Below are 55,454 nucleotides of genomic sequence, written 5' to 3' on the forward strand. Positions count from 1 at the left end.
CGGCGCGCTCAGGGGACGAAGCGCTCAAGGCGCTGCTGCTGGACGAGTACGCCTGCGTGCTGATGGATGTGCAGATGCCAGGGCTGGACGGACTGGAGACGGCGCGGCTGGTGCGCGCGCGCGAGCGCACGAGGCACCTGCCCATCCTCTTCATCACCGCGCTCAGCCGCGAGGCGGCCTACGTCACCCGGGGCTACGAATCCGGCGCGGTGGACTACCTGCTCAAGCCCGTGGACCCGGACATCCTGCGCGCCAAGGTGTCGGTGTTCGTGGAGCTGTACCTGCGCGGTGAGAAGCTGCGGGCCCAGGCGCTGGAGCTGGCGGAGCGCCACCGCATGGAGGAGGAGCTCATGCGCGCCGCGGAGCTGGAGCAGCAGCTGGTGGGAATCGTGGGGCACGACATCCGCACCCCGCTGGCGGCCATCCTCACCACGGCGACCACCCAGCTGTCGCGCGAGTCGCTGCCGGACGGACAGCGCAAGGCGTTCGAGCGCGTGGCGAGGGGCGGCGAGCGCATCCACTGCATCGTGGATCAGCTGCTGGACTTCACCCGCGCCCGCCTGGGCGGAGGCATCCCGGTGGTGCCGGGCGCGGGCGACCTCAACGAGCTGTGCCGCAAGGTGACGGACGAGCTGCGCGCGGCGCGCCCGGAGCGCTCCATCCTCTGCGAGTTCGCCCACGACAGCCTCCCGGGCGTGTGGGACCTGGACCGGCTGGCGCAGGTGCTGGCCAACCTCCTGGACAACGCGCTCAAGTACAGCCCCGGGGACACGCCCGTGCGCCTGCGCACCTCCGAGCAGGGCGTGGACACCGTCCATGTGGAGATCCACAACGCCGGGGCCCCCATCCCCGCGCGGCTGCTGCCCGCGCTCTTCCAGCCCTTCCGCCACGGGGACGGCCCGGGCCGCCGCGAGAGCCTGGGCCTGGGCCTCTACATCGCGCACAGCATCGTGACGGCCCACGGAGGGACCCTCCGGGTGGAGTCCACCCCAGAGACGGGCACCTGCTTCTTCCTTTGCCTGCCGCGTCAGGCGCTGGGAGAGGTGCGCTCGCGCGCCACCGCGCCCCTGACGGCCTGAAACAAGAGGGCTGTCGCGTCATGTAGGCAAATCGTTGCAGTGCTGGCTGATTCCTTCAGTCAAAGCCATACAACTATCCACCTGTATCAAAACGTCTCATTAGATGAGGCATACGTGTGGACGATTTGCTACAATGCCAGACGTCCGGGAGGCGATCCGTCCGGACTCAAATAGTGTCCGCTATGGGGAGGGTGCGCGACAATGAACGACAGCTCGACGTGGATTCCCGTGGATGGGAGCGACCCGATGAGGGCGTGGATCCGCCGTCCAGCGTCAGGCAGTGGTCCAGGCCTGCTGCTGTTGATGGTGGAAGCCTTCGAGGGCAACGCTCACCTGAAGCTGATGGCCGAGCGCTTCAGTGAGGAGGGCTACGTGGTGGTGGTGCCGGACCTCGCGTCGCGGGGGGAGCCGGAGGAGGTGGACCTGAAGCCGGTGGTGGCCTGGGCGCGGGCGCTTCCGGAGGTGGTCGGGCTCAAGGGGCACAAGCAGGTGGGGGCGCTGGGCTTCGGTCTGGGCGGCACGCTGGCCGCGCAGCTGGCGGCGCACGGTCACGTCGATTGCGCGGTGGCCTACTGCGCGCCGGGGATGGAGGACGTGCTGGCGCAGGCCGGGGAGGACGCGGCGCCCATCGCGCTCAACTTCGCGGAGTGGGATGGCTTCGTGCCCCCGTCCGCGGTGGCGCGCGTGAAGCAGCACCTCCACGCGGATGTGGAGCTGTACATGTATCCGGGCGTCCGCCATGGGTTCTTCCGCGAGGGTTCGCCGGCCTACCACCGGCCCTCGCAGATGACGGCGCACACGCGCACCCTCGCGCTGCTCAAGCGGGTGATGGGGCCGCGCTACGACCTGGCGGCGCTCTGGGACCGGCACACGGAGCTGGAGTTCGCCATCCGGGACGCCGACGCGACCATGAAGACCATGGTCGCCCATCCATACGTCAACAGCGTCCCGGTGATGACGGGCGGCGTGGGCGCGGAGTACCTGCACCGCTTCTACGAGAACCACTTCGTGCACGCCAATCCCAAGGACACGAAGATGACGCTCCTGTCCCGCACGGTGGGCGCGGACCGCGTCGTGGATGAGTTCATCTTCAGCTTCACCCACGACATCGAGATGGACTGGATGCTCCCGGGCATCCCGCCCACCGGCAAGTACGTGGAGGCGGCCTTCGTCGCGGTGGTGAACTTCCGCGGCGACAAGCTCTACCACGAGCACATCTATTGGGATCAGGCGTCCGTGCTCGTGCAGCTGGGCCTGCTGGAGCGCAAGGGGCTGCCCGTCACCGGCGCGGAGGCCGCGCACAAGCTGCTGGACGAAACGCTCCCATCCAACGTGCTGATGGAGAAGTGGGACGAGAGCGCTCCCGCCAAGCGGCAGGCGGGCTGAAGCAGAAGCAATGGCGCCCGCGCCCCGGGGTCGGGATTACCCAGGGCGCGGTGTCTGACTTTCACACGGGGGGATGCGCGGAGCCATTGCGCGGGCTCCTCCGGAGTGTCCACAATGTGGCACCTCACTGGATGGTCCAGGGGGGCTACGTTTCCCAGACTTCCTCTGGAATTGGCGCCGCTCCCGGATGCGACTCTCCCTGTCACAGAAGCTCACGTTGGCGCCGCTGCTGGTGGCGCTGTTCTTCACGGCCCTCTTCTTCGGCTATCTCATCCCGCGCGTCACCTCCGCCTTCGAGGCGCAGGGGCGTGACGTGGGCGGCGCGCTGCCGGTGGCGCTGGCGGCCACGCTGCCCGCGGCGATGCCGGGAGGGCAGACGGAGTCGCTCCAGGCGGTGCTGGACCAGGTGGTCCGTCACCACCACGTCGCCTACCTGGCGGTCTTCGACGGCATGGGGCAGCTTCGCGCCATCTCCGGCGAGTACGGCCCCGCGATGCGGGAGCTGAGGGATCGCCTGGGCCGCGCGCAGGGCGAGGCGACGTTCTACGTGCGGGACGCGGAGCTGCTGGACTTGAGCTCGCGCTTCGCGAACGGGGCGGGCAGCGTGCACGTGGGCTTCAACCGCACGGCGTCTCGCGAGCAGGTGCAGACCATCACCACCGGGGTGAGCGTGGTGCTGCTGCTGGCGCTCGCGCTCTTCGTGGTGGTGGGCATGGTGCTGGCGCGCCGGGTGGCGGCGCCGCTGGTGAAGCTCACCGAGGCGGCCCAGCGCATCGCGGAGCACGGCGACCTGCGTGAGACGGTCCGCGTGGACTCCACGGACGAGGTGGGGCAGCTGGCGAGCGCCTTCTCCCTGATGGTGACGAAGGTGAAGGACCTGCTCCAGCAGCTGCAGGGCTCCTCGGATCTGCTCCGGGGCTCGGTGGACCACCTGAACGACTCCGCGGGCCGGCAGAACGAGATGGTGTCGCGCCACGCCGCCGCGCTGCAGGAGACGCAGGTGACGGCGCAGGAGATCCGCCAGACGTCGGTGGTGGCGTCGCGCGCCGCGGAGGCCGTCATCGACGTGGCCGAGCGCGCGGAGGCGCTGGGCAAGACGGGCGAGGCCGCCATCACGGACAGCATCGAAGGGCTGGTGGATCTGCGCGCGCAGGTGGAGCAGATCGCCGAGCGCATCATGGCGCTGGGCGAGCGCACCGAGCAGATCTCCGGCATCACCGAGACGGTGAAGGACCTGGCGGACCAGTCCCACCTGCTCGCGGTGAACGCGGCCATCGAGGCGGCGCGCTCCGGTGAGCACGGCAAGGGCTTCGCGGTGGTGGCCCGGGAGATTCGCGGGCTGGCGGACCAGTCCATCCGGGCGACGAACCAGGTGCGCAGCATCCTGGCGGACATCAGCACCGCCATCTTCGCCACGGTGGAGATCACCGCCGCGGGCACGCAGCGCATGGAGTCCGGTCTGGCGCAGGTGCGCACGTCCGGGGACACGCTGCGCCAGCTGTCCTCCATCGTGCGCGACAGCGTGGTGTCCGCCCGGCAGATCTCCCAGACGGTCAACCAGCAGGCCACGGGCATCGAGCAGATCTTCACCGCCGTGAACGAGCTCAACGCGGTGATGGGGGACACGGTGAAGCGCATCTCCACCACCAGTGAGTCCGCCGTGTCGCTCAAGCTCCTCTCCGAGCGCGTGGCGGCGATGGTGCGGGACTACCGGCTGTAAGGCGTCCGGCGTCTGGACGAAGCCCTGGCGCCCCTGGGGCCTTCAGGAGCGCGGTGAGGGTTCGCGCTCCGCTTCGAGCCTGGGGCGAAGCCGGGGCAGCAGCCTTTCCAGCACCTGGCCCACGGTGCGCGCGGTGGCGGCGCCGGGTTCGTTCACCCGGGCCGCGAGGAAGGCCGCGCCCAGCCGGGCCACCGACGACACGACGAAGAGGACGTGGAGGTTCGCCCACAGGCGGCCCCCCAGCATGAACTGCTGAGGGATGCACGCCGCCAGCGCGCCGCCCACGGCCGCCGCCGCCGCGTAGGCCAGCCCGCCCGCGGTGGCGAACGCCGCCAGGTAGAAGGGCCGGCCCCGGCGCGGCGCCACCGAGAGGGGCAGCGCGAAGATGGCCAGGCCGTGGCCGCTCCACAGCGAGCCCGCCAGGAGCACGTCGAACAGCAACGGCCACAGCGTCCCCGCCGTCGGCAGGAGCCACAGCATGGGGATGACGCTGATGCCCAGCGAGCAGCCCAGCAGCACCGGCTGTGCGCCCATGCGATCAATGGCGCGGCCCCACATGGACGCGGTGAGGACGCGCACCCCCGCCACCGCCGCCGCGTGCAGCGCCATGATGACGAAGGTCATCTTGAGGTTCTGCAGGCTGTGCAGCGCGAAGAACGGCGCGGACACGCCCACCGCCGCGTTCCACGCCAGCTGGTACACCAGCACCCGTCGCGCGCCGTCGTCCTTCCAGGGCAGGAGCGCCGCCTTGAGCTCCAGCCTGGGGGCGCTGTCCACAGGCGCGGGATCATGCTGCGCGGCCATCATCAGCGTGGTGACGACGCCCATGATGCAGGCGCCCAGGGCCAGGAGCGGCAGGGCCACGCCCACGCCGTCCAGGACCTTCAGCCGGTCCAGGAGCAGGCCCGCGGCGAGCGAAGCGCCGGTGCCCATCACGGTGGTGAGCGCGGTGCGCTTGCCGAAGAAGCGGCCCCGCACGGCGCGTGGCACCAGCTCCCCCATCCACGCCACCCAGGCGTTGTTGCCCACCACGGCCAGCAGCGCGGACGCCCCCGCCACGGCGAGCAGCAGGTGCTGCTGCCCCGTGAGGGACAGCTTCAGCCACGGCAGCACCGCCAGCGGCAGCATCACGAGCCGGGACAGGCACACCGCGCTGAGCGCCACCCGCCGGTGGCCGAAGCACAGGGTGAGCCACGCGGCGGGGAACTGCACGAACTGGGCGAAGAAGGGCAGCGCCGTCATCACCCCCACCAGGAACGGCCCCAGCTTCAGCGCGATGGCCCACGCCGTGAGGACCGTGGCGCCCGCGCACGCGGTGAACACCTCCGCGAACATCCCCTCCACGATGGACATGTGCAGCGACGCGCGGAGGCGCCGGTGGACCGGCGGGCCCCGCCGTCCATCCGGCGGGGGGGGCGCCCCCAGGAGCGGCGCCGAGGCGCCGGGCAGCGAGGCGCCGGGGCGGAAGAGGGGAACGCCCGTGGCGAGGGACGCGAAGCCCTGGACGATGCGGCGGCGGAAGGCGGCGGGGGACACTCAAGGCCCTTGCGGCAGGGAAGGCCCCAGGGATGTCGCATGGCCTCCCCGTCCCTCTCAATCCGCCCCCCGGGTGGCCCCCAGGCCCGGCCGGGCACCAGCCGGCCCTGTTTCCGGCTTTCAGCCCCCGGCCCGCCCGCTTGGGGAGCAGGAGGGATTCAGGTGCAGTTCACGCGGTCTTGAACTATATGAACGACCCGGAAGGAGACCGCGCACATGGATGTCGCTCACGAGCTGACGGAGTTTCTGGGGCAGGTGGAGCAGCGTCTGACCGACCTGCTCGCGGACGGCGACGTCGGACCGGACGTCAAGGGGGACACGCTGATGGACGCGGCCCGCCACCTGTGCCTGGGCACCGGGGGCAAGCGGGCGCGACCCATGCTCGTCCGGCTGTTCGGCAGCGTGGTGGGCGTGTCCGCGGCGCCGTTGGTGGACGTGGGCGTGGCGGCGGAGATGATCCACTCGGCCAGCCTCCTGCACGACGACGTGGTGGACGCGGGCATGTTCCGCCGCGGCCGCCCGACGGTGAACGCGCGCTGGGGCAACATCGTCGCGGTGATGAGCGGCGACCTCATCCTGTCCACGGCGCTCTCGCGGCTGTCCATGCTGGACGCGCGCCTGGTGCAGAGCGGGCTGGCCATCGTCACGGAGATGACCCGCGCGGCCATCGCGGAGGTGGAGGCGCGGGGCGACATGAACCTGCCGCTCACGCGGCTGCGCTACATCGCCGAGGGCAAGACGGGGTCGCTGTTCGGCTGGTGCGGCAAGGCCGCGGCGACGCTGGCGAACCAGCCGGAGGCGATGGCGCGCTTCGACGCGTTCGGCCGCCACCTGGGCGTGGCGTTCCAGATCGCCGACGACATCCGCGACATCCTGGGCACGGACGAGGGCAAGCCCCGGTACGCGGACGTGCACTCGCGCACGCCGTCGCTGCCCATCCTGCTGGCGGTGTCGCGGGATGAGTCCCTGCGCCGCAAGCTCAAGGACGCGTGGGCGTTCTCCGTCATCACCCCGGAGCGCACGCGTGAGATTGGCGCCGCCATCGAGGCCACCGGCGCGGTGGAGGCGTCCATGGACAAGATGAACATCGAGATTGAAGCGGCGCTGGACAAGCTGGGGCCCTTCGCGAACGACGCCGCGGGCGCGGAGCTGATGAGCTGGGCGCACCGGCTCGCGGAGGGAATCGCGCAGCAGGTGAAGGGACGCGCTGCATGAAGGGCTACCTGTGGACGGGGGGGGATCCCGGGAGCCAGAAGACCCTGGTGCCGCAGGTCAACAACCGGCTCGCGGCCTGGGAAGCCATCGCGGTGGAAGCGGTGGGCAACGTCATTGAATTCTGGGGCTTCAAGCGCAACCAGGGGCGGGTGTGGGGCCTGCTCTACCTGCGCGGTGAACCCCTGACCGCGGGCGAGATCGAACGCGAGCTGGAGCTGTCCAAGGGCGGCGTCTCCATGCTGCTGCGCGACCTGGAGCACTGGCGCGCCATCCAGCGGGTGCGCGTGCCGCAGGACACCGTGTGGCGCTACGAGGCGGAGACGGACCTGGTGCGGATGGTGACGCACGTGGTGGAGGAGCGCGAAGCGGCCTTCGTCACCCGCATCCGGGCGGACCTGTCGGAGGCGCGCCGGCTGGCGGAGGGCACGGGCGGCGTGCAGGCGGAGCGGCTGCGGCGGCTGGAGCGCATGGCCACGCTGGCCGAGCACGTGGAGCGCGCGCTGCGCCTGTTCATCAAGACGTCCCGGTTGGACGTGGGCGGGGTGCTGGGCGCGTTCCGCGACGGCGCCCTCGCGCGCAAGGGCGAGCGGTAGGCGGCAGTAGGAGGACACACGCATGGATTCGCACTACGACCAGGTGATGAAGGCGCGCGAGCAGGCGGATGCGGACGCGCCCCGGCGCTACTTCGCGTACTCGACCATCCTGGACCGGGCCGCCTTCGACGAGTGGAAGCACCAGCACAGCTATGGCTTCTTCGAGCTGCCGGAAGGGCGGCTCGCGGAGGCGCTGGACGTGGACCTCGTCTACGACTTCCCCTCGCGCTGGTGGGGCGGGCGGGTGGCGGGCCTCACCGACGCGCCGGGCGCGCGGGTGTACGGCCGGCTCTTCGAGATCGCCGGCAAGGACTGGCCCATCGTCCAGCACAAGGAGGGGGTCGTCACGAGCATGTGCGTGGAGCGCACGGTGCGCGTGCGCGTGGACGGCCAGGAGGTGGAGGCCACCGCGTTCGTGACCAACCCGCGCCGGGCGTCGTCGGACGGGCCGGTGAGCCCGCGCTTCGTGGAGGCGCTGGTGCGCGGCGCGACGAGCGCCGGCCTGCCCGCGGACTACGTGGCGATGCTGGGGCGCGGCGAGCGCCGCTGAGCGGTCCGGCCGCGCCCCGGACTTGCTTCACGGCAGGCGGAGGGGCTCCAGGCTGTAGATGGCCCCCGCCTCGTCGTCGCTGATGTAGAGGCCCCGGGTCCGCGGATCCAGGGCCACGTCCACCGGCCGGCCCCACACGCTCAGGTCCGGGTTCTTGAACCCGGTGACGAGGTCCACTTCACCCGTGGGCTGGTTCGTCCCCAGGTCCCAGGGGAAGACCGTGACCTTGTAGCCCGTGCGCTCCGTGCGGTTCCAGGAGCCGTGGTAGGCGACGATGGCGCCCCGTGGCCACTCGGGGATGAGCCGGGCGTCGTCGAAGAACGTCAGGCCCAGGGGCGCCGAGTGGGCCTGGATGCCCTGGTCGGTCCTGTCCAGCGTGGCGCAGTCCGCCCTGGAGCCGTCCCGGTTCAGGTCGTAGTCGCGATCCAGGGGCATGTGCTTCAGGCCGCTGGGCGAGTCCGGGTTGGAGTTGCAGAAGGGCCACCCGTAGTGGCCGCCTTCGCGCACGGAGGTGAGGGCCTCTGGCGGGTGGTTGTCCACGTACTGGGGAATCACCTTGCCGTACTGGCCGCTGCCGTCGTCGAACGGGTAGGGCGTGTTGTCGCGGTTGTTGACCGCCACCCAGAGCGTGTCGGTGCCCGGCACCCACGCCAGGCCCTCCGCGTTGCGCAGGCCCCGGGCGAACAGCGTGCGTGAGCCGCCGTCCCAGTCCCACCGGTAGATGGCGCCGCGCAGCGGGTCGCTCGTCGTGTCGCTCAGGCACACGTTGCAGGTGGACGCGATGGACACGTAGAGCCGGTGCTGGGAGTCCACGGCGATGTTCTTCAGCTCGTGGCCATAGGCGCCCTGGAGCTCCGGCAGGGACGCGTCCGGTAGGCCGGAGACCACGGTCTGGACCGCTCCCCGCGTCGTCTCGCCCGCGGTCCACTGGGAGCGCGTGACGCGGTTCTTCTCCGACACGAACACCCACTGCTGGCCGTCGCGCTCGTGGAAGACGAGGTCATGGGGGCGGCCCAGTCCGGACGCCCACGTCGTCACCTCGGGCGGCTGGTTCACCCGCGGGCGCACCTGCACCACCTTGTTCTGCGAGGGCACCGACACCAACAGGGTGCCTTCCGGGGAGACCGCGAGGAAGCGCGCGCCCGGCACCCGTGCCCAGACCGAGATCCGCATCGCGTTGGGGATGTTCAGGGCGCGCGTGACGTCGAAGGGCGCCGACCTCATGGTCTCGGGGACCATCACGAAGGCCGCTTGCAGTGGCAGCTCCACGGGAATCCCTGCATCCGTGTTCGAGCCGCCTGCGTCCACCTGCATCCCCGCATCCGCCCTGTCAGGAGGGGAGGGGAGCGGATCGTTGGAACGGCAGCCGGACTGCAGGGACGCCAGTCCCAGGAAGGTCGTCAGCACGAAGGGGAGCCGCATGGTCCGCTTTTCCTAACCTGGGCCGCCGAGGGAACGCGACTGGAATTCATCCATGTCTTTCTGGGATGTCGGGACCTGGTCGGACTGAACGAACCTGAACAAATACTCAGGCATTTTTCAGCGCCTCCAACGGAGCCCTGAACGGGGCTGAACAAATACTCAGGGGTTTTTCCGGGGCGCTCGAAGTGTCGTGCCTACATGAACAAACGAGTAGACAGTGAGAGGCGCGTGGATTCGCGTGAAACAAATAAATACATTATCAGCAATTGTGTCGATTTGAGTTGTTGATTGTCATTGAGGTGGGTGGTTTTTGTCTGTGATTGGACGTGGGTGATGGGCATCCGGAGCCGCGTGGAGTGGACCGGGCTTGACCGCGGCGGGGCGTTGTGGCTTCATGAATTTGATTTCGATAATCAAAATCAACGGAGGTCGCGATGCTCGGTCAGGGATGCTGCAGGGCGGTGCTGGCGCGAGGCCCGTGCGCCGAAGTGACGCGGTGCAGCTGTGGGCATATCCATCTGGCGGTGGGCCCGGTGACGCTTCGCCTGGAGGAGGACGTCCTGCGCGCGCTGGGGCACACGCTGCTGGAGGCCATCCATCAACTGGAGGAGTCGCCGCGGATGCCCCCGCACGAGCCGGAGGCCTCCGAGCCGCCAGCGCCCGAGATCGCCCATGGGGCGCCCACCGGTGGGTGGAAGCAGTGAGCCTGCGGGGAACGATTCGCTGGGGCGGACTCGAGCGCTCCGCGAGGGACCGGCGCCTGCCCACCGCGTCCACGGCCCCCGAGGGAACGCCCTCGACGCAGAAGCTGTCGCTGCGGCTGGAGGAGGGGACGGGGATGGCGCGGCGTCAGGTGGAGCAGTCCACCTTCCTGGAGGCGCTGTTCCATGGCTCGTGGAATGGCGGCGTCTACGGGCAGTTCGTGCGTGCCCGCCACTACGTCAGCCACCTGCGCCAGCTCCACGTCGTCTACGAGGCGCTGGAGTCCGTGCTGCCGGGACTGAAGGACGGACCGCTCGCGCGGGTGCTGCGGCTGCCGGAGCTGCGCCGTGCGTCGGCGCTGGCGGCGGACCTGGATTGGTTCTGCGGCGACACTCGCACGAAGCCCTTCGCCTGCGCGGAGGCGCGGCTGCACGCCGAGCGCATCCACGAGGTGGCGGCGGAGGCCCCCCACCTGCTCATCGCCCACGCGTACGCGCGCTGCGTCCAGGACCTCTTCACCGCGCCGCAGCGCTCGGCGCTCATCGCGCGCGCCTTCGAACTGGAGAACGGCCGGGGCACGGCCTTCTACAACGCGGTGTCCGCCGGAGAGCTGCGCGTCTTCCAGGGCCGCCTGGCCGCCCGACTGGACGAGGTGGTGCTGTCGGAAGGGGAGGCCCAGGAGGTGCTTCAGGAGGCGCGGCTGGCCTTCCGCATCCAGGGGCTCATCTGCGATGAGCTGTCGCGGGATGCCCCGGGCCTGGAGGACGCGAGCGGCCCCCTCAATCCCTGACGCGGCCCGGCTTCCAAGGGGTGGGGGTGACTCAAACCCATGGCAGAGGCCATCCCACCCCACGGGTCACCTCATCGGCTGGGAGGGCGATATGCCCTTTCGTGACAGTCACGCTAGGATGACAGATCGTGACGACCCAGATGACCTCATACATTGACCGCCGCTCCTTCCCCCGGATCCACGCGCCCCTCTATTCGCGTCCCGCGCGAATGAAGGTGGGGGACAAGAAGCAGGTGCTGGACGTCAGCCTCGGCGGCGCGCGCATCTACTCCGACGATGCGCAGGACGTGGGCTCACGGCTGGATCTGGAGCTGTTTCTTCCGGATGGCAGCTCGCTGGAATGTACCGCGCGCATCGTCTGGGCCATCAAGCTACCCAAGGATGCCGTCGCCCGTTTCGAGGTCGGCCTGTCCTTCATCGACGTGCCGGAGCCCATCCTGGCGCGGCTGAAGACCGTGCTCGTCGCGGATGAAACATAGGCCGCTCCCCCCCCGGATGCGCCCGGGGGAGACGCGGTTGAAACACCCGGTTGCGTCAGTCAGGGCCGGTCCGCCGCCGAGCCGGGCTCCTTCGACGACGCGGCGTCCAGGTCGCGCAGGTCAGCCGGGTCCAGCTTGAGGGCGAAGGCCCCCAACAGCTCCTTCACCTGGGGCACGGACGTCGCGCTGGCGATGGGCGCCACCACGGTGGGCCGGGTCGCGAGCCACGCGAGCGCCACCTGCGACGGCGTGGCCCCCCGGCGCTCCGCGACCTTCTTCAGCGCGGCGAGGACACCCCAGCCCCTCGCGTTGCCGTACTTCTTGAGCACGTTGCCCGCGCGCGGTGAGGCCGGGGCGGGTTGTCCCTCCTGATACTTTCCCGTGAGGAAGCCCGCGGCGAGCCCGAAGTAGGGGGCCACCGCCAGGCCCTCCTTCTCACTCAGCTGCTGGAGCGGGCCCTCGAAGGCGGGACGCTCCACCAGGTTGTATTCCGGTTGCAGCACCTGGTAGCGCGCGAGGCCCAGCCGCTTCTGCGTGTCCAGCGCCTCCTGGGCGCGTGCGGCGGAGTGGTTGCTCAGGCCCAGCGCCTTCACCTTGCCCGCCTTCACCAGCGCGTCGAAGGCGCGGAGCGTCTCCTCGAGGGGCGTGCCCGGATCATCGTAGTGCGCGTAGTACAGGTCGATGCGCTCCACGCCCAGCCGGCGCAGGGACGCGTCCACGCTCTTCTCGAGGTGCTCGCGGGTGAGGCCCCTGCCCAGCGCCGTCTCCGCGCCGACCTTCGTGGCCACCACCACGCGGCCCTTCGCCTTGCGCGAGGCGATCCACCTGCCCAGCACGGTCTCGGACTCGCCGCCCACGTGGCCGGGGATCCACCGCGAGTACACGTCCGCGGTGTCCACGAAGTCACCGCCGCCCTCGACGAACGCGTCCAGCACGGCGAACGACGCCGCCTCGTCGGCCGTCCAGCCGAAGACGTTCCCGCCCAGACACAGCGGGAACACCTCCAGGCCCGTCGTCCCCAGCTTCCGCTTCGCCGCTGCTTGTGTCGCCATGCCGCGTCCTTTCGTCGACCGCGTGAGAGCCGGACGAAAGGACGGGGCGCCCTTTTCAGCCCGGCGTGAACCACACCACCGACAGCGGGGGCAGGGTGAGCGTCGCGGAGGCGGGCTGGCCATCCCAGCCCGTGGGCTCGGTGTGGACCTGCCCCCGGTTGCCCAGGCCGCTGCCGCCGTACTCCCCGGCGTCGGTGTTGACCAGCTCCACATAACGGCCGTGGAGCGGGAAGCCCACGCGATAATCCTCGCGCGGCACCGGTGAGAGGTTGGCGACGCACACCACGTGACGTCCGGGCGTGCGCGAGCGGCGCACGAAGGCCAGCACGTTCGCCGCGGAGGCGTCCGGCTGGAGCCACTGGAAGCCCACCGGCTCGCTGTCGGAGTCGTACAGCGCCGGCAGGTCGCGGTAGATGCGGTTGAGGTCGCCCACCAGCTTCAGGATGCCGTGGTGGCCCGGGTCCTGGAGCAGGTGCCAGTCCAGGCTTCGGTCGTGGTTCCACTCCGCCGGCTGGCCGAACTCACCGCCCATGAAGAGCAGCTTCTTGCCCGGGTGGGCCCACATCCAGGCGAAGAGCGCGCGCAGGTTGGCGCGCTTCTGCCACGGGTCGCCCGGCATGCGTCCGTAGAGGCTGCCCTTGCCGTGGACCACCTCGTCGTGGCTGAGCGGCAGCATGAAGTGTTCGCTGAACGCGTACAGCAGGCCGAAGGTGAGCTGGTTGTGGTGGTACTGCCGGTAGACGGCGTCCTTGGAGAAGTACGACAGCGTGTCGTGCATCCAGCCCATGTTCCACTTGAAGTGGAAGCCCAGGCCGCCCTCGCTGACGGGCTGGCTCACCTTGGGCCACGCGGTGGACTCCTCCGCGATGACGACCACGCCCGGGTGCTTGCGGCGGATGGTCTCGTTGAGCTCGCGCATGAACTGGATGGCCTCCTCGTTCTCGCGGCCACCCCAGCGGTTGGGGATCCACTCGCCCTGCTTGCGGCTGTAGTCCAGGTAGAGCATGGAGGCCACCGCGTCCACGCGCAGCCCGTCGATGTGGTACTCCTCCAGCCAGAACAGCGCGTTGGCGATGAGGAAGTTGCGCACCTCGTTGCGGCCGAAGTTGAAGACCAGCGTGCCCCAGTCCGGCTGCGCGCCCTTGCGCGGATCCGCGTGCTCGTAGAGGGACGTGCCGTCGAACTGGCCCAGCGCGTGGCTGTCGCGCGGGAAGTGGCCCGGCACCCAGTCCACGATGACGCCAATGCCTTCCTGGTGCAGGTAGTCCACCAGGTAGCGGAAGTCATCCGGGTGGCCGAAGCGCGCCGTGGGCGCGTAGTAGCCGCCGACCTGATAGCCCCAGGAACCGCCGTAGGGGTGCTCCGCCACGGGCAGCATCTCCACGTGCGTGAAGCCCAGCTCCTTCACGTAGCGCGACAGCTCCGGCGCCAGCTCGCGGTACGTCATGGGCCGGTCGCCGTCCTCCACCACGCGGCGCCAGCTGCCCAGGTGGACCTCGTAGACGCTCCACGGATGGTGCGCGGCGTCCACGTGCCGGCCCCGCGCGTCCAGCCAGGCGCCGTCGCCCCAGGCGTAGCGTTGCAGGTCGTGCACCACCGACGCGGTGGCGGGCGGCGCCTCCGTGCGGAAGGCGAAGGGGTCCGCCTTGAGCAGCGGGCCGCCGCCGTGGCCGGGGCGGATCTCGAACTTGTAGCGCGTGCCCTCGCCGACCTCCGGGACGAACAGCTCCCAGATGCCGGAGGAGCCCATGCGCCGCATGGCGTGCAGGCGCCCGTCCCAGCCGTTGAAGTCGCCCACCACGGACACGCCCCGCGCGGTGGGGGCCCAGACGGCGAAGGACGTGCCCTTCACGCCGTTGTGGTGGAGCAGGTGCGCGCCCATTCGCTCCCAGAGCCGCTCGTGGCGGCCCTCGCCGGCGAAGTACAGATCCATCTCACCGATGGTGGGCAGGAAGCTGTACGGGTCGCGCAGCGTGAAGACCTTCTTGCCCGGGTACTCCACCTCCACCAGGTAGCCGAAGGGCTCCGTGCGGCCGTTGATGCGCGCCTCGAAGACGCCGCCGGTGCGGTGCTGCATGGGCACCCTGCCGCCGAACTCCGGCAGCACGTGGATGGCCACGGCCTCCGGACGGTACGCGCGCACCACCATGCCGTCCCCGTCCGGGTGGACGCCCAGCACCGAGTGGGGTTCCGGGTGGCGCAGCTCCACCACGCGTTGCAGCTCCGCGTCCACCTGTGCTCTGTCCGCCGGCTTCCTCACGGGACATCCTCCATCCGCAGCAGGGCCTCGACGGGGATGCGCACCCAGTCTGGCCGGTTCGCGAGTTCGTAGCGCACTTCGTACAACAGCTTCTCCAGTTCGAAGGCGCGCAACATCACGTCGAAGGCTTCATCGGTGGCCGGCAGGAAGGCCACCCCGCGCGTGGCCTTGCGGTAGCCCTCCAGGAACGCGTCGCGGGTGGGGCCCACGCGACCTCGCGGCTGGCCGCCCTCCAGCGCCACGGTGGCCTCCGCGTAGTCGAAGGAGCGGATCATCCCCGCCACGTCCCGGAGCGCGCTGTACTTCTCCCGGCGCGCGGTGAAGGAGCGGGACGGCTCGCCCTCGAAGTCGAAGAAGAGCCACTGGTTGTCCGAGCGCAGCACCTGTCCCAGGTGCAGGTCGCCGTGGATGCGGATCTTCTGGCCGGAGGGGGCCACCTGCGCCAGGCGCTTCGCGTAGGTGATGAGGCCGTCGCGCCGGTTCTCCAGGTCCGCGTGCAGCCTCCCCGCGTCCGCCAGCGTCACGCCCAGCTCTCCCACGATGGACGCGCTCCAGCGCTGCAGGTCCTCCTGGAGCAGCGGCTCCGGGGCGAAGGCCAGGTTGTCCGGCGCCGCGGAGGCGAACGCCTTGTGCAGGTCCCCCAGGCGCATGCCCAGCTCCGCCATGTCCGCCAGGAAGCCGTCGCTCAGGGCCTTCTCCTGGCGCAGCCGCTCCAGCGCGTACTTCCACCCGTCCACGGCGTCCGGCACGAAGCGGTGCGCCAGCGCCAGCGTCGCGCCCGCGGGGCCCTCCAGGTTGAGCGCGCCCACCAGCTGCGGCGTGGCCCGGAACGGGGTCTGCGTCGCCAGGAAGCGCCCCACCTCGTATTCGGGGTTCACCCCGGCCTCGAGCTTGCGGATGATCTTGATGATGACCCGTTCGCCCAGCACCAGGGACGTGTTGCTCTGCTCCACGTTGAGCCGGCGCACCGTCAGCGGATCCGGCAGGGCCACGCCGCTGTCCGTGGAGGCGATCCATTCTCCCACCACGCGGCCTGAGCCGGAGAGGACGTCCCGGCCCTCCCGCGCGAGGTTGAAGAGGGCGCGCACGCACTCGTCGTCGTCCAGCGCGCTGACCAGCCCTTCCGGGGTCTGCCGCGCCTGGAGTTGGTAGCGCTCCGGCTGGCCCAGCTCGTACGCCACCTCGATGATGGCCAGGGTGAAGGCACACGTGCCCAGGTCCAGGTTCACGTGGTCCGCCACGCTGACGCTCTTGATGGGCCACGCCTTGCCGGCGAACCAGCGTTGGGCCTTGAGGAAGTCGGGCAGCTTGGTCAGGTCCAGGGGGGTCACGCGGGGTTACTCCTTCGCCTGCAGCGGCTTGTCCAACCGGAACCACAGGAACATGTAGGGGCCCATCGACAGCTGATAGGGCAGGTCGCTGATGCGGGGAAAGGCCGTCTCTCCAATCAACTCCACGGGGACGCTGCCGCTCAGCTCGCGCAGGTCCAGCACGGCGGGCTGCGCGAAGCGCGACAGGTTGCAGATGACCAGCACCGTCTGGCCTTCCCATTCGCGCAGGAAGGCCAGCACCTTGCGGTTCTCCGTGGCCAGGAAGCGCAGCGTGCCCATGGCGAACACGGGGTAGCGCTGGCGGATGCGGATCATCCGCTTCAGCCACTGGAGCAGGCTGGACTTCTGCCGGTCCTGCGCCTCCACGTTGATGGACTGGTAGCCGTAGACGGGGTCCGCGATGACGGGCGCGAAGAGGCGCGCGTAGTCCGCGCGGCTGAAGCCCGCGTTGCGGTCGCCGGTCCACTGCATGGGCGTGCGCACGCCGTTGCGGTCGCCCAGGTAGATGTTGTCGCCCATGCCGATCTCGTCCCCGTAGTAGAGGACCGGCGTGCCGGGCAGGGTGAACAGCAGGCTGTGCATCAGCTCGATGCGGCGGCGGCCGTTGTCCATCAGCGGCGCCAGCCGGCGGCGGATGCCCAGGTTGATGCGCATGCGCGGGTCGGTGGCGTACTCCCGGTACATGTAGTCCCGGTCCTCGTCCGTCACCATCTCCAGCGTCAGCTCATCGTGGTTGCGCAGGAAGATGGCCCACTGACAGTTGTCCGGGATGTCCGGCGTCTGCTGCATGATCTCCACGATGGGCGTGCGGTCCTCGCGGCGCACCGCCATGAAGAGGCGGGGCATCACCGGGAAGTGGAAGCCCATGTGGAACTCGTCGCCCTCGCCGAAGTAGACGCGCACGTCGGCGGGCCACTGGTTCGCCTCCGCGAGCAACACCTTGCCCTGGTACTCGGCGTCAATCGTCTTGCGCAGGCGCTTGAGGAACGCGTGCGTCTCCGGGAGGTTCTCGCAGTTGGTGCCCTCGCGCTCGAAGAGGTAGGGGACGGCGTCGCAGCGGAACCCGTCCACGCCCATGTTCAGCCAGAAGCGCATCACGTCCAGCATGGCCTCCTGCACTTCGGGGTTGTCGTAGTTCAGGTCCGGCTGGTGGCTGAAGAAGCGGTGCCAGAAGTACTGCTTGGCCACCGGATCCCACGTCCAGTTGGAGCGCTCCGTGTCGGTGAAGATGATGCGCGCGCCCTTGTAGGATTCGTCCGTGTCGCTCCAGACGTACCAGTTGCGCTTGGGGCTCTTGGGGTCGCGCCGCGCCTCCTGGAACCAGGGGTGCTGGTCGCTGGTGTGGTTCACCACCAGCTCGATGAGGATGCGCAGGCCGCGCTTGTGCGCCTCCTCCACCAGGCGCTGGAAGTCCGCGAGCGTGCCGTAGTCCGGGTGGATGCCGTAGTAGTCCGCGATGTCATAGCCGTCATCGCGCAGCGGGGACGGGTAGTGCGGCAGCAACCACAGGCAGTCCACGCCCAGGTCCTGGAGATAGGGCAGCTTGTCGATCAGCCCGGGGATGTCCCCGTGGCCATCCCCGTTGGAGTCGTGGAATGCGCGGATGTGCAGCTCGTAGATGAGCGCTTTTTTGTACCAAAGCGGATCCAGGTCCATACGCCTCTCGGAGGGAATCACTCGAAGTAGTCGAACGCGTGTTCGGTGCGGCGGAAGCGGTACACGGCCCAGACGGCCGCGGGCTGTTCAGGCGTCAGGCGCACCTGCACGTCCGGGCCCTGCCACAGTGAGCGCTGGTCGGCCATCAATTCGTGCACCTGATAGGTCTCCTCCGGGTTCACGCCCAGCCAGTCCATGGGCACGTGGAGCAACGCCTCCTGCGGGGCGTAGGGATCCAGGCTCACCGCCACCAGCACCGTGCTGGTGCCGTCCGGCGTGCGCTTGCCGTAGAAGAGGACGCGGTCGTTGTCGGACGTGAAGAAGCGCAGCGCCTGGTAGTGCTGGAGCGCGGGGTGCGCCCTGCGCACGGCGTTGAGCCTCGCGATCCATCCGGAGATGTTGCCCGGCCGCTCCCAGTCCCACGCGACGAGCTGGTACTTCTCCGAGTCCAGGTACTCCTCCTTGCCCGGCACGGGGCGGCCCTCGCACAGCTCATAGCCGCAGTACATGCCCCACACCGACGACAGGGTGGAGGCCAGCGCGGCGCGCAGGCGGAAGGCGGCGGGGCTCGCGTTCTGGAGGTTCTCCGGAAGGATGTCTGGCGTGTTGGGCCAGAGGTTGCCGCGGAAGTAGTCCGCCACCGGCGGCTGGGTGATCTCCTCCAGGTACGCGCGCAGCTCGTCCTTGAAGAGGCGCCAGGTGAAGTACGTGTACGACTGGGTGAAGCCCACCTTGGCCAGGGCCTTCATCACCTTGGGGCGGGTGAACGCCTCCGACAGGAAGAGCACCGCCGGGTGCGCGTCCTGCACCTCCCGGATGAGCCAGTGCCAGAACTGCATGGGCTTGGTGTGCGGGTTGTCCACGCGGAAGGTCCGCACGCCCTGGTCCACCCAGTGCAACACCACGGACTTCAGCTCCTTCCAGAGGGCGTCACGCGCGGGGCCCATCCAGTCGAAGTTGACGATGTCCTCGTAGCGCTTGGGCGGGTTCTCCGCCGTCTTGATGGTGCCGTCCGGGCGGTGCTGGAACCACTCCGGATGTTCCTTCACGTAGGGGTGGTCCGGTGAGCACTGGAAGGCCAGGTCCAGCGCCACCTCGATGCCGTGCGCCTGCGCCGCGACCACGAACGCCTGGAAGTCCTTCAGCGTCCCCAGCTCCGGGTGGATGGCCTTGTGTCCGCCCTCCGCGGCGCCAATGGCCCACGGGCTGCCCACGTCGCCGGGCTGCGCCTTGAGGGAGTTGTTCTTCCCCTTGCGCGCGGTGCGGCCGATGGGGTGGATGGGCGGAAGGTAGACCGTGTCGAAGCCGAGCTTCTGGATGTACGGCAGCCAGCCTTCCGCGTCCTTGAACGTGCCGTGCGTCTTGCCGTCGCGCTTCGCGGAGCGGGGGAAGAGCTCGTACCAGGCCGCGTCGCGCGCCTTCTCGCGGTCCGCGAAGACCTCCAGCACCTTGTCATACCGGCGAGCGAGCGAGCGGTCCGGGTGTCGCGACGCGACGTCCGCCAGCTCGGGGGACAGCGCGGCGAGGAGGTGGTCCGGCGATGGCGGCGTGCGCAGGCGGGCCCCGGCCTCCGCGAGCACCCGGTGGTCCTCCGGGGACTGGCCCTTCGCCCGCGCGGCGGCGCCCTCCAGCAGGGCCGCGCCTTCCAGCAGCTCGCTCTTCACGTCGCGGCCCGCGTCCACCTTGCGCTTCAGCTCCAGCGCCCAGGTGCGGAAGAGATCCGGCCACGCTTCAATCGTGTATTCGTAGCGGCCGTTGTGAGCCAGGGGGAGGGTGCCCTCCCAGGCGTCGTTGTTCTTGAAGGCGAGGGGGACCTCGGCCCAGTCCGTCTTCCGCGCGGCCGGGGTGACCTGGCGCCAGCGCGCGACGGCCACGAGGACGTCGTGACCCTCCTTGAAGATGTCCGCGCGGACCGTGAGGCTCTCTCCGGCGACGCGCTTGATGGCGTAGCGGCCCGCGTCCAGCTCCGGCTGGACGTTCTCGATGAACACGCTTCCGAGTCGTTCGGTCATATCGGCTGACGGCCCCTTATAGGTCTCTGAGTCAGTGGCTCCAGGCGGCAATCCCCGGGTGTTGTCGAATGAAGAAGGCAGCCGCCCGGCCGCGTTGGCCTGTCAACGTTAGGAACGGAGGGAGCGGGCGCCCACCCCTCGGGGCTGGGTGGACGGGCTCCGATAGTTGAAGCTGGGATCCGCCCCTCCGGTTGCGGTATCCGGGACGAACATGGCGCCTATCGACTCCGCTGCTCAGCAAGCGAGTGACCTGCCGGCCGACCGCGAACTGCTGCGGCAGGTCGCGCTCGGCGGTGCGGCGGCCATGCGCGAGGTCTACGCGCGGTGTTCCGCGCGCGCCTTCGCCATCGCGGTGCGGCTGTTGCCCACGCGCGCGGACGCGGAGGAGATCCTCCAGGAGACCTTCCTGGAGGTCTGGCGGCGCGCGCGCGAGTTCGACCCGGAGCGCGGCGGGCTGGAGACCTGGGTCACGACCATCGCGCGGACGCGCGCCATTGATCGGCTGCGTTCGCTGGGGACGGCGTCGCGGATGGTGGAGGGCGCGAGCCAACAGCCTCCGCCGGTGAGCGCCACGCCCCCTCCGCCGGATGAGTCGGCTTCCCGGTCGCAGGATGAGCAGCGCGTGCGCTTGGCGATGGCGCAGCTGCCCTCCGAGCAGCGTGAGGTGGTGCTGCTCGCGTACTTCGACGGGCTCTCCCAGAGTGAGATCGCGCGCAAGACGGGCCAGCCCCTGGGCACGGTGAAGACGCGCGCGCGGCTGGCGCTGGAGAAGCTGGCCGTGCTGTTGGAGTCGCGCGCCGCGAGCGCTTCCGGCTGAGTGCAGGACAGCGGCCCCGTTCCCCGGGGACGGGCGGCGGAGCAGGCCCAGGCCGCGTCCGCCTTGCCGTCACCGCTCCGGGCACCAAACGTTGCGACTGTTTGGAGAACCCGAGGGAGGGGCGGACATGCGCAAGGTGAAGGATGCGGGGTCGGCGTTGATGAATGCGCGGGAGATGCGGTTGGTGCTGGCGAGTGCACCGCGCAACGTGATGGAGCTGTCGCGGCGCGAGCTGATGGGGATGGTGAAGAAGGCGCGCGGCATGGTGGACCGGTACGAGCAGCTGGCGCACCGGCTGCGGCGCGAGGCCATTGGCCGGCGCGTGCCCTCGCGGCGCCACACGGCGGCAGGGAGCATGAACATCCGCCGCAAGGCGGCGCTGTTCCGCACGGCGCTGTCGCGCTTCGAGATGCGCCTGGGCCGGATCGAGAAGGCCCCGGTGCGCAAGGCGAGGCGCACGCTGCGCAAGCGGCCGGTGGCGCGCAAGGTGATGCGGAGCACGACGCACGCCATGCCTGTGCGCAAGAAGAAGTCGCTGGCGAAGCGGACGGCCCGGCCCGCGGCCTACGCGCGGCGAGGCACGGTGAAGCGCCGGGCGCCCAAGGCCCGTCGCATTCCGGCCATGAAGCCGAGGCGGGCGGTGAAGGGCCGGAGCACGCGGATGCGCCGGGCCGTGACGCGGTAGCGCGCGGCGGTGTGGCGCCGCGTCCGCCTTCGCGCGAGCCGCGGCGCCGCCCTCCACGAAGGGCAAGGCGGTGCGAGGCGCGCCGCGTCCAAGACAAGGCCCCAGGTGCCGAGGCCGCTCGGGATGGGGAGGGGAGTGGGGCCGCGTCCAGCTCGCGGTCCCGCGAGGGGAGGGGAGCTGGGCCGCGTCCGCCGCAGGCAGGGCGGACGCGGCGGGGATGTTCTCCCGCGCCCGCCGCCGTCGTGTGTGTGGGGCGGCGTCACTCGCTTCGGCCCGGGGAACCAGGCCCGGGTTCGTGGCCTTCCGTCCTGCGCCTCCCGTCCGTCAGTCGTCGGTCGACATCAGGGGGCCGGTGAAGCCGACCTCCAGGCCGCCATACTCGGAGGGCGCCAGGGTCAGCCTCCAGCCGTGCAGCTCCACCACGTTGTGCACGATGTGCAGGCCCAGGCCCTGTCCCTGGGGCTCGCGGGTCCGGGCCTCATTGCCCCGGAAGCGACGCTCCAGGAGCCGCGAGCGCTCCTCCTCCGGGATGCCCGGCCCGTCGTCGATGACGCGCAGGTGGAAGGTCTGCTGGCGCGTCGTCTCCAGCACCACCGCCACGTGGCCGTCCTCGCGCCCGTAGCGGATGCCGTTGAGCACCACGTTGCTCACCGCCTGCTCGAGCAGCGTCTCATCCCCCATCACCCAGGTGGACGTCGCCGGCACGCCGCGCTCCAGCGCGATCCGCTGCGGCCTCGCGATGGGCTGGTGCCGGCCCAGCACTCGCGACACCAGCGCGTTCAGGTCCACCGGCGCGTGCTGCACCTGTGGCGCTCCCGCCTCCAGCCGCGCCGCCGCCCCCAGGTTGTGCACCAGGGAAGCCATGTAGTGGGCCTCGCTCATCGCGGAGTGCATCAGGCCGGACTCCAGCGGCTCGCCTGAGCGCATCCGCTGCTGCATCGCGGCCAGGTGCCCCTGCAACACCGTGAGCGGCGTCATCACGTCGTGCGTGGTGTTGGCCAGGAAGTCGCGCAGCGTCTGCTCGCGGGCCTCCTGGTGCGCCATCTGCGCTTGAATCTCCGCGCGGGCCTGCTGGAAGGCGCGCGCCAGCTCCGCGATCTCATCGTGGCCGTTCACGGACACCGGCTGCGCGTAGCGGCTGCCCGACGACGCGCGCACCTCCTCGGTGAGCCGGCGCAAGCGCTGCACCACCGGGCCCAGCGCCACCACCATCGCGGAGAGCAGGATGAGCGTGGGCACGCCCCAGATGTACAGCGGTGGCAGCCCCACCTCCGGCGAGTCCGCTGGCTCCACGCGCCGCGCGAGCACGTATTCGCACGGCCCGCCCTCCCAGGGCATGCGCAGCAGCAGGTCCTGCACCAGCGCGCCGTCGTCCTTGGCGTAGCGGCGCACGCCCACCCCGTCGTCGCGCGCGCCGTCTCGCAACGCGTCGTCCAGCGTCGGGGCCTGCGCGTTGCGCGAAACGAACTGCCCGTCGAACGGGTAGAGGTTCACCGGTGGCAGTCGCCGGCCCATGGGGCCCCTGCCGCCAGTTCGCCCCCTGGGGGGCCCCTCATCCCCGGGTCCCTGGGGGCCCTTGCCGGGGCCGCCTCCCCGCGGCTCGTTCGAGCCGCCCGGGGGAGGACCGCCGCTGCCATCGGGCATCCCCTCGCGCTCCCAGGGCGGCTGCTGCGGGGAGCGTGGGGGGCGGACCATCCAGGTCTCGGGCGCGGCCTCGCAGCGCTCGCGCCCCCCGGCCTGCATCTGGGACATCGTGGACGCGATGATCACCTCGTCCGTCGTGCGGCGGCGCACCGAGTGCTCCACCTGCACCAGGGCGAACACCGCCGGCACCGTCACCGCCACCGCCGTGAGCGCCAGCCGCAGCCGCAGCTTCACGCCTCCTCCCCGGGCACCAGCCGGTAGCCCACGCCCCACACCGTCTCCACGCACTTCACCGGCCCCAGCTTGCGCCGGAGCCGGGAGACGTGGACGTCCAGCGTGCGCTCCGTGCCCTCTCGCTCCGGATCCAGGACGTGCTCGACCAGCCACTGCCGCGTCACGGCCTCCTGGGGCCTGCGCGCCAGGGCCGCGAGCAGCTCGAACTCCACCCGGGTGAGCTCCACCGCGCGCCCCTGCACCTGGACGGCGTGCGCCTGGAGGTCGATCCGCAGCGGGCCCACCTCCACCACCGCCTGCTCCTTCTGGAGGGTGGGGCGGCGCAGGCGCGCACGCACGCGCTCCACCAGCTCCTCCGGCCAGAAGGGCTTGGTCATGTAGTCATCCGCGCCCAGCTTCAGCGCGCGGACCTTGTCCAGCGTGTCGTTGCGCGCGCTCAGGATGAGCACCGGGACCTCCGAGAAGGTCCTCAGTGCCTTGAGCATGTCCAGGCCATAGGCGCCGGGCAGCATCAGGTCCAGCACCACCAGGCTCACGTCCGGCAGGTCCCCGGGCACCAGCAGCCGGCCCTCGCGCCACCACAGGGGCTCGAAGCCCGCGCCTCGCAGGTGCCCGACAATCTGGGAACCGAGCGGGTCGTCATCCTCCACCAGCAGGATGCGTTCGCCCATGCGCCATGCCTCCCTCCGGGCCGGTCCCCCGGAGTGCTCCGGGGGCCCTTCACCCTAGTTCACGGCATCCCGCCATCGAAGCCCGGCGGAGGAGGCCCCATGCCCCCATCGAAGCCCGGCGGAGGCCCCATGCCTCCGTCGCCGCCCGGCGGGGGACCGCCGCCTCCCCCGCCGCCCCCCGGGATGGCGCACTGCGCGCTGGCGAGCGACGAGCGGATGACCAGCGTCTTGGAGGCCAGCATCGCGCCATCCGCCATGCGCTGGGTGGTGAAGAGGTAGTTGCCCACGCTGTCCGCGGACACGACGTTGTCGTTGGCGTTGGTCGTGTCCCGGGGGCCGCGCGTGTTGTAGAGCGGCTGCGTGTTGACGATGTCGTCGTTGACGGTGTCGTCGAAGAACAGCTGCGACGTGACGAACTCCTGGCCGCCCACGCGAACCGTGAAGTGGATGTGGATGGTGCGGCTGCTGTACCAACCGGGGAAGCACGTGTCGAAGTCCACGCGCCCGTTCGCGTCCGTGGTCTGCACGCCGCGGAACCACCGCGCCGCGCGGGCCACCGCGTCCCCGGAGGTGCAGAAGTCGCTGGCGTCCTCGCCGGAGTAGAGCCCTTCCGGCGCCGCGTGCCAGATGTCCACCGTGGCGTTGGGCACGGGGACGCAGTTCTCGTTGACGATGAGGAAGGACAGGCGCACCGGGAGGCCGTCATGGCCCTCGCTGATGTCCTTGCGCGCCACGGTGGTCGCGTAGCAGGGGCCCAGCGTGGCCTCGCAGGTGAGGTTGCACACCGTGCCCAGCCCCGACGCGAACGGATCCGGGTAGCTGGCGGCGGCCGTCATCGCCGCGGTGCCGCCGGTGGCCCAGACGCCCGGGTCGGTGAAGCCGGCGTCGGTGACGCCCGCGTCGGTCGCGCCACCGGGGTCCACCGGAGCGTCCTCGCCACCGCAGGCGACGAGCAGCTTCGCCACGGGGACCGCGGCCAGCGACAGGCCAATGCCACGCAGGATGCTTCGGCGCGTGATGACCTTGAGGGATGGGTCCTGAGGGGATTCGCTCTTCATCCGGGGTTCCTCCGGGAGCTCGGGAGCCAGGAGCGGCGGGGGTGCCGCTCTCGGGGCCGTCCGGGGCTGACCGGACGACGAACCGGTTATCTCGGGTGAACCTTAAGCAATCCTTACGCGAAAGGTCCGCGACTCAGGAAAAGCGCACCCGGAAGGTGGCGAGGAGCGGACCCGCCGCCCGGCCGTCCGCCGGAGTCTTCGGACCGCCCTCGGGGAGCTTCGTCCCCAGCTCCTCCAGCGCGGGCTTAATCGCGTCGAAGGCGGCGAGCGCGTCGGCCGCGTTGTCGAAGAAGCGGGGGTGCACGAGCCAGCCCGACACGCCGCAGGTGACGACGTGGAAGGAGCGGGAGTCGTCCGCTTCGTAGGTGAGGCGCAAGAGGTCGCGGAGTCCTTCGTCCCGCGTGATGGTGCCGCCCTGGCTGCCCATGCTCCCGAGCGTCGCGCCGCCCTCGTAGTCACTCCAGCCGCTGTCCTCGGTCATGCCTTCATGCTTACCACTGGAGGCCCGGGACGTGACGGGGGGCGGCGCGTCAGGGAGGCGCCGCGCCGTTCCGCGAGGCCCCGGTCGGGACGGGCGAGGGGCCGCGCGGCCGGGATCGCGCACCGGTTGTCGCCCCCCGGGGATCGCCCCAGGTTTGCGCTGTGGGGGGCTGCCGTCATGTTCGCGGAACCACTGCTTGAGCCGCGCTACTCCGAGGAGGTCGTCCCCTTCCTGTCGGGTGATGGCCGCGCGCTGCACCTGGTCCACCTGCGCGGGTTCGAGGGGGCGGACAAGGGGCCGGTGGTGCTGGTGCATGGCGCGGGCGTGCGCGGGAACATCTTCCGCGCGCCGGTGCGTCGCACGGTGGTGGATGCGCTGATCGACGACGGCTACGACGTGTGGCTGGAGAACTGGCGCGCGAGCATCGACGTGGAGCCGGGCGATTGGACCCTGGACCAGGCGGCCGTGCTGGATCACCCGCCGGCCATCCGCACCGTCTTGGAGAAGACCGGGGCCGACACCGTCAAGGCCATCATCCACTGCCAGGGCTCCACCAGCTTCACGATGGCCGCGGTGGCGGGGCTGCTGCCGGAGGTGGACCTCATCCTCAGCAACGCGGTGTCGCTGCACCCGGTGGTGCCCGCGACCGCGCGGTGGAAGCTGCGCTATGTCGCGCCGCTCGTCTCGCACCTGACGTCGTACCTGGATCCGCAGTGGGCCTTCGAGGGACCCACGCGGACGGCGCGGATGCTGACGCGCGTGGTGCGCGCGACGCACCACGAATGCGACAACCTGGTCTGCCGCTGGACGAGCTTCACCTACGGGACGGGCTTCCCGGTGCTGTGGCGGCACCAGAACCTGAACTCCCGCACGCACGACTGGCTCCAGGACGAGTTCGGCCCGGTGCCCTTCAGCTTCTTCCGCCAGATGGAGCGCTGCGTGCGCGCGGGCCACCTGGTGCCGGTGGACGGCTTCCGCGCGCTGCCGGAGGACCTGGGCGAGCGCGCGCCCCAGACGGACGCGCGGTTCGTCTTCTTCGCGGGGGAGGAGAACCGCTGCTTCCTCGCGGAGAGCCAGCGCCGCAGCTTCGAGCACCTGGAGCGCTTCCACCCGGGACGGCACGCGCTGCACGTGCTGCCCGGCTACGGACACCTGGACGTCTTCATGGGCAAGCACTCGGCCCAGGACGTCTTCCCCCTCATCCTCTCCGAGCTGGACCGCCCGGTGTGACGAAAGGCCCCCCATGTTCCTTCCTCGACGCATCCAGAGGCAGTCTGGCCGCTATTCGCGGGTGGACGACATCCCGTACGCGTTGCCCGTGAACTCGAAGGGGGCGCCCGCGTTGATGGCCGCGTTCACCGTGGATGCGCGCCGCGTGGCGAACCTGCTGCCCGGCAATGAGCTGCACCCGCTGCGCGTGTCGCGCGAGCGCAGCGTGCTGCTCATCTCCGTCATCGACTACAAGGACACGGACATCGGCGCGTACATCGAGTTCAGCATCGGGCTGGCGTGCACGCACGGGCGCAGGCCGGCGCCGCCGCTGCTGCCGCTGTTGTTCCCGAAGCACTTCGGCGTGGGGCAGTACGTGGTGGACCTGCCAGTGAACACGGAGGTCTCCGTGAAGGGCGGCAAGGGCATCTGGGGCATGCCCAAGCACCTGGCCCGGCTGGACTTCCGGATGGAGAACGGTTCGGTGAGCAGCCGCTACGAGGAAGGCGGCCAGCAGGCGGTGCGCGTGCGCATCGAGCGGCCGAAGCGCGCGTGGCTGCCGCTGCGCGCCGCGGCGGTGAACTACTGCGCGTTCCGGGGGATGTTGATGAAGTCCTCCCTCTACTTCCGGGGCCGGTTTGGCTTCCGGTTCGGGCGGCGGGCCTGGTCCACGCTGGAGTTGGGAGACCACCCGCGCGTGCAGGCGCTGCGGGACTTGAGCATCGCCCGGCGCGCCTTCTTCACCGGCTTCTTCCCTGCGTCGTACGGCGTGCTGGATGACCACTTCGAGGCGTGGTTCCTCACCCAGCCCACGCTGCCCGCCGCCACGTACCCGGAGGGGCTGGAGAGCGTCGTGGACCTGGGCCAGGGCCAGACGCCGATGCCGCCTCCGGAGTCGGACGGGATGCGGACGGGAGGGCTCCAGGAAGTCCGGCCATGACGGCGATGAAGCTCTCGGCAGGAGGCCCTTCCGTGCGCTGGCTCCCGGCCGTGGAACAGCGCTCGGTGGAGCGCGGGCGCCTGGATGCGTCCCCCGCGCCGCGCGGGGAGGTCCCCGGATGAGCGCGGGCGTGTCGCGATGGCTGGCGCGGCAGGCCCGCGTCCACGGGCGCGTGTGGCGCTGGGCGCTCGCGGTCATTGGATGGGCCACGCTGGTCGCGGGCGTGGTGCGGATGGTGCTGCCGGGAGCGGAGCTGCGCCTGATGTCCGCGGATGCGTCCGTCACGTCCGCTCAGCTCTTCCGCGCCACGGGCTTGTTCATGGTCCTGTTCGGTGGCCTGTTGTTGCATGGCCTGCATGAGCCCCGGGCGAATCCCGCCGCGTTCCTGTGGTCGGGGCTCCAGCGGGTCGGTGCGTGCGCCATGCTGGTGCTCGCCGTGGGGCGAGGGCTGGTGTCGCCGCTGTCCCTGTTCGCGGCGGCGTTCGACGCGCTGGCCGCCGGGGTGGTGCTCGGGTTCTACGCGACGCTGCGCCAGGGCGAGCAGGTCATCTCCGTGCTCAAGCCGGACGCCCACGCGGGATCCATCACCGCCTCGACCCTCATTGACCAGGGCTCCTCGGACGCCTGGCGCTCCCCGTCGGTGGCGGACGCCCGAGGCCTGCCCCTCTCCCTGGAGGACACCCCGATGCCCGAATCCGCTCCCGACCTGACCTTCCGCGAGACGATGTCTGGTCCGCTCGCGATGGGCACCTCCGACCCCGAAGCCGGTGCGCACGACGGCCGCTCCACGCCGTTCACCATGCATTGCACCATCCTCATCGACGACATGGACGCCTTCGTCCGCGATCCCAACCACGTCGCCCGGCTGGTGGCGCACGTGCAGTACAAACCCCTGGGCCTGGACCTGCCCGTGCCGGAGGGGAGCTTCAACCTCTTCCGCGCCACCGATGATCCCCGCACGAAGATCATGACCTATGGCCTGCGCTTCCAGGCCCACGGCCAGGACTACTTCCTGGATGGCACCAAGACGCTGCGCGACGACCCGGGGCCCGACCTCTGGCACGACACCACGCGCCTCTACAGCCACCTGCACGAGGGCCCCGACGCCAGGAGTCCCGTGGTGGGCGCCGGCATCCTGGTGCTGAGCATGCGGGAGCTGCTTCGGCTCGTCTCCAGCATGCGCTCCTCGCGCGAAGGCACGGAGGGCCTGCGCAGGGTGGCCGAGTTCGGCCACCTGTTCCTGGGCGCGCTCTGGGACCTCTACGCCTCCGAGGCGCCGCTCCGGGGCGAAGGGGAGGCGGCGCATGGCCACGAGCGCTGAGCACTTCGATGTCGTCATCGTGGGCTCGGGCTTCGGGGGATCGGTGATGGCGTGGCGGCTGGCGGACGCGGGCCTGCGCGTGTGCGTGCTGGAGCGCGGCAAGGCGTACCCGCCCGGCTCCTTCCCGCGCAGTCCCCACGACATGCGCCGCAACTTCTGGGATCCGAGCCAGGGCATGCACGGGCTCTTCAACCTCTGGTCCTTCAAGGGGCTGGGGGGCGTGGTGTCCGCGGGGCTGGGCGGGGGTTCGCTCATCTACGCCAACGTGCTCCTGCGCAAGGAGGAGAAGACCTTCATCCACGAGGATCCCCGCGACGGCGGTTACGAGGACTGGCCCGTCACTCGCGCCGACCTCGATTCCCACTACGACGCCGTGGAGCGGATGATGCGCGTGCAGCGTTACCCGCTGGAGCACGCCCCGTATGCCTCCACCGCGAAGACGCTGGCCCTGCGGCTCGCCGCCCAGCGCCTGGGGCGCGCGGACGACTGGCAGTTGCCGCCGCTGGCGGTGACGTTCGGCAACCGCGGCGAGGTGCCCGTCCCCGGCGACCCGATCCGCGAGGAGCACCCCAACCTCCACGGGCGCCCGCGGACCACGTGTCACCTCTGCGGCGAGTGCGACATCGGCTGCAACACGGGGAGCAAGAACACGCTCGACCACACCTACCTGTCCGCGGCGAAGCGCGCCGGGGCGGAGCTGCGCACGCGCGCGGAGGTGACGGAGCTGTGGCCCGCGGAGCATGGCGGCTACGTGGTGCGGTACCTGGATCATACGGACGTGGCGGAGAACGTCCCGCGCGAGGGCCCCCAATCGCAGTTGCCCCGCACCACGGTGACGGCGGACCGGCTGGTGTTGGCGGCGGGCACGTTCGGGACCCCGTACCTGCTGCTGAAGAACCGGCGGAGCTTCCCCGCGCTGAGTGAGGCATTGGGTTCGCGCTTCTGCGGCAACGGGGACCTGCTGGGCTTCATGCGTCAGTGCCGCGACACGAGCACGGGTCAGCAGCTGCCGCGCATCCTGGACGGCGGGCACGGCCCGGTCATCACCAGCGCGCTCCACTTCCGGGGTGAGGAAGAGGGAGGAGCGGGCCGGGGCTACTACATCGAGGACGCGGGCTACCCGGAGTTCGTCAACTGGCTCTACGAAGCCGCGCATCAGGTGCCGCTGGTGAAGCGCGGCCTGCGCCTGGGATGGCGCATCGTGCGGGGCTGGACGGGCCTCACGCGCGACACGGACGTGAGCGAGGAGATCGCCGAGCTGCTTGGAGACTGCCTGGGGTCCGCGACGTCGCTGCCGTTGTTGGGCATGGGGCGTGACATCCCCAACGGGCACATGCGGCTGACCCGGGACGAGATGCTGGACATCGACTGGAGGGTGAGCGGTTCGCGCGAGTACTTCGCGCGGGTCCACCAGTCGATGGCGGACATCGCGCACACGCTCGAGGGGACGCTGGTGCAGAACCCGCTCAGCTACGTGAGCCGGGTCATCACCGTGCACCCGCTGGGGGGCTGCCCCATGGGACGGGGGACGGAGACGGGCGTGGTGGATGCTTGGGGCGAGGCCTTCGGACATCCGGGGCTGTATGTGGCGGACGGCTCGATGATGCCGGGCCCCACGGGCCCCAATCCGAGCCTCACCATCGCGGCGCTCGCGGATCGCTTCGCGGACGCGATCATCGACGCACGCACCCGCGTGGCGCCCGTGCGCGCGTGGCAGGCTCCGGAGGAAGGATCATGGCCGTCCGCGCCTCCGACGTGAGCCGCTTCCCGGGCCGGCGGGCGCGGCGGCGCAAGCAGCCGCCGGACACGCCCGAGGGGCGGCCGATGGTGTCCTGGTACGACCCGGGCGTGCTCGTGAAGTCGGGCCTGAAGACGCTCCTGTCAGGGACCTTCGGGCGGCAGGCGGACCGGCGGCTGTTGGACGCGGTGGCTCGGCCCCAGCCGTTGGCGTTCGACTACGCGGAGGACGAGGAGGGGCGTCCGCGCGAGGAGCTGTGGCTGGACTACGTCGCGGACCTGGGGGACGGCTGGAACTCCACGTACGCGGTGGCGTCCTCGGTGATGGCGCCGGAGCTGGACCTGGAGGACCCGACGGGGCAGGTGCACCGAACACGGGGTGGGGACGTGCTCGTGTTCGGCGGGGACGAGGTCTATCCGACGGCGAGCGTGGAGGAGTACCAGGCTCGCACGGTGGCGCCGTACGCGGCGGCGCTGAACCGGCGCCGCCACCGGCCGCACCTGTTCGCGGTGGCGGGCAATCACGACTGGTACGACGGGCTGGTGTCCTTCACGCGCCTGTTCTGCCAGGGACGGTACTCACCGGGCTGGCGCACGAAGCAGCAGCGGAGCTACTTCGCGCTGAAGCTGCCGCATGGCTGGTGGTTGCTGGGGACGGACATGCAGTTGGAGTCGGACCTGGACGCGCCGCAGGTGGAGTTCTTCCAGCAGGTCGCGGCGCGGATGCGCGGCACGGATCGGGTGATTCTCTGCAACGCGGAGCCCGCGTGGATCCACCAGCAGGTGAAGCCCCGTGCGGGCCGCGGCTTCCTGGATCACAACATCGACTTCCTGGAGCAGAAGGTGCTGGGCAAGAAGGTGAGCGTGTTCCTCGCGGGGGACCTGCACCACTACCGCCGGCACGAGAACGGGGAAGGGCGGCAGAAGATCGTCGCGGGTGGGGGAGGGGCCTTCCTGCATCCCACGCACCTGCCGAAGGTGGACCGGCGGCCGGATGGCTTCGTGTTGAAGGAGTGCTATCCGCCGAGGGAGACGTCCCGGCGGCTCACCTGGCGCAACCTGCTGTTCACCGCGATCAACCCGTGGTTCAGCGTGTTCATGGGCGGCGTCTACACGTTGCTGGGCTGGGGCGTGGCCGCGAGGTTGAGCGAGGGTGCCGAGGGCGCACCGCCGTTCCGGGAGGTCCTCAACGCGGCGTTGCAGAGCACGGGGTCGATGGTGCTTGGCGCGGCGACGGTGCTGGGCACCGTCGTGTTCGCGGACAGCCGCAGGGGGAAGCGCTGGCGGCAGGTGTCGGGGGCCGTGCATGGAGGGGTGCACCTGCTCCTGGCGCTGCTGCTGACGTGGGGCGTGTCCGCGATCGCGGCGCCGCTGGCGAGCGAGCTGCAATGGAGCCTGCGCCGCGACTTGTTCAGTGGCCTGCTGCTCTTCGGTGGCGGCGCGCTGGTGGGGCCGTTCGTCATGGGCCTCTACCTGCTGCTGTCGCTCAACGTCTTCTCATGCCATCCGAACGAGGCGTTCTCGTCGCTGTCCATCCCGGACTGGAAGAACTTCCTCCGGCTCCACTTCGACGCGGAGGGAAGGCTGACGGTGTACCCGGTGGGGTTCCGCCGCGTGCCGCGCAGGTGGATGCGTGGGCGTCCCGCGGAGGACCCGGAATGGGTGCCGGACCCGGCGGACACCCGGGCCACGCCACCCAGGCTCATCGAGCCACCCATTGTCATCGGGCGTACGAAAGCGCTTCCGGTGACGCCGGATACCGGTCCGCCTGATGCTGCGACCAGGATCTAAACAGGGCCCTGCTCGGACTGTGTACCGCTGCTTAGAAGCGAACAGCGGGCTCCGACGCTTGATCAGGCTGCTGAAGCGTCAGCCTAGGACCAGTTTCGCGCAATCCGACCGGCAGCGGGTGCGCTGACGTGTCTGGCGAAGCAAGGTAACAGGAACAACTTGTTCTCAGTGCGGTCCAACTTTCAAGAAGCACAACTCCGAGGCCCTCAATGCAAGAACCCACGACGCGAAATCATACTGCCATCGTGAATCACTGGATGGCGCTGAGTCTGAGTGTGCTGCTTGAGTCCGTATTTTTTCAGCACGCCGGATTCTCCCTCAGCATGAGTTGGGTGGCCGAGTGGAAGTCCGACACTCATCCGGGAGCCACTTCGAAATCGTCGGATGGATGGGTCAACTAGTCGCCTTCACGTAGCCCATCCGGTTGAGGCGCTGCCGTCCGGGGCGTATGCGCGGACGTGCAGTGCCGCTCCGCGAGGTCGTGGGGCGCGGGTTGAAATCTGAATGTTGGTCCGCTGCTGGTGACCAGGGTTCCTGTTGGAAGTGACAAGGGTTCTTGTTCCCACGCCTGCTGTTCCGATAGCAGGCGTGGGGATTTTCCCTACGGCATCGCTCACCGGTCAATCCAGACCCGCCGTCCCTGCCTCTATGACAGGCGGCGAACCGCAATCGCCGAGGCAGTTTGAGCGGCGCGGGCCGAAGTCCTACGCTTAGCGCCCATGAAGGCGATGCTCCTATCCCTGATGCTCTTCGGCGCCGCGCCGTCAGGCCCCGCGCCGTCGTCCCTGCCTCCCGAAGCGCTGGGCGCGCCCCCGCTCGTGGATGTGTCTCCCACCGCGTGGTCCTGCACCGTCGACACGCTCCGCGCGGGAAAGGAATGCGTGTTCGAGGCGGAGGTGCCGCCACCCGGCGCCCCCAACGCCAACCAGGAGGCCGCCAACGTCAAGCTCCTCAAAGACGCGTCGCGCGCGCTCTGCACGGAGGCCGTCAGCAACGCCCGTGACGGCACGCCGGACGCGAAGCTCGTCGCCGTCTGCGAGCGCAAGTACGCCGATGTCGTGGGCCGCTGCGGCATCGACGGTGGCTCGCCGGTGGTCGACACCAAGGGCCGCTTCGCGCCCGCGGCCCGTGCCTGCTACCGCGCGCTGTCCACCGTGCTCCAGGACGTGCAGTTGATGGCGTCCGTGGCCTCCACCTGCTGCGAGTGCGCCGCGCGCAGCCAGTGCCCCGGCAATGGTGAGCGCTGCTACGCGGACGTGTCGCGCCAGCAGGCCGGGCCCGGGACGCTCGCGTGCATGGACGAGCGGTGCCACGACGCCTGCTCCATGATGCTGCCCCCGTCCGCGTCCATCCCCCGGTCGGAGCCTTCGCACGGAAGCCAGCGCTCCGGCTCCGCCGCGCTGTAGCCCCCGTCCTCCCGCCAAGGCTCGCATGACTCCACCGCGCACAAGCCCGCCGCCCGGCTCCGCCGCGCAGGAGTCCCCGCGAAGCCTTTCCCGGCTCCACCGCGCACAAGCCCGCCGCCCGGCCCAACCGCGCTGGAGTCCCCGCAGCGCCCTTCACGGACCTTCATGACTCCACCGCGCACAAGCCCGTCGCCCGGCCCTACCGCGCTGGAGTCCACCCATCGCCCTGCACAGGAGTCCCGCTCCATGTCCCGTCTTTCGCTGCTGACCCTGTTGGGTGCACTCGCTACCGGCTGTGGTGCCGCGCACTCCCACGTGGCCCTCGAGGACCGCACCCTCACGGACGCGCCGCCCCCAGCCCCGCCTGCGTCCTCGGCCCGGCCCGCCACGGAGCAGCCGCCTGCGTCGCCGCATGACGCCCGCGCGTTCCTCGCCCGCTATCCCACGCCCGCCGCCTGCGAGGGCGCCGCCCGCAAGCTCCAGGCGACGTCGCGCGACGACGCGTGGCTGGCGCTGAAGCTCTGCGTGGAGGCCCCCGGCTTCACCCAGCTGGGCGCCGTGCTCGGCAGCGCGTGGACCGAGGACCTCCGCGTGCGTCCGGACGCGGCACCGCTCATCGCCCGCGTGGTGGCCCAGCGCGGCGGCAGCGTGGATGGGGAGCTGCGCCTGCTCCACTCGCGCAAGGTGCCCATCTTCTCGCTCGCCTCCGCCATCGCCCAGCCGGACACCTACCGGGGCCGCTATGTGCTCCTGCGCGCGCAGGTGGCGGACCAGCGCTCCGAGGGCGAACGCCCCACGCTGTGGCTCGTGGAGCAGGGCCTCCAGGCCGTCGGCTCCCGCCGGGAGGTCGGCATCGCGTACCACACCGACTCCGTCTCGGAGACCTCCGGTGACCTGGGCGGAAGGACGGCGCTGACAGGCGAGGGCCGCGTGGGCGGCTCCATCTTCACTCGCGAGAGCACCACCCAGTCCGCCTCCGAGCGGACGTACGACAACAGCTCCGAGGAGACCGGCCGCGAGGCCCTGGGCCGACTCGCCGCGCCGGATCCGTTCCTGGAGACCCGCCGCGACTACGTCATCCTCGCGCGCTTCGACGGCCTGCGCGTCACGTCCGGGATGACCACCGACGACGAGGACGAGGGCCCGAAGATCCCGGTGCTCACCATCGTGAGCTACCACCTGCCGCAGGCGCTCGCCGTCTACTGACGCGCGCGCCCGTCCCTCAGCGCTTCACCGGCGCCGGCGTCGCCGCGGCAGTCATGTCGCGCGACGGCGTGCCGGAGTAGATCTCCACGTCGGTCGCCACCCAGGTCCCCAGCCGCTCGCCGTAGGTGGTGTGGACCAGCGCCCCTGGCTGCAACTGTGAGCGGGCCACGCGCTGGCCGTCGCGGAGGATGCGCGTGGACGGCGCCACCGAGAAGGGCCGCTCCACGCCGTCGTCATCCCGCACGGTGAAGCCCCGGCTGCCTGCGCTCGTCACCGTGCCGTAGAAGTCCGGGAGGTCCTGGGCCAGCGCGTCACCCACGCTCCCGCTTCCACCGGTGCCCTCCGGCGGCCCCTCCGAAGGGGCCTGGAACACCGCGAGCCCGGGCCGCGTGCCGCTCTCGACGACCGCCCCCTCTCGTGACTGGCACGCGATGGCGCACAGCGTGAGTCCTCCGACGAACAGCCACCTCCCGAATCCCTGGCGCATGGGCCCCACCTCGCGTGCGTTGGTGCTCCCAAAGATGGGCCGGAAACGTGGGCCGACAACCACCCCCGCCGGGGAGGCCCGCCCCAGTGTCTCCCGGGCCACGGCGACCGCGACCAGGGGAGGACCCAGGGAGGGAGGCGCCCGCACCCGACGAGCGGGGCAGGGGAGGACCCGCTCAGTCCGGCCCGGACGCCAGCCCGTGCTTGCGCAGCAGCTTGCGCAGGTAGACCCGGTCGATGCCCGCCTCGCGCGACGCCTTCGACACGTTGCCGCCGCAGCGCTCCAGCAGCGTCTTCAGGTAGTCGCGCTCGAAGCCCTCGATGAGGCGCTCCTTCGCTTCCTTGAAGGGAAGGTCCGCCGCCAGCGACTGCGTGTCCTCGGGGCCCAGGTCCTGGGGCGGCGCGCGCGGAGGCGGCGTGTCGGGCAGGTCCGGCAGCGCCGACTCGCCCAGGCTCACCACCCGGTCCACGACGTTGCGCAGCTCCCGCACGTTGCCCGGCCACGGGTACTGGGCCAACAGCGCGCGAGTCTGGTCCGACAGGGCACTGGGCGGCTTGCCCATGCGCTCCAGCACCGTGTCGATGAGCAGCGGGATGTCCTCCGGGCGCTCGCGCAGGGGCGGCAGCGTCGCGCGCAGCACCGCGAGCCGGTGGAACAGGTCCCCGCGGAAGCGGCCCGCCTTCACCGCGCCCTCCAGGTCCTGGTGCGTGGCGGCCACCACCCGCACGTTCACCGAGCGATAGTCGTTCGCGCCCACCCGCTTCACCTGCCGGCGCTCCAGCGCGCGCAGCAGCCGGGGCTGGACCTCCAGCGGCAGCTCCCCGACTTCATCCAGGAAGAGCGTGCCCCCATGCGCGCGCTCGAAGGCGCCCGCCCGGTCCGCCTGCGCCCCGGTGAAGGCGCCCTTCACATGGCCGAACAGCTCCGACTCCAGGAGCTGCGGCGCCACGCCCGCCAGGTCCACGATGACGAAGGGCCCCTTGGAGCGCCCGCCGTGGGTGTGCAGCGCCTCCGCGCACAGCTCCTTGCCCGTGCCCGTCTCCCCTTGGATGAGCACGTCGGATTCGCCCTGCGCCACGCGCTCCAGCAGGGTGAACACCTCCCGCATGCGCCGGCTGGAGCCCACCAGGTTGCCGAACCGTTCACGGTTGGACAGGGGCAGGGTGTGCGCCTTCTCACCCTCCGGGACGAGCTTCAGCTCCGTGGTGCCCAGCGTCAGCACCGCTCCGGGGCGCACCTCCAGGGTGGTGAAGCGCATGCCCTCGCAGAACGAGCCGTTGCGCGAGCCCACGTCCACCGCCTGGACGCTGTCCTCGCGCACGTCCAGCAGCAGATGACTGCGCGACACCGCCCGGTCCGCGACGACGATGTCCGACCCGGGATCCGCTCCCACCCGGTACCGCCCCGGCGTCAACGGGTAGCCATGGCCCGCGTCCGGCCCGGACAGCACCACCAGCCGCACCCGCACCCGCGCCGTCCGCATCGCCGGCAGCGCGTCCGTCCGAAGCTGACGGTCCTCTTCCCCGCTGTCATCCCCGAAGCGCGCCACGGCGCGGACCATAACATACGGAAATGGAAAGGCCCGGCCTCCCCGCGCGCACCGGAAGATGCGCGTACGCGGGAGGACGGGCCGGGATGACGCGGGCAGGCTCGGGGGTCAGGCCGGCGGCTTCGCGTGCTTGTAGAACAGCACCAAGGTGTAGCAGTGGAACTCGTTGTCCGAGGACTGGCAGACGACCCGGTCCACGATCTCAAGATCCGAGTTGCTCTTGATCCAGCGGGTGACGTTCTCACCCAACTCTTCCCGCTCCTTGGCCTTCGTAGCGGAGAAGACCTTCACGCCCGTGAACATCGCCTGCCACTCCTTGTGCGGTGGTGAGAAAAGGCTGACCGGGAGTTATCGCACACGCCTTTTCAAGGTGTCAAAAATGCGGCGCGCCGAAAGTTGGGGACCCGTGAGGAGGCAGGGGGGCGCGGAGGGTGGGGGTTTGCAGGTCCCAGGGCATGCATAGGTTCACCCGGTCGCACCCGGTTCTTGGATTGGGGCGGGGCCCGGGGCCGTGGCGGTCCCAGGGGCATGGGCGGGAAAAAGGGGGCAGGACCGTGGACATGAAGACGAAGAAGGACCTGGCGGTGGACTTCATCAACACCATCCGCACCATGGAGCCGAGCGCGCTCAATGCCCTCATCGTCAAGGAAGCGGGCGAGGAGCTGGCGCAGTTCTTCCTGAACTACAGCGCCAACCTCATCTCCAAGGACCCGTCGCGGGTGCTGGAGAACACCTCGTCGCTGATGCTGATGGGCTACCTCATCCGCACCTACGAGGAGAAGAACAGCCAGGCCCGGCAGGGCAACTTCCAGTCCTACGCCTACGCCTGAGCGCCGGTGCTCGACAGGCCCCGGGGAGGCCTGTTAGGTACGCGTCGCCCATGCTCATCGACCTACACGCCCATTCCCATCTGTCCAAGGGGTGCGACCTGGAGCCGCGCGCCGTGCTCGAGCGGGCGGCGATGTTCGGCCTGGACGCGGTGGCGTTCACGGAGACCAACACCCAGGACGGCTGCGACGAGCTCTTCGAGATCGGCGCCAGGTCCAAGGTGAAGGTCTTCGTGGGGCTGGAGCTGGTGACGGACCGGGGCCAGTACCTGTGCTTCTTCCCGAAGCCGGAGCTGGCGCCGGAGCCCGTGCAGATGTGGGGCAGCAACCGAGAGAAGCCCTGGAGCGCGGCCGAGTGCCTGCCCAAGGTGAAGGCCCTGGGCGCGGCCATCGTCGCGGCCCGCCCGTTCGACCGTGACGTGCCCAACCCGGCCATGGACTACGTGCGCTCGCTGTCGGGCGTGCTGTGCGCCGTGGAGGGCTACAACGCCAAGGTGAAGCAGACGGCCAACGACCTCGCCGTGGAGGCCGCGGACGGGCTCAAGCTGCCCTGCGTGGGGGGCAGCGACGCGCGCGGCTCCCTAGACGAGATGGGCCGGGGCGCCACCTTCTTCAAGCGCGACGTGCTCACCCAGGCGCAGCTGGTGGAGGAGCTCTTCAAGGGCGACTTCTGGCCGGTGATGGCCGGCGAGCTGCCCCGCCTCACCCGGCCGGGCGAGGCCCAGGCCCAGCGCAAGGGCGGCGGCGGTGGTGGCAAGAAGCAGCACCGCCGCGGCGGCCGGCGCTAAGGCCCTCGGGGCAGGACGGACGCGCCCGCTTCCTCCGCGCGCACCAGCCGCCCGTCGGTGAGGAACGCCTTGCGGCGCTCCCCGGGGTAGCGCCACTCCTCGTTCTTCGCGGTGCCCTCCAGCGTGCGGCGCACCGTCTCGGGCGGGCCCCAGGCCATGCGCACCGCGTCCGCGGGCATGTCCGCCACCAGCTTCTTCGTGCGCACCGCCTCCCGCACCGCCGCGCTGAAGCCGTCCAGCTGCGCCTTGGGCGAGTGGGGCGACAGCGTCTTCTCCAGCTCCGCGCGGAAGTCGTCCGGCCGGTCCAGGTTGGGCGGCAGCACCAGCACCACCTGCTCCCCGGCGGGAGCGCCCTCCACCGTCACGTACACCCACGGCCAGGTGCGCGGGGAGTAGAGGACGCGCTCGGTGATGGCCCAGGCGGTGGGGAACTCCACCTTCGTGATCCGCACGCGCGAGCCCGCCGGGAGGGTGGCCTGGATGGGACCGGGGTCGAGGGGCTTGCCCTGCGTGTCATCCACCAGCCGCACGTCCTCTGGAGGGTAGGGCGTCAGCAGCCGCTTGGACGCGTCCCCGAAGAAGGGCGTCAGGTAGGCGGAGACGCGCAGGAACCGCTCCGCGTCCGGGCCGGTGAGGCTCCGGTCCAGCGAGGCGCGATCCTCGGGGGACATGCGGGTGGCGGAGGCGCAGCCGGTGGCCACGACGGCCACGAGCGGCACCAGGAGGAGGGACGACAGCGAGCGGAAGGGAGGCATGGCACCTGGAGGCGCGCGGGATGGGGCGCGCGCGCGGCGGTGGCCAGCTTTAGCCTAGCGGATGGCCTGCGTCAGCGCCGGCGTACCCGCCGCGGCGAGCTTGCCGTCGCGGCAGCCCCGCTGGGGGGGACACACCGGACCGCGGCCGTGGGGGTCGGCCACCAGGAGGAATCGTCCCTGCCCCCGCGCATCCGTCAGCTCCGGATGGCCGCACAGCGCGCAGTGGCGGGGGGGACGCTTCGAGGGAGGAAAGGGCACGCGTCAAGTCTGCGCCCGCCCCGCGCCCCCAGCGAATTTTCAGCCAGGGACGCCGGTGCCCCGCGCTACGACTTGTCGCCGGACGCGGTCGACGTGCTGGGGGCCGCCGCCGGAGCGCTGGCCGCCGGGCTGCTCGCCGCGGGGGTTGACGACGACGCGGACCCAGACGACGAAGAAGAGGAGGACGATGACGAACCGCCGCCGTCCTTCTTCGTGGAGCCGTACAGGTCCGAGTACCAGCCGCCGCCCTTGAGGTGGAAGCTGGAGCGGCTGACCTGCTTGGTCAGCGTGCCCGGGGCGCCGCACGCGGTGCACGCGGCGGGCGTCGGGTCGGAGATCTTCTGCAGGACGTCGATGGTCTTTCCGCAGGCCGAACAGCCGTACTCGTAGATGGGCATGGGGTGGGTACCTCGTCTCAGTGCGAAGGGGGAACGACCTGGGCGGAGAGCTGCTTGCGCAGCGACTCCGTCAGGTTCAGGCGCTCGAAGGCGCGGGTGACCAGCTCCGCGGGTGCGCCGTGCTGACGAGCCACGACGTTGGCCAGCGAGTGGAGATCGGTGGCGCTCGGCAGGGCATCCTTCGCCAGCCGCTCCAGGTCCTTGCGGAGCGCGTCGATGAAGCGCTTCTGGATGCCCAGGTCCGCCAGGTACTTGTCCCGGCCGAGCAGGTCCAGCCGGTGCGTGAGGTGGGACGTCGCCAGCACCTCGTTGCGGAAGCGCTCGCGCAGGGCCTCCACCTCTTCGGTGAGCCTGAGCGCGTGGGTGAGCCGCTGCAGCTCGTTGGGGCTCAGGCCCAGTGACCAGCCCACGCGGCCGGTGGCGCCGCGCTGGGCGGCGAAGGCGGTCAGGAGGTTGTCGCGCTCGCGGGCCTCCAGCGTCTCCATGATGCCGTGCTGGCGGAGGGCGTTCTCCATGTCCACCTGGGTCAGCTCGCCGCGCGGACCGTTGTAGCGGTGCTCCAGCGTGCGCAGCAGCGAGTAGCGGTGCTCCGTGGCCTCGATGGCGGCCTCCAGCGTCTCCTTGCCCTCCGAGCGCGTCAGCTCGAAGAACGACAGCCGCTGGGCCTCCACGCGGGTGAAGCGGCCACGGGGGCGGGGCAGCTCGCGCTTGAGGAAGCGCGGGGCCTCCTCGTCCTGGGAGGGGGCGGCCTGGGCGGCGGTCTCCGGCGCGTCCGCGGCGTCATCGCCGTCCGCGGTGTCGGGGGCGCGCTTCTTGGGCGCGATGCGCTCCTGGACGGCGGCGGCCTCCGCCTTGGCGCTCTTGCGGCGGCCCGCCTTCGCGTCCACCTCGTCGCCAGCCGGGGTGGGCAGCGCGAAGGTGGGCGTCGTGGGGGCGGGCGCGGGGGGAGGGGTCTTCTCCTCGCGCACCTGGGCCAGCTCCTGGGCCACGTCGTAGTAGCCGCACTGCTGGCGCTGGGCCGCGAGCGACGGCGTCACGCCGCGCAGGATGTCCACCACCGCGAAGGGCCCCAGGGGGGACGCCTCCGGTTCACCGTCCGTGAGGGCGCGGACCCGGAAGTCCTCCTCCTCGGTGAGGAGCGAGAGCGCCTCGCGGACCTGCTGCGCGGGGGCCGGGGCCTTCGCGCGTCGGCAGAAGTCCGACACCGCCACCGCCACCGGGGTGGGTACATCATCGGGCTGCCGTCTTCTCTGCCAGGGACTGATCATGGAAAGGTTCGGAAAAATGCTCGTTTACGAGGGCGGATGCCTCTATCTTCGCGGCCAGACAGGTGTCAATGAGCCAGTCCGGCCTCAATGTAAACAGCTCACGCGCGGCGCAAGTCGACGACCGTGGTAGTCAGCAGGGGAGCGGGCGCTTCCCGAGCCGGGCCGGCGAAATAGTCTTGCGGGGGCGGGCATCCCAGCCTCAACACATGTGGTGCTCCAGAGATTGCAGATGACGACCCATAGCCACTCCCACGCCCATTCCCCGCTGGACAAGGATGACGTCCTGGCCCGCTACATGGCCCAGCACGGCCTGAAGAGCACGCGCCAGCGCAGCCTCATCATCGACACGTTCTTCGCCGTGGGCGGGCACCTGTCCGTGGAGGAGCTGTGGAACAAGGTGCGCGAGCAGGACACCAAGGTGTCCGTGGCGACCGTGTACCGGACCATGAAGCTGCTCAACGAGTGCGGTCTGGCGCACGCGCGCAACTTCGGCGACGGGCAGACGCGCTACGAGGCGGCGGCGGGGCGGGAGCACCACGACCACCTCATCTGCACGAGCTGCGGCACCATCGTGGAGTTCGAGAACGACCGCATCGAGACGCTCCAGGACGCGGTGGCGCGCAAGCACGGCTTCACGGTGACGTCGCACAAGATGGAGCTGTACGGCCTGTGTCGCGACTGTCAGCTCCGGGGTGGCCCCCCGGGGACGGAGGCCTGAGCGCGTGAGCCCGGTGCGAGGGCGCGCCCTGGTGTGTGCCGTGGCCCTGGGCGTGCTGTCCCTGTCCGGCTGTCACCGGAACAGCGGGCCGGTGGACGCCGGGCCCGCGTTCCTCCGGGCGCTCTGGCTGCCGTCGGTGGGGCCCACGCGCTACGACCCCCGGCAGCTCCCGGGCAAGGTGGTGCTGGTGTCCTTCCTGGCCACCTGGTGCTTCCCGTGCCTGGCGGACCTGCCCACGCTGGAGCAGCTGCAGAAGACGTACGGCCCCCAGGGCTTCCAGGTCGTCGCGGTGGGCATGGACATCGACGAGGGCCGGGTGCTGGGGCCGTTCGCGGACCACTACGCCTTCCCCTTCCCGGTGCTGCTGTCCGACGAGCACATGCGCGCGGGGCAGAGCGCGTTTGGCCGCATCCGCGGGCTCCCCAGCACGGTGCTGCTGGACAAGCGCGGCCGCGCGGTGGCCGCGTGGCAGGGCGTGGAGGGCCAGTCGGACGTGGCGAAGGCCATCGAGAAGCTGCTGAAAGAGGACTGAGTTCCCGCGCGGCCCGGGGTGCTACAGGGCTGGAGCGGAATTCTTGCGGGCAGGGGGGCCGCTGGTACCTTCGCCGGCGCTCATGACGTCCCGGCGAAAGCTCCTGATGGTGGCGGCGGTGGTGGCGGTGGCCCTGAGCCTCGCTTCGGTGGCGGACGCCAAGGGGTTCCGCCGTTACCTGCGCCTGCGCCAGGACGTGGAGGCGCTCGACGGGCGCAACCGCGCGCTGGCCGCGCAGAACGACGCGCTTCGCAAGGAGATCGCCGCGCTCCGCCAGGATCCGGCGGCGCTGGAGCAGTCCGTGCGTGAGGAGCTCGGCTACGTGAAGCCGGGCGAAATCGTCTTCCACCTGGAGTCGCCATGACCTCGCTGCCTGTGGTGCCCTCTCCGGCGAAGCTGGTGCGCGCGTTCTTCCGCGCCATCCCCGCGGCCGTGGCGCTGGCCACGTTCGTCCATCTGGCGCGCGGCGGGTTCCGGGGGCTGCACACGCTGGGGTGGACGGAGGCGGCGCTGGTGGTGGGGCTGCTCGTCGGCATTGGCATGGCGGCGTGGCGCCGGGCGATGCGCTCCTCGGTGGGCGCGGTCATCGACCTGCGCGACGACCTGGAGCTGGGCGGCGGGCTCATCTCCGCGGCGTTCATCGTGGTGGCGATTGGCGGCGGGGAGCTGTTCCCCATCGTCTACCTGTTGATGGCGTTCCTGGTGGCGTTCCTGCCGCGCAACGCGGGCATGACGCTGCTGGGCGTGGCGCTGGTGTTCGACGGGCTGGTGACGCTGGGCGGGCCGGTGGTGAACCTCACCGGCTTCCTGACGCACACCCTGTTCCTGGCGCTGTTCGCGGGCCTGTACCACCTGGTGTTGTCCGCGCGGATGGCGGTGGCGAAGCGGGCGGAGTCGGACGCGGTGCAGAAGCGCATCCGCGAGGTGGAGGAGCGCGCGCGCACCTTCCGGCTGGTGAGCTCCGGGACGCAGGACAGCTTCAGCGGGATGAGCTCCGACGAGAAGTGGCTGGTCGCGTCGGTGAAGGAGATTGAGGGCGCGGTGCACGCGGCGCTGGAGATCGCGGAGACGGGCCTGCGCACGGACACGTGCGCGGCGTTCCTGCTCACGTCGGATGACCGGAGCCTGAAGCTGTACGACTGCCGCTCGGGGTCGGAGCGGGTGCAGCGCGAGAAGTTCAACGCGGGCGAGGGCATCATCGGCGGGGTGTTGAAGCGCCGCGCGCCGGTGCGGATGAACTCGCCGCAGGGGCTGAAGGGCGTCACGTACTACGAAGGCGGCGGTCCCACGGTGCAGGCGCTGCTGGCGGTGCCCATCCTGGAGGGCAGCGGCCTGGTGCGCGGCGTGCTGGTGGCGGACAAGCTGAAGAACGAGCCGTTCACCGACCAGGACGAGAAGCTGCTCACGACGATCGCGGGCGAGGTGCTGCGCTCCATCGAGGTGGAGCGGGTGATGAGCTACATCCGCAAGACGCGCGACGAGAAGGACCGGTTCTTCCGGGCCATCGAGGAGCTGAACCGCGCGGGCAGCCCGGATCAGGTGTTCGTGGCGGTGCTGGAGTCGACGCGGCAGCTGGCGGGCCTGGACTTCTGCGCGGTGACGCTGGTCTCCGAGCAGGAGGGCAAGCGGGTGCACCGCGTGATGCGGATGACGGGCGTGACGGCGCAGGGCAAGGCGCTGGAGGGCCGCACGTTCCAGGACAACAACGGCCTGGTCGCGAACGTGGTGCGCTACGGGGCGCCGCTGCCGGGGCGGGACATCAAGGCGATGGACCGCCAGGTCATCTTCGATGAGGAGACGCAGGTGCGCGGGCTGGGCGCGCTGAAGATCTTCCCGCTGGTGGCGGGGGACCGCATCCTGGGCACGCTGGTGGCGGGGTCGCGCAAGAAGGCCGCGTTCGAGCAGGACGTGCTGCGGATGATTGAAGTCATCGCGATCCAGGCGGCGCAGGCCGTCTTGCGCGCGCAGCTCTACGAGCAGATGGAGCGGATGGCGACGACGGACGGCCTCACGGGGCTGCTCAACCACCGCACGTTCCAGTCGCGCGCGGACGACATCCTGGCGCAGGCGCGGCGCTACCAGCGCAAGTGCTCCATCGTGTTGACGGACGTGGACCACTTCAAGAACGTGAACGACACCTACGGCCACCCCACGGGCGACCAGGTGCTCAAGGGCGTGGCGCGCATCATCAAGACGCTGGCAAGGGACACGGACGTCGTCGCGCGCTACGGCGGCGAGGAGTTCGTGATGGTGATGCCGGAGACGGACGCGCAGGGCGCGAAGGTCATCGCGGAGCGCATCCGCGAGGCGGTGATGGCGGAGGTGTTCCAGACGGAGATGGGCCCGCTGCGCATCACCATGTCGCTGGGCATCGCGACGTTCCCGGACAACGCGCTGGAGAAGCAGCAGCTGATCGACCTGGCGGACCAGTGCCTGTACCACTCGAAGCGCAACGGCCGGAACCAGTCCGTGACGGTGGCGCAGATGCAGGGCGGCCGGAAGCTCCAGGCGGTCGCGGAGTAGGGCCGCGGTGTCCATGCCGCCGCTCCCCCTCGCTGTCACCACCAGCACCAAGACGGACGTGGCCACGGTGCGCGAGGCGCGGGCCGTGGCGCAGCGGTGGAGCCTGCCGTTCCTCTCCCGTCGCTCCAGCGAGGGCATCGCGCCCTGGCTGGGCAGCAAGGTCGACGCGCTGCTCGTCGTGGGCGGCGATGGCGTGACGCTGTGGGAGCCGCACGGCTCGTTCGGCTTCCACGCGGGCATGGCCCACCTGCGGCGCATGCGGCTGCGGCAGGGGCAGCGCGATGACGCGTTCCTCAAGGTCGCGGAGCTGGTGCCGGGCGACGCCGTGCTCGACTGCACCCTGGGGCTCGCGCAGGACGCGCTGGTCGCGTCGCTCGCCGTGGGCCCGGAGGGCAGGGTGGTGGGCCTGGAGAAGAGCCTGCCCCTGTGCGTCGTCGCCGCGGAAGGGCTCCAGCGCTACGCGCGGGGCGCGGACTCCTGCGCCGTCGAGGTGCACCACGCGGACGCGCACGCGTACCTGAAGACGCTCCCCGCGAAGTCCTTCGACGTCGTCTTCTTCGATCCGATGTTCGCGAAGCCCAAGAAGGCCCAGCCCGCCTTCGACGTCCTGCGCCGCTTCGCGGAGCACGCCCCCCTCACGCCCGAGGCGCTGGAGGAGGGGAGGCGCGTCGCGCGCCGGTGGGTGGTCGTGAAGGGCGCCCGGCACACCGACGACCTGCGCAAGCTGGGCCTCCAGCCGGAGCCCACCTCGCGCTTCAGCGACGTCATCTGGGGCCGGCTTCCCGCGACGCCGTGAGCTACTCCTTCTCCGACCCCTTCGGCGGGCCTTCACTGCCCATGGGGGACAGCTTGCTCGACAGCGCGCCGGCCTGCTCGTGCGCCATCAGGTCGCGCGGCGAGCGGTAGTACTGCATGGGCGAGTGGTGCAGGAAGTTCGACACCCGGCTCGTGTAGAGACACGCGTACTGCTCCACCTGGTAGCCGAAGCGGCTGTTCTCGTTGCCCTCCTTGAACAGCAGGCCCCAGTACGGATTGAAGCCCTCCTCCACGTCGCGCTCCAGCGTGTCCGCGATGCCGTTGGTCGCCTTCAACGACCGGCGCAGCTTCTCCAGCTCCGCCTTCGTCTTCTTGCGCAGCTCCTCCGCCTCCAGGCGCTCCGCCTCCGGCAGCTCCTCTCGCTCCAGCCTGCGCTCCAGCGTGTTCAGCACCGTCTTGCGGTGGTTCACCTCGTCGTCCAGCCGCGCGCGCGTCAGCTCCACCTCCGACAGCGTGACGATCTCCTCGCGCCGTTGGTCCGTGTAGGTGATCTCGTCCTCGATCTCCTGGACGATCATGCACGTGCGCCACAGCGACGACTTCTTCGACTTCAGGATGTCGCCGTAGATGTGGTCGCCCACGTAGAGGATGTGCTCGCCCCGGTAGCCGGTGAACTCCTCGAACTGGGCCAGGTTGCCGCCCGAGTACACCGTGCCGCGCTCCAGCGACTTCGCCTCGCCCACGACCTTGCCGGCCTCCGTCGTCGAGTCCAGCTCCAGGAACGGCCGGTTCTCCGTGAAGAAGGCCGGCTTGCCCGCCGCCGTCACCGTGAAGTCGAAGTAGTTGCGCCAGCTGGGGTACTCCGGCAGCTGCCCGTCCAGCAGGTAGCGCATCACCGCGTTCGTGTAGTCCCACGCGGAGTTCGTCAGCAGGAACAGCTTCTTGCCGCCCGAGCGCAGCTTGTGCAGCGCCGGCCCCAGCTCCGGATCCAGGAACACGTAGCGCGCCAGGTCCTTGCGCACCTCGCGCTTGAGCGAGTTGTCCCGGTGCACCGTGTCGATGGCTTCCCGGATGTCGTCGTAGAGCTTGCCGTAGTTCACGGCGTGTCCCAGCGACTCCATCAGCTCGATGATGCCGGAGTACAGGCACGTCTCCGGCAGGGCGAAGAGCGTGTCGTTCCACGCGAACTGCGGGTTGCGCAGCCGCACCCGCTTGTTGCGGTACAGCTCCCGCCACGCGTCCGGCTTCAGCGGACGCAGGCCGTGGTACGCGCGCCCCACGTGCCCGAAGCGATCCATCTTCAGGACGTTGCCGTTGACCCGGTCCACCGCCAGGCCGCGCATCACGAAGTGGTGGTCGTAGAGCAGGCCCCCGATGAACGGCGGGTAGCCGTACTCGCTGATCAGCTTCGCGATCGTCATGTCGAACGACAGCTGCTCCAGCCGGCGCATGTGGTAGATGGCCAGCGTGTAGTCCATGTCGAACCCGATGAGTTCGATGTGGTCCATGCGCAGGTTGCGGTTGACGAACACCTCGCGCGCATGCGGCACGTGCGCCGCGGGCTCGCGCGGGGTGGTGAGCAGCCGGCCAAGCACGTCGTCGGTCAACAGCTCCCGGGCCCGGCGGGCCGCATCATCGGCGCGCTCCCGGTGGATGGTGGAACGGAAGCTCCCGTGCAGCGGATCCACGGAGGGTCCGCCCGGGATGGGCTGGGCAGAGGAGAGTAGGGGCGACACGGGACCCCAAGACATAACACGCGGCCCCCGCTCCGCGCCCGCGTCCTTGCGGGCTTCGCACGGGGCTGGCACGCTCTGGCCAACGATGCGCACCCCACGTCCATCCCCGGCCCTGGCCGAGGACCTCCACGCGCGCTTGTCCGCACGCATCACCGCGCTGGAGGACCGGGTCCGCCGCCTGGAAGCCCGACTCGCCCTGGAGGCTCGCAAGCCGCCACCCGTCCGCTCCCGGCCCAGCGTCTCCGCCGCCACCGCTCGGGCCGCCAGGCCCCGCCCGCGCTGCCCCGGCTGCACCCTGGAGCTGCCCCGTGGCCGGCGCGGCGACTCATGCGTCTGGTGCGGCTTCGTGTTCGCCGCCGTGGCCCGGCCCAAGACGCAGCGGAAGTCCCGATGAGCGGGATGTACCGGCTCACCGGGCGCACGGAGGCAGGAGACCTGGCGGAGCTGTACGAGGCCCTGCTGCTGCCCACCCTCCCCGTCGCGGTGAAGCTCTTCCTGCCGCGCACCTCCGACCCCGCCTATGCCCGGGAGCTGGCGGAGACGGTGCGGCTGCTCCAGCCCGTGCGCCACCCGGGCATCCTCCACACCGTGGACCTGGGCTTCGTGCGCCAGCGGCTCGCCGTGGTGCGCGAGGACGTGGACGGCTTCACGCTGGGCGTCGCGCTCCAGCGCCTCAACACCAAGGAGGTGCTGCTGCCGCCCACCGTGGCGCTCTCCATCGTCATCCAGCTCCTGGAGGCGGTGCAGCTGGCGCACGACGCGGGCGTCGTCCACGGCGCCATCACCCCTGGCAACGTGCTCCTGTCCCGCGAGGGCTACCCGGCCATCTGCGACTTCGGCGCGCTCCGGGCGCTGCTCTCCGTGCCCCAGCTCAAGCGCACGTTCGCGCACCGGGGCCGCAACACGTACCGCGCGCCGGAGGTGACACGCGGCGAGCCGCCCACGGAAGCCTCCGACGTGTACTCGCTGGGCGCCATCGCCTACGAGCTGCTGACGCTGCGCGAGCCCGTCGTGCCCGGCAGCGGCGTGAGCACCCGCCGCGAAACGCTGCCGCCTCCCAGCCGGTTGGACCGGCGGATCAACTCCCGGTTGGATCCGGCGGTGATGCGCGCGTTGGATCCGGCGCCGCAGCGGCGCTTCCGTTCGTGCGGCGAGTTCGCCCAGGCCCTGCGCAACTTCCTCTCCGCCGGCGGGGGCATGCCCGGCGCGGAGGAGGTGGCGCGCTTCGTGTCGGAGCTGTTCCCCAACGAGGTGAGCCTCGCCGCCCCCGGGCCCGTGCCGTTCGCGGAGCCCTTCGAACTGGAGCCCATCTCCGGCGCGGAGATGGAGGACCTGCACGCCGAGGAGTACGAGGCGTCCATCGTCCAGCGCGCGCCCTACAGCCGCGCGCCCACGGAGGAGGAGGCATCCGCGGACACGCAGGATGCCGCCCCTGGCTTTGAGTCCTTCCGCCCCGAGGACTACGCGCCCGACGACGCCCCGGAGGAGTCCCCCGACGACGCGTCCGCCGAGGAGGCCGCGGTCAACGACGTGAGGAGCACCGACCCCTCCCATGCGGGCCCCCTGGAGGGGGGCTGGGATGCCCCGCCTGGAGTCCTCGCGCAGAAGGCCCGGCGGCAGGTCGTCCCTCAAGGGGGCGCTGACGGCCACTCCTCCACCCGCGTCGGGCGCAACCCGCGCGTGAAGGTGATCGAGGACTTCTCCGCGCCTCCCCTGGGCGAGGACGAACCGCCCGCGCCCTCGGGCCGCCGCGCCGCGATGCGTCCCGGGCAGCCGCTGGGGGCGGAGGAGGAGCCGTCGCCGTCCACGAAGCGCCCGGCGTTGCGCCCCGCGCGCGGGGCCGCGGGCCGCTCTCCCGTGCAGGAGACCCTGGTCCTCGCCTCGGGTGGAACGCCTCCGGCGAGCGCGGACCGGCCCGCGGGGCCCGAAGGTGGCGACTCCGGCGCGCCCCGCCAGGAGCGCCGGGGCCGGGGCGAACCCACGGAGGCCCTGTCCGCGGAGCCGCGCTCCGAGCGCCGCGTGCGTCCGGAGGCCGCTCCCGCGAGGAACGAGCCGCGCTCGCGCCACGACATCGCGCTGCCCGCGCCGTCGGACCGGCACCTGCCGGTGCACCAGCGCTTCGACACGGTGGAGACGCCGCGCATGGATGCGGCGGACGCGGTGCGCCGCCGCCAGCGCCTGCTCTTCATCGCGGGCGGCATCGCCCTGGTGGGCCTCTTCATGTTCGCGGTCGCCGCGTGGCGGCTGGGCCTGGACCCGGTGCATGCGCCGGAGCTGCCCCGGTATGATCCGAACGCGCCCGTGGCCAGCGGCGCCCCGGGCGAGCAGACCGCCAACCCGTCCGCGCTGAAGCCCATCGCGCCGCCAGCCCCCGTCGCGCCTCCGGCCCCGGGCGGCAGGGACGTGGAGGACCTGGACGACGGGGCGGAGGACGCCGCCGAGTCGGCCGTGCCCCCCAAGAACCAGCGCGCGTTCCTCACGCTGCGCACCAACCTCCCGGCGCGCGTCTACATCGACGGGGCGCGGGTGCGCCGCACGACGCCGCTGGTGAACTTCCCGATCCGCGTGGGCACCCGCGACATCCGCGTCGTCGCGCTCTCCACGGGCGAGCAGAAGGACTTCCAGCTCCGCTTCTCGCGGGGCCAGCACCAGAAGCTGGATGAACAGTTCCAGCCTCCCCCCACCAGGCGGTGACCGTGGAGCGCACGCGCATCTTCGTCGTCGAGGACCAGCCGCAGCTGCTTCGCAACCTGGTCAAGGTGCTGAGCACCTTCCCGGAGCTGGAGGTGGTGGGCACGTCCCAGGACGGTGAGCAGTCCGTGGAGGACATCGTCCGGGAGCGCCCCCAGCTCGTGCTCCTGGACCTGGAGCTGCCCGGCCTCAACGGCATCCAGGTGACCCAGAAGGTCAAGCGCCGCGCGCCGGAGGTGGAGATCCTCATCCTCACGTCCTTCGAGGAGGAGCAGAAGGTCTACGAGGCCATCCAGGCCGGCGCGTCCGGGTATCTGGTGAAGCGGGTGGGGCCGGAGAAGATCCGCTCCGGCATCCAGGAGGTCATGGACGGCGGCACCGTGCTGGAGCCCATCATCGCGCGCCGCTTCTGGAACTACTTCCAGTCCGTCCAGTCCAAGCCCGCCCAGAAGCCCGCCGAGCTGCCCTGGGGGCTGACGGCCGTCGAGCTGGACGTGCTGCGCTACGTGGCCAAGGGCCTGTCCAACGCGGAGGTGGGGCAGGTGATGACGCTGGAGCGGCGCACGGTGCGCACGCACCTGTCGCATATCTACCGGAAGATGGGCGTCAACTCCCATGTGGACGCGGTGGTGAGGGCCCTGCGTGAAGGTGTCGTGGATCTCTAGCCCCGCCGTGGTTACGGTGGGGCACCTATGTCCAAGGCATCCCCGCGGTCCTCCGCCGTGCGCGCGGTGGACCCCACCCTCGCCGCCCTCTTCGACGTTCACGAGGCAACGCTGCCCAACGGCCTCAAGGTCCGCCTGCTGGCGAACCACCAGGCCCCGGTCGTCAGCCTCTACACCTTCTTCCAGGTGGGCAGCCGCAACGAGCGCCCCGGCATCACCGGCATCAGCCACCTGTTCGAGCACATGATGTTCAACGGGGCCAAGAAGTACGGCCCCAAGATGTTCGACAAGACGCTCGAGTCGAACGGCGGCCGCTCCAACGCGTACACGTCCAACGACATGACGGTGTACTACGACGACTTCTCCGCCGACGCCCTGGAGACGGTGCTGGACCTGGAGTCGGACCGGATGCGCTCGCTGCGCATCTCCCAGGAGACGCTGACCCGCGAGCGCGAGGTGGTGAAGGAAGAGCGCCGCGTCCGCGTGGACAACGAGATCCCCGGCATGATGGACGAGGAGCTGGGCACGCTCGTCTACAAGGCGCACGCGTACCGCTGGCCGGTCATCGGGTGGATGGCGGACATCGAGAACATCACCCGCGAGGACTGCCAGGAGTACTTCCGCACGTACTACGCGCCCAACAACGCGGTGCTCTACATCGTCGGGGACATCGACCCGAAGAAGACGCTCGCGCTGGTGCGCCGCTACTACGGCGGCATCCCGCGCGGTCCCTCGCCCGCCCCCGTGCTCAACGCGGAGCCGGAGCAGAAGGGCGAGCGCCGCGCCATCGTGCGCCACCCCGCGCAGTCGCCGTCCGTGATGATCGGCTACCGGGGCCCCGCCGCCAGCAGCGAGGACACGCTGGTGCTGGACGTGGTCCAGTACATCCTCACCAAGGGCGAGGGCAGCCGGCTGGTGAAGTCCCTGGTGTATGACCAGAAGGCCGCCGTGTCGGTGATGCTCGACTGGAGCTGGCGCATCGACCCGGGAACCATCCTGTTCTACCTGGAGCTCAAGCCCGAGTCGGATCCGGCCCAGGTGGAGGGCCTGCTGTACGCGGAGCTGGAGAAGCTCACGCGCGACGGCGTCACCGAGAAGGAACTTCAGAAGGCGAAGAACAACCTGCGCGCGGACCACCTGCGCGAGCTGTCCACCAACAGCGGCCGGGGCCACGCCCTGGGCCACTACGAGGCCCTGCTGGGCGACTGGCGCGAGGGCCTGTCCCTGCCGACCTTCTACGCGTCCGTCACGGCGGAGCAGGTGAAGGCCGTGGCCGCGAAGTACTTCGCCCCCGAGCGCCGCTCGGTGGTCACCCTCCATCCCGACGCTGGCGCCAACGAGCCCGGCGACGACGTGGACGCGTAACAGCGCGCCGCGAGGAAACCCCCTCCCTGTATGGCTTCCCGAAAGATCGCCTCCGTGAAGAACACCGTCCGCAAGGCCGCCAAGGCCGTGCGCAAACAAGCCACGGCCGCGCGCAAGAAGGTCGCGCAGGTCCGCAAGGCCGCCCCGGCCCGCGCCAGGGGAAAGCTCAAGGTCGTCCCGGCGCCGAAGTCCGCCGCCACCGGTGAGCTGAAGCTGCCCGCGCTGCACGAGAGCACCACGTCCACGGGCCTCAAGGTCATCGCCGCCGAGCGGGGGCCGCTGCCGCTGGTGTCGGTGCGGCTGGTCATGCGCGCGGGCGGCGCGTGCGATCCTCAGGGCAAGGACGGCCTGGCGGACTTCACCGCGCGCCTGCTGCGCCGGGGCACGAAGCGCCTGGACGCCGACGGCATCAGCGAGGCCGTGGAGTTCGTGGGCGCCAGCCTCTACGCGGGCGTCAACGAGGACGTGCTGTCCGTCTACCTCACCACGCCCGCGGAGCACTTCTCCGCGATGCTCGACATGCTGGGGCAGGTGGTGCGCGAGCCCACGTTCCCGGAGCAGGAGGTGGTGGACGCCCGGGAGCGCGCGCTGGCGCAGTTCGCCAACGACCTGGACGACCCGTCCTCCATCGCGGACCGCGCCTTCACGCGCGCCATGTGGGGCGAGCATCCGTACGGGCGCGACCTGGGCGGCATCAAGCGCACCGTGTCCACCTTCACGCGCGAGGACGTGGTGCGCTTCCACGCCGAGCGCATGGGGCCGCGCGTGTCGCTGCTCACGGTGGTGGGCGCGCTCGCCCCGGAGACGGTGGCCGCGGAGGCGGAGCGCGCCTTCGCTGGCTGGACGGGGGGCCCGGACACGCCGCCGGAGCTGCCGCGCAAGCAGGAGCCGCTGGCCAGGGCGGGGCAGGTGCTGCTGGTGGACAAGCCGGACCAGACGCAGTCCCAGGTGCGCCTGGGAGGGCCGGGCTTCTGGCTGGGCCACGAGGACTACTTCCCGGCCACGGCGATGAACATCGCGCTGGGCGGCGGCTTCACGTCGCGGCTGATGAACGAGATCCGCGTCAACCGGGGGCTCACCTACGGCGTCAGCTCCTACTTCGACACGATGAGCGCGGGCGGTGTGTTCGGGCTGTCCACGTTCACCAAGACGGCGTCCACGCGGGAGATCATCGACGTGGCGCTGAAGGAGATCCACGGCGTGCGCGACGGCGGCCTCAAGCCGCGCGAGCTGAAGGACGCGCAGAGCTACCTGGCGGGCCTGTACCCGCTGCGCACGGAGACCAACGAGTCCGTGGCCTCCGTCATCGCGGACATGCGCATCCATGGACTGGGCGACGACTGGGTGGAGAAGTTCCGCGACCGGCTCCGCGCGGTGACCCCCAAGGACGTGGCGCGGGTGTCGAAGAAGTACGCGTTCGCGGACCGGCCGGTCATCGTCGTGCTGGGCAAGGCGTCGGAGGTCAAGCCGCTGCTGGAGGGGCTGGGCCCCATCACCGTCGTGCCGGCGTCGGACTACGAATGAGCGGGGGGTCTCCCCGAGTCCTCTTCGAAGGCGCGGGCGTGCTGGTGGTGGACAAGCCGGCCGGGGTGCTCGTCATCCCCGGCCGGGAGGGCGGCCCGAGCCTGCGGGACACGCTGGAGGCGGAGCGGGGCCGCAAGGTGTACGTGGTGCACCGGCTGGACCGGGACACCTCCGGCGCGCTCGTCTTCGCGCTCGACGCGGACGTGCACCGCGCGCTGTCCCAGGCCTTCGAGACGGGCAAGGTGCGCAAGCGCTACCGGGCGCTGGTGGAGGGCCGGCTGGAGGCGCCCCAGTGGGTGGACGCGCCGCTGGTGGCCGGCCGCAAGGGCCGCATGCGCGTGGCGAAGCCGGAGGAGCCGGACGCGAAGCCCTCGCGCACGCGCGTCCGCCCCGTGGAGACCTTCGCGGGGGCCTCGCTGGTGGAGGCGGAGCCGGAGACGGGGCGCACACATCAGATTCGCGTGCACCTGCTGTCGCTGGGGCACCCGTTGCTGGTGGATCACCAGTACGGCCGCGAGGCCCCGCTCACCGAGGCCGACCTGGGAGGGCAGGGGACACGCGAGGTGCTGGCACGCACGCCGTTGCACGCCGCGCGCGTGGAGTGGCCCGCGCTGCCCGGGGTGCCCGCGCGCGCGGTGGATGCCCCGCTGCCCGCGGACCTGCTGCGCACGCTGGAGTTGCTGCGCGCGGCCGGGTGAAGCGTCCGCGCGACAGCTACTTGGAGGGCTCCAGCCTGAAGGTGTTGGACTCTCCCGTGGCGCCGAAGGCGTCCAGCGCGAAGAGCCTCACGTTGCCAGCGGGCGCGTCCATGACGATGGTCGCGGTGCACACGCCGTCGTCACAGGGGCCAATCTTCGGAGGTGACACCGTGCCGCGCGACGCGGTGAGCTCCACGGAGCCATCGAAGTGCATGGCCCGGGGGCCCTCCGCCCGCACGGTGATGGCGAAGCCCTGACGGCTCGTGCGCGTGCCTTCGATGGCGTCGAAGCTGAACCCCGTGATGTCGCCCTCGCGGATCGGATCATCCGGTCCAGGGCCCGCGTCCCGTGCGCCGCCGTCCCCGGCGTCGGAGCCGGCATCCTCTTCGACGGGCCCCGCGTCTCTCGCCACCAGCACGCCCGCGTCGTCCGGGTCCGCCTTGCCCTGCCCGGGCGGGTAGAGGACGAGCGGCTTGGGGGCCATGGCCTCCCGCCCATCATCCAGACGCAACAGCACCGGGTGCTCGCCCACGCCCAGGCCGCGAGGCACGCTCACGATCGCGATGCCCTCGGGATCGAAGCGACTCGGCTCCGCTTCCCGTCCATCCACCCAGACGCTGCCCGAGACCCTCCGCGCGTCCACTGTCTTCGCGCCGTAGTCCACGGCCACCGGGTAGCGCGCGTCGAACGTCACGGTGAGGGCGCCCCGCGTGTTGACCGGCAGCGCATCCGGCTCCACCGAGAGGATGGTGGGCGGAGGCAGCGATTCGGGGCTGCCTGGACATGCGCACGCGAGCGCCACCAGTCCCCATCCCAGGCCCCGTCGCATCACGGAATGAACCTCAGCCCCGCGGACACGGACACGCCTCCAAGCTCGGCGCGCACCGAATCCGTGTTCACCGGCGCCAGCGCGGCGCGCAGCTCCGTGAGGAC

At 70.8% G+C, this 55,454-nt stretch carries 52 protein-coding genes (2 of these 52 cut by a window edge); 31 read left to right on the forward strand and 21 right to left on the reverse strand.

Translation table 11 applies throughout. The features are described from left to right. From FOF48_RS20800 to FOF48_RS20810, 3 genes are all read left to right on the forward strand, one after another. A protein-coding gene (locus FOF48_RS20800; protein ID WP_186002003.1) for a hybrid sensor histidine kinase/response regulator crosses the window boundary here: on the forward strand, nt 1–1,079 show its 3' portion. 202 nt of this gene lie to the left of the window's left edge; only the last 1,079 of its 1,281 coding nucleotides appear in the window; the start codon falls outside the window, past its left edge; the stop codon is at nt 1,077–1,079. 201 nt (nt 1,080–1,280) lie between these two features. Then, nucleotides 1,281–2,465 carry an alpha/beta fold hydrolase gene (locus FOF48_RS20805; protein ID WP_143904380.1) on the forward strand — a complete coding sequence of 395 codons (1,185 nt, stop codon included), beginning with the start codon at nt 1,281–1,283 and terminating at the stop codon, nt 2,463–2,465. Nucleotides 2,466–2,652: 187 nt separating this feature from the next. After that, a complete protein-coding gene (locus tag FOF48_RS20810; protein ID WP_143904382.1) occupies nt 2,653–4,185 on the forward strand; it encodes a methyl-accepting chemotaxis protein in 1,533 nt (510 codons plus the stop codon). Between the two features lie 42 nt (nt 4,186–4,227). Here the strand turns inward: FOF48_RS20810 and FOF48_RS20815 are convergent, their stop codons facing one another. Further along, complete coding sequence (locus FOF48_RS20815; protein WP_143904384.1) at nt 4,228–5,721, reverse strand: MFS transporter; 1,494 nt, start codon at nt 5,719–5,721, stop codon at nt 4,228–4,230. Nucleotides 5,722–5,937: 216 nt separating this feature from the next. Between FOF48_RS20815 and FOF48_RS20820 the strand changes: the two genes are divergently transcribed. From FOF48_RS20820 to FOF48_RS20830, 3 genes are read left to right on the forward strand one after another with little or no spacing between them, the layout of a single operon-like run. Next, nucleotides 5,938–6,936, forward strand: coding sequence for a polyprenyl synthetase family protein (locus FOF48_RS20820; protein ID WP_143904386.1), 999 nt, complete (start codon nt 5,938–5,940; stop codon nt 6,934–6,936). Continuing rightward, the gene (locus tag FOF48_RS20825) at nt 6,933–7,529 is read left to right on the forward strand and encodes a GbsR/MarR family transcriptional regulator (RefSeq protein ID WP_143904388.1); all 597 of its coding nucleotides are present in this window, start codon (nt 6,933–6,935) and stop codon (nt 7,527–7,529) included. Before FOF48_RS20820 ends, FOF48_RS20825 begins: the two co-directional genes overlap by 4 nt. 22 nt (nt 7,530–7,551) lie before the next feature. Then, on the forward strand, nt 7,552–8,079 hold the full coding sequence (locus FOF48_RS20830; RefSeq protein ID WP_143904390.1) for a gamma-glutamylcyclotransferase: 528 nt from the start codon (nt 7,552–7,554) through the stop codon (nt 8,077–8,079). Nucleotides 8,080–8,106: 27 nt separating this feature from the next. On the opposite strand, the gene FOF48_RS20835 is transcribed toward FOF48_RS20830, so the two are convergent. Beyond that, complete coding sequence (locus FOF48_RS20835) at nt 8,107–9,501, reverse strand: sorbosone dehydrogenase family protein (protein WP_143904392.1); 1,395 nt, start codon at nt 9,499–9,501, stop codon at nt 8,107–8,109. Between the two features lie 533 nt (nt 9,502–10,034). Here FOF48_RS20835 and FOF48_RS37175 point away from each other — a divergent pair. The 3 genes from FOF48_RS37175 (at nt 10,035) to FOF48_RS20850 (ending at nt 11,472) form a co-directional block, all read left to right on the forward strand. Next, nucleotides 10,035–10,205 (forward strand): hypothetical protein, encoded by a 171-nt coding sequence (locus tag FOF48_RS37175; RefSeq protein ID WP_255442471.1) that lies wholly within the window; start codon nt 10,035–10,037, stop codon nt 10,203–10,205. Continuing rightward, nucleotides 10,202–10,993, forward strand: a complete 792-nt coding sequence (locus FOF48_RS20845) for a heme oxygenase (biliverdin-producing) (protein ID WP_143904396.1) — start codon at nt 10,202–10,204, stop codon at nt 10,991–10,993. The genes FOF48_RS37175 and FOF48_RS20845 overlap by 4 nt, the downstream gene beginning before the upstream one ends. A gap of 140 nt (nt 10,994–11,133) precedes the next feature. After that, nucleotides 11,134–11,472, forward strand: coding sequence for a PilZ domain-containing protein (locus tag FOF48_RS20850; protein ID WP_143904398.1), 339 nt, complete (start codon nt 11,134–11,136; stop codon nt 11,470–11,472). Nucleotides 11,473–11,531: 59 nt separating this feature from the next. On the opposite strand, the gene FOF48_RS20855 is transcribed toward FOF48_RS20850, so the two are convergent. Genes FOF48_RS20855 through FOF48_RS20875 form a run of 5 tightly spaced genes read right to left on the reverse strand, consistent with a single transcriptional unit; the run spans nt 11,532 to nt 19,783 of the window. Then, on the reverse strand, nt 11,532–12,524 hold the full coding sequence (locus tag FOF48_RS20855; protein ID WP_143904399.1) for an aldo/keto reductase: 993 nt from the start codon (nt 12,522–12,524) through the stop codon (nt 11,532–11,534). A 55-nt stretch (nt 12,525–12,579) separates the two neighbouring features. Next, nucleotides 12,580–14,784 (reverse strand): 1,4-alpha-glucan branching protein GlgB, encoded by a 2,205-nt coding sequence (gene glgB / locus FOF48_RS20860; protein WP_143904402.1) that lies wholly within the window; start codon nt 14,782–14,784, stop codon nt 12,580–12,582. Next, nucleotides 14,781–16,115 (reverse strand): phosphotransferase, encoded by a 1,335-nt coding sequence (locus FOF48_RS20865; protein WP_143904404.1) that lies wholly within the window; start codon nt 16,113–16,115, stop codon nt 14,781–14,783. The genes glgB and FOF48_RS20865 overlap by 4 nt, the downstream gene beginning before the upstream one ends. Nucleotides 16,116–16,121: 6 nt before the next feature. After that, entirely contained in the window at nt 16,122–17,771 is a 1,650-nt protein-coding gene (treS, locus tag FOF48_RS20870; protein WP_143904406.1) for a maltose alpha-D-glucosyltransferase, read from the reverse strand. 17 nt (nt 17,772–17,788) lie between these two features. Then, complete coding sequence (locus tag FOF48_RS20875; protein ID WP_143904408.1) at nt 17,789–19,783, reverse strand: alpha-1,4-glucan--maltose-1-phosphate maltosyltransferase; 1,995 nt, start codon at nt 19,781–19,783, stop codon at nt 17,789–17,791. 211 nt (nt 19,784–19,994) lie between these two features. On the opposite strand from FOF48_RS20875, the gene FOF48_RS20880 reads away from it, so the two are divergent. Together FOF48_RS20880 and FOF48_RS20885 are read left to right on the forward strand one after the other, a co-directional pair. Then, complete coding sequence (locus FOF48_RS20880) at nt 19,995–20,600, forward strand: sigma-70 family RNA polymerase sigma factor (protein WP_143904410.1); 606 nt, start codon at nt 19,995–19,997, stop codon at nt 20,598–20,600. A gap of 127 nt (nt 20,601–20,727) precedes the next feature. Continuing rightward, nucleotides 20,728–21,285 carry a hypothetical protein gene (locus FOF48_RS20885; RefSeq protein ID WP_143904411.1) on the forward strand — a complete coding sequence of 186 codons (558 nt, stop codon included), beginning with the start codon at nt 20,728–20,730 and terminating at the stop codon, nt 21,283–21,285. A gap of 324 nt (nt 21,286–21,609) precedes the next feature. Here FOF48_RS20885 and FOF48_RS20890 read toward each other — a convergent pair whose 3' ends face one another. From FOF48_RS20890 to FOF48_RS20905, 4 genes are all read right to left on the reverse strand, one after another. After that, nucleotides 21,610–23,163, reverse strand: a complete 1,554-nt coding sequence (locus FOF48_RS20890; protein WP_143904413.1) for a cell wall metabolism sensor histidine kinase WalK — start codon at nt 23,161–23,163, stop codon at nt 21,610–21,612. Continuing rightward, the gene (locus tag FOF48_RS20895; protein ID WP_143904415.1) at nt 23,160–23,834 is read right to left on the reverse strand and encodes a response regulator transcription factor; all 675 of its coding nucleotides are present in this window, start codon (nt 23,832–23,834) and stop codon (nt 23,160–23,162) included. The genes FOF48_RS20890 and FOF48_RS20895 overlap by 4 nt, the downstream gene beginning before the upstream one ends. A gap of 59 nt (nt 23,835–23,893) precedes the next feature. Then, a complete protein-coding gene (locus tag FOF48_RS20900; RefSeq protein ID WP_143904417.1) occupies nt 23,894–24,892 on the reverse strand; it encodes a protocatechuate 3,4-dioxygenase in 999 nt (332 codons plus the stop codon). Between the two features lie 133 nt (nt 24,893–25,025). Next, nucleotides 25,026–25,373 (reverse strand): hypothetical protein, encoded by a 348-nt coding sequence (locus FOF48_RS20905; protein WP_143904419.1) that lies wholly within the window; start codon nt 25,371–25,373, stop codon nt 25,026–25,028. 177 nt (nt 25,374–25,550) lie between these two features. Here FOF48_RS20905 and FOF48_RS20910 point away from each other — a divergent pair, with 177 nt between their 5' ends. The 7 genes from FOF48_RS20910 (at nt 25,551) to FOF48_RS20940 (ending at nt 34,983) form a co-directional block, all read left to right on the forward strand. Next, a complete protein-coding gene (locus tag FOF48_RS20910; RefSeq protein WP_143904421.1) occupies nt 25,551–26,603 on the forward strand; it encodes an alpha/beta hydrolase in 1,053 nt (350 codons plus the stop codon). Between the two features lie 13 nt (nt 26,604–26,616). Next, entirely contained in the window at nt 26,617–27,522 is a 906-nt protein-coding gene (locus FOF48_RS20915; RefSeq protein ID WP_143904423.1) for an acetoacetate decarboxylase family protein, read from the forward strand. Between the two features lie 118 nt (nt 27,523–27,640). Continuing rightward, nucleotides 27,641–28,843 carry a hypothetical protein gene (locus FOF48_RS37180; RefSeq protein ID WP_235685726.1) on the forward strand — a complete coding sequence of 401 codons (1,203 nt, stop codon included), beginning with the start codon at nt 27,641–27,643 and terminating at the stop codon, nt 28,841–28,843. Continuing rightward, the gene (locus FOF48_RS20925; RefSeq protein WP_143904425.1) at nt 28,827–30,602 is read left to right on the forward strand and encodes a GMC oxidoreductase; all 1,776 of its coding nucleotides are present in this window, start codon (nt 28,827–28,829) and stop codon (nt 30,600–30,602) included. Before FOF48_RS37180 ends, FOF48_RS20925 begins: the two co-directional genes overlap by 17 nt. Further along, nucleotides 30,578–32,371, forward strand: coding sequence for a metallophosphoesterase (locus FOF48_RS20930; RefSeq protein WP_143904427.1), 1,794 nt, complete (start codon nt 30,578–30,580; stop codon nt 32,369–32,371). The genes FOF48_RS20925 and FOF48_RS20930 overlap by 25 nt, the downstream gene beginning before the upstream one ends. 719 nt (nt 32,372–33,090) lie before the next feature. Next, entirely contained in the window at nt 33,091–33,777 is a 687-nt protein-coding gene (locus FOF48_RS20935) for a hypothetical protein (protein ID WP_143904429.1), read from the forward strand. Nucleotides 33,778–34,023: 246 nt separating this feature from the next. After that, nucleotides 34,024–34,983 carry a hypothetical protein gene (locus tag FOF48_RS20940; RefSeq protein ID WP_143904431.1) on the forward strand — a complete coding sequence of 320 codons (960 nt, stop codon included), beginning with the start codon at nt 34,024–34,026 and terminating at the stop codon, nt 34,981–34,983. 16 nt (nt 34,984–34,999) lie between these two features. Here FOF48_RS20940 and FOF48_RS20945 read toward each other — a convergent pair whose 3' ends face one another. From FOF48_RS20945 to FOF48_RS20955, 3 genes are all read right to left on the reverse strand, one after another. Then, nucleotides 35,000–35,470: a hypothetical protein gene (locus tag FOF48_RS20945; protein WP_143904433.1), complete on the reverse strand. Its 471-nt coding sequence runs from the start codon at nt 35,468–35,470 to the stop codon at nt 35,000–35,002. A gap of 175 nt (nt 35,471–35,645) precedes the next feature. Continuing rightward, nucleotides 35,646–37,031, reverse strand: coding sequence for a sigma 54-interacting transcriptional regulator (locus FOF48_RS20950; protein WP_143904434.1), 1,386 nt, complete (start codon nt 37,029–37,031; stop codon nt 35,646–35,648). 96 nt (nt 37,032–37,127) lie between these two features. Next, on the reverse strand, nt 37,128–37,322 hold the full coding sequence (locus tag FOF48_RS20955; protein WP_143904436.1) for a hypothetical protein: 195 nt from the start codon (nt 37,320–37,322) through the stop codon (nt 37,128–37,130). A 251-nt stretch (nt 37,323–37,573) separates the two neighbouring features. Between FOF48_RS20955 and FOF48_RS20960 the strand changes: the two genes are divergently transcribed. Beyond that, entirely contained in the window at nt 37,574–37,849 is a 276-nt protein-coding gene (locus FOF48_RS20960; RefSeq protein ID WP_143904438.1) for a hypothetical protein, read from the forward strand. A gap of 50 nt (nt 37,850–37,899) precedes the next feature. Next, a complete protein-coding gene (locus tag FOF48_RS20965; RefSeq protein ID WP_143904440.1) occupies nt 37,900–38,634 on the forward strand; it encodes a PHP domain-containing protein in 735 nt (244 codons plus the stop codon). Here FOF48_RS20965 and FOF48_RS20970 read toward each other — a convergent pair. The 4 genes from FOF48_RS20970 to FOF48_RS20985 form a co-directional block, all read right to left on the reverse strand. Continuing rightward, the gene (locus FOF48_RS20970; RefSeq protein WP_143904442.1) at nt 38,631–39,389 is read right to left on the reverse strand and encodes a hypothetical protein; all 759 of its coding nucleotides are present in this window, start codon (nt 39,387–39,389) and stop codon (nt 38,631–38,633) included. The two genes, FOF48_RS20965 and FOF48_RS20970, sit on opposite strands and share 4 nt — an antisense overlap. Before the next feature lie 54 nt (nt 39,390–39,443). Beyond that, a complete protein-coding gene (locus FOF48_RS20975) occupies nt 39,444–39,647 on the reverse strand; it encodes a hypothetical protein (protein ID WP_143904444.1) in 204 nt (67 codons plus the stop codon). Nucleotides 39,648–39,712: 65 nt separating this feature from the next. After that, entirely contained in the window at nt 39,713–40,045 is a 333-nt protein-coding gene (locus FOF48_RS20980; RefSeq protein ID WP_143904447.1) for an FmdB family zinc ribbon protein, read from the reverse strand. Between the two features lie 17 nt (nt 40,046–40,062). After that, nucleotides 40,063–41,313 carry a hypothetical protein gene (locus FOF48_RS20985; protein WP_143904449.1) on the reverse strand — a complete coding sequence of 417 codons (1,251 nt, stop codon included), beginning with the start codon at nt 41,311–41,313 and terminating at the stop codon, nt 40,063–40,065. 229 nt (nt 41,314–41,542) lie between these two features. Between FOF48_RS20985 and FOF48_RS20990 the strand changes: the two genes are divergently transcribed. The 5 genes from FOF48_RS20990 (at nt 41,543) to FOF48_RS21010 (ending at nt 45,882) form a co-directional block, all read left to right on the forward strand. Further along, nucleotides 41,543–42,031: a Fur family transcriptional regulator gene (locus FOF48_RS20990; protein ID WP_186002004.1), complete on the forward strand. Its 489-nt coding sequence runs from the start codon at nt 41,543–41,545 to the stop codon at nt 42,029–42,031. A gap of 4 nt (nt 42,032–42,035) precedes the next feature. Continuing rightward, on the forward strand, nt 42,036–42,563 hold the full coding sequence (locus FOF48_RS20995; RefSeq protein ID WP_143904451.1) for a TlpA disulfide reductase family protein: 528 nt from the start codon (nt 42,036–42,038) through the stop codon (nt 42,561–42,563). 82 nt (nt 42,564–42,645) lie between these two features. Continuing rightward, nucleotides 42,646–42,927 (forward strand): septum formation initiator family protein, encoded by a 282-nt coding sequence (locus tag FOF48_RS21000; RefSeq protein ID WP_143904453.1) that lies wholly within the window; start codon nt 42,646–42,648, stop codon nt 42,925–42,927. Then, complete coding sequence (locus FOF48_RS21005) at nt 42,924–45,086, forward strand: sensor domain-containing diguanylate cyclase (RefSeq protein WP_143904455.1); 2,163 nt, start codon at nt 42,924–42,926, stop codon at nt 45,084–45,086. The genes FOF48_RS21000 and FOF48_RS21005 overlap by 4 nt, the downstream gene beginning before the upstream one ends. A 13-nt stretch (nt 45,087–45,099) precedes the next feature. Then, nucleotides 45,100–45,882, forward strand: coding sequence for a class I SAM-dependent methyltransferase (locus tag FOF48_RS21010; protein ID WP_143904457.1), 783 nt, complete (start codon nt 45,100–45,102; stop codon nt 45,880–45,882). 1 nt (nt 45,883) lies between these two features. On the opposite strand, the gene FOF48_RS21015 is transcribed toward FOF48_RS21010, so the two are convergent. Continuing rightward, entirely contained in the window at nt 45,884–47,593 is a 1,710-nt protein-coding gene (locus FOF48_RS21015) for an HAD-IG family 5'-nucleotidase (RefSeq protein WP_143904459.1), read from the reverse strand. Between the two features lie 121 nt (nt 47,594–47,714). Here FOF48_RS21015 and FOF48_RS21020 point away from each other — a divergent pair, with 121 nt between their 5' ends. From FOF48_RS21020 to FOF48_RS21045, 6 genes are read left to right on the forward strand one after another with little or no spacing between them, the layout of a single operon-like run. Further along, entirely contained in the window at nt 47,715–47,972 is a 258-nt protein-coding gene (locus tag FOF48_RS21020) for a hypothetical protein (RefSeq protein WP_235685725.1), read from the forward strand. Beyond that, on the forward strand, nt 47,969–50,272 hold the full coding sequence (locus FOF48_RS21025) for a serine/threonine-protein kinase (RefSeq protein ID WP_255442477.1): 2,304 nt from the start codon (nt 47,969–47,971) through the stop codon (nt 50,270–50,272). Before FOF48_RS21020 ends, FOF48_RS21025 begins: the two co-directional genes overlap by 4 nt. 2 nt (nt 50,273–50,274) lie before the next feature. Then, nucleotides 50,275–50,934, forward strand: a complete 660-nt coding sequence (locus tag FOF48_RS21030; RefSeq protein WP_186002005.1) for a response regulator transcription factor — start codon at nt 50,275–50,277, stop codon at nt 50,932–50,934. 27 nt (nt 50,935–50,961) lie between these two features. After that, nucleotides 50,962–52,299: a pitrilysin family protein gene (locus FOF48_RS21035; RefSeq protein WP_143904467.1), complete on the forward strand. Its 1,338-nt coding sequence runs from the start codon at nt 50,962–50,964 to the stop codon at nt 52,297–52,299. 30 nt (nt 52,300–52,329) lie between these two features. Beyond that, nucleotides 52,330–53,823 carry a pitrilysin family protein gene (locus FOF48_RS21040; RefSeq protein ID WP_143904469.1) on the forward strand — a complete coding sequence of 498 codons (1,494 nt, stop codon included), beginning with the start codon at nt 52,330–52,332 and terminating at the stop codon, nt 53,821–53,823. After that, nucleotides 53,820–54,521 carry an RluA family pseudouridine synthase gene (locus FOF48_RS21045; protein WP_143904471.1) on the forward strand — a complete coding sequence of 234 codons (702 nt, stop codon included), beginning with the start codon at nt 53,820–53,822 and terminating at the stop codon, nt 54,519–54,521. The genes FOF48_RS21040 and FOF48_RS21045 overlap by 4 nt, the downstream gene beginning before the upstream one ends. Before the next feature lie 16 nt (nt 54,522–54,537). Here the strand turns inward: FOF48_RS21045 and FOF48_RS21050 are convergent, their stop codons facing one another. Together FOF48_RS21050 and FOF48_RS21055 are read right to left on the reverse strand one after the other, a co-directional pair. After that, nucleotides 54,538–55,353 carry a hypothetical protein gene (locus FOF48_RS21050; RefSeq protein WP_143904473.1) on the reverse strand — a complete coding sequence of 272 codons (816 nt, stop codon included), beginning with the start codon at nt 55,351–55,353 and terminating at the stop codon, nt 54,538–54,540. Continuing rightward, nucleotides 55,350–55,454, reverse strand: the end of a protein-coding gene (locus FOF48_RS21055; protein WP_143904475.1) for a hypothetical protein. Its footprint extends 1,311 nt past the window's final position; the window shows 105 of its 1,416 coding nt (coding positions 1,312–1,416); its start codon lies off the right edge, out of view; the stop codon is at nt 55,350–55,352. Before FOF48_RS21055 ends, FOF48_RS21050 begins: the two co-directional genes overlap by 4 nt.

This window comes from Corallococcus sp. Z5C101001 (assembly GCF_007352635.1).
GTDB classification, from domain to species: domain Bacteria; phylum Myxococcota; class Myxococcia; order Myxococcales; family Myxococcaceae; genus Corallococcus; species Corallococcus silvisoli.

What these genes read in the sequence shown, in the direction of transcription:
- FOF48_RS21005 (WP_143904455.1), top strand. Translation starts at nt 42,924, where the DNA reads ATGACCTCGCTGCCTGTGGTGCCCTCTCCGGCGAAGCTGGTGCGCGCG.
- FOF48_RS20895 (WP_143904415.1), bottom strand. Translation starts at nt 23,834, where the DNA reads ATGGGCGAACGCATCCTGCTGGTGGAGGATGACGACCCGCTCGGTTCC.
- FOF48_RS20900 (WP_143904417.1), bottom strand. Translation starts at nt 24,892, where the DNA reads ATGAAGAGCGAATCCCCTCAGGACCCATCCCTCAAGGTCATCACGCGC.
- FOF48_RS20925 (WP_143904425.1), top strand. Translation starts at nt 28,827, where the DNA reads ATGGCCACGAGCGCTGAGCACTTCGATGTCGTCATCGTGGGCTCGGGC.
- FOF48_RS20985 (WP_143904449.1), bottom strand. Translation starts at nt 41,313, where the DNA reads ATGATCAGTCCCTGGCAGAGAAGACGGCAGCCCGATGATGTACCCACC.
- FOF48_RS20855 (WP_143904399.1), bottom strand. Translation starts at nt 12,524, where the DNA reads ATGGCGACACAAGCAGCGGCGAAGCGGAAGCTGGGGACGACGGGCCTG.
- FOF48_RS20910 (WP_143904421.1), top strand. Translation starts at nt 25,551, where the DNA reads ATGTTCGCGGAACCACTGCTTGAGCCGCGCTACTCCGAGGAGGTCGTC.
- FOF48_RS20810 (WP_143904382.1), top strand. Translation starts at nt 2,653, where the DNA reads ATGCGACTCTCCCTGTCACAGAAGCTCACGTTGGCGCCGCTGCTGGTG.
- FOF48_RS21035 (WP_143904467.1), top strand. Translation starts at nt 50,962, where the DNA reads ATGTCCAAGGCATCCCCGCGGTCCTCCGCCGTGCGCGCGGTGGACCCC.
- FOF48_RS20930 (WP_143904427.1), top strand. Translation starts at nt 30,578, where the DNA reads ATGGCCGTCCGCGCCTCCGACGTGAGCCGCTTCCCGGGCCGGCGGGCG.
- FOF48_RS20850 (WP_143904398.1), top strand. Translation starts at nt 11,134, where the DNA reads ATGACCTCATACATTGACCGCCGCTCCTTCCCCCGGATCCACGCGCCC.
- FOF48_RS20825 (WP_143904388.1), top strand. Translation starts at nt 6,933, where the DNA reads ATGAAGGGCTACCTGTGGACGGGGGGGGATCCCGGGAGCCAGAAGACC.
- FOF48_RS37180 (WP_235685726.1), top strand. Translation starts at nt 27,641, where the DNA reads ATGAGCGCGGGCGTGTCGCGATGGCTGGCGCGGCAGGCCCGCGTCCAC.
- FOF48_RS20980 (WP_143904447.1), bottom strand. Translation starts at nt 40,045, where the DNA reads ATGCCCATCTACGAGTACGGCTGTTCGGCCTGCGGAAAGACCATCGAC.
- FOF48_RS20805 (WP_143904380.1), top strand. Translation starts at nt 1,281, where the DNA reads ATGAACGACAGCTCGACGTGGATTCCCGTGGATGGGAGCGACCCGATG.
- FOF48_RS20905 (WP_143904419.1), bottom strand. Translation starts at nt 25,373, where the DNA reads ATGACCGAGGACAGCGGCTGGAGTGACTACGAGGGCGGCGCGACGCTC.
- FOF48_RS21015 (WP_143904459.1), bottom strand. Translation starts at nt 47,593, where the DNA reads ATGTCTTGGGGTCCCGTGTCGCCCCTACTCTCCTCTGCCCAGCCCATC.
- treS (WP_143904406.1), bottom strand. Translation starts at nt 17,771, where the DNA reads ATGGACCTGGATCCGCTTTGGTACAAAAAAGCGCTCATCTACGAGCTG.
- FOF48_RS20950 (WP_143904434.1), bottom strand. Translation starts at nt 37,031, where the DNA reads ATGGTCCGCGCCGTGGCGCGCTTCGGGGATGACAGCGGGGAAGAGGAC.
- FOF48_RS20935 (WP_143904429.1), top strand. Translation starts at nt 33,091, where the DNA reads ATGAAGGCGATGCTCCTATCCCTGATGCTCTTCGGCGCCGCGCCGTCA.
- FOF48_RS21045 (WP_143904471.1), top strand. Translation starts at nt 53,820, where the DNA reads ATGAGCGGGGGGTCTCCCCGAGTCCTCTTCGAAGGCGCGGGCGTGCTG.
- FOF48_RS20965 (WP_143904440.1), top strand. Translation starts at nt 37,900, where the DNA reads ATGCTCATCGACCTACACGCCCATTCCCATCTGTCCAAGGGGTGCGAC.
- FOF48_RS20875 (WP_143904408.1), bottom strand. Translation starts at nt 19,783, where the DNA reads ATGACCGAACGACTCGGAAGCGTGTTCATCGAGAACGTCCAGCCGGAG.
- FOF48_RS20820 (WP_143904386.1), top strand. Translation starts at nt 5,938, where the DNA reads ATGGATGTCGCTCACGAGCTGACGGAGTTTCTGGGGCAGGTGGAGCAG.
- FOF48_RS20915 (WP_143904423.1), top strand. Translation starts at nt 26,617, where the DNA reads ATGTTCCTTCCTCGACGCATCCAGAGGCAGTCTGGCCGCTATTCGCGG.
- FOF48_RS20880 (WP_143904410.1), top strand. Translation starts at nt 19,995, where the DNA reads ATGGCGCCTATCGACTCCGCTGCTCAGCAAGCGAGTGACCTGCCGGCC.
- FOF48_RS20970 (WP_143904442.1), bottom strand. Translation starts at nt 39,389, where the DNA reads ATGCCTCCCTTCCGCTCGCTGTCGTCCCTCCTCCTGGTGCCGCTCGTG.
- FOF48_RS20990 (WP_186002004.1), top strand. Translation starts at nt 41,543, where the DNA reads ATGACGACCCATAGCCACTCCCACGCCCATTCCCCGCTGGACAAGGAT.
- FOF48_RS20945 (WP_143904433.1), bottom strand. Translation starts at nt 35,470, where the DNA reads ATGCGCCAGGGATTCGGGAGGTGGCTGTTCGTCGGAGGACTCACGCTG.
- FOF48_RS20885 (WP_143904411.1), top strand. Translation starts at nt 20,728, where the DNA reads ATGCGCAAGGTGAAGGATGCGGGGTCGGCGTTGATGAATGCGCGGGAG.
- FOF48_RS20835 (WP_143904392.1), bottom strand. Translation starts at nt 9,501, where the DNA reads ATGCGGCTCCCCTTCGTGCTGACGACCTTCCTGGGACTGGCGTCCCTG.
- FOF48_RS20940 (WP_143904431.1), top strand. Translation starts at nt 34,024, where the DNA reads ATGTCCCGTCTTTCGCTGCTGACCCTGTTGGGTGCACTCGCTACCGGC.
- FOF48_RS21010 (WP_143904457.1), top strand. Translation starts at nt 45,100, where the DNA reads ATGCCGCCGCTCCCCCTCGCTGTCACCACCAGCACCAAGACGGACGTG.
- FOF48_RS20830 (WP_143904390.1), top strand. Translation starts at nt 7,552, where the DNA reads ATGGATTCGCACTACGACCAGGTGATGAAGGCGCGCGAGCAGGCGGAT.
- FOF48_RS21040 (WP_143904469.1), top strand. Translation starts at nt 52,330, where the DNA reads ATGGCTTCCCGAAAGATCGCCTCCGTGAAGAACACCGTCCGCAAGGCC.
- FOF48_RS21000 (WP_143904453.1), top strand. Translation starts at nt 42,646, where the DNA reads ATGACGTCCCGGCGAAAGCTCCTGATGGTGGCGGCGGTGGTGGCGGTG.
- FOF48_RS21025 (WP_255442477.1), top strand. Translation starts at nt 47,969, where the DNA reads ATGAGCGGGATGTACCGGCTCACCGGGCGCACGGAGGCAGGAGACCTG.
- FOF48_RS20955 (WP_143904436.1), bottom strand. Translation starts at nt 37,322, where the DNA reads ATGTTCACGGGCGTGAAGGTCTTCTCCGCTACGAAGGCCAAGGAGCGG.